This window comes from Pseudoalteromonas sp. C2R02, from assembly GCF_018860845.1.
Taxonomy (GTDB): Bacteria; Pseudomonadota; Gammaproteobacteria; order Enterobacterales; family Alteromonadaceae; genus Pseudoalteromonas.
Genome location: NZ_JAHKQC010000044.1, coordinates 30,196 through 87,866, shown reverse-complemented (window position 1 = coordinate 87,866; position 57,671 = coordinate 30,196). Strand labels below are relative to the sequence as shown.

The 57,671-nt window shown below is 34.4% G+C and carries 45 protein-coding genes and 1 pseudogene (1 of these 46 running past the window's edge); 20 read left to right on the top strand and 26 right to left on the bottom strand.

Going from position 1 to position 57,671, the window contains the following annotated elements:
• The 3 genes and pseudogenes from cutA to KO527_RS21905 all read right to left on the bottom strand — a co-directional run.
• Positions 1–287, bottom strand: partial view of a divalent-cation tolerance protein CutA gene (gene cutA, locus KO527_RS21915; protein ID WP_216042372.1) — the 5' portion only. Its footprint begins 25 nt before the window's first position; only the first 287 of its 312 coding nucleotides appear in the window; its start codon is at positions 285–287; its stop codon lies beyond the left edge, outside the window.
• 205 nt (positions 288–492) lie between these two features.
• Positions 493–1,381, bottom strand: a pseudogene (locus KO527_RS21910) (NAD(P)-dependent oxidoreductase).
• A gap of 250 nt (positions 1,382–1,631) precedes the next feature.
• Positions 1,632–3,785 carry a TonB-dependent receptor gene (locus tag KO527_RS21905; protein WP_216042371.1) on the bottom strand — a complete coding sequence of 718 codons (2,154 nt, stop codon included), beginning with the start codon at positions 3,783–3,785 and terminating at the stop codon, positions 1,632–1,634.
• A 165-nt stretch (positions 3,786–3,950) separates the two neighbouring features.
• On the opposite strand from KO527_RS21905, the gene KO527_RS21900 reads away from it, so the two are divergent.
• The 3 genes from KO527_RS21900 to KO527_RS26335 all read left to right on the top strand — a co-directional run bounded on the left by KO527_RS21900 (position 3,951) and on the right by KO527_RS26335 (position 7,167).
• Positions 3,951–4,652 (top strand): response regulator transcription factor, encoded by a 702-nt coding sequence (locus tag KO527_RS21900; RefSeq protein ID WP_216042370.1) that lies wholly within the window; start codon positions 3,951–3,953, stop codon positions 4,650–4,652.
• Between the two features lies 1 nt (position 4,653).
• Entirely contained in the window at positions 4,654–6,393 is a 1,740-nt protein-coding gene (locus KO527_RS21895) for a HAMP domain-containing sensor histidine kinase (RefSeq protein WP_216042369.1), read from the top strand.
• Positions 6,394–6,555: 162 nt separating this feature from the next.
• Complete coding sequence (locus tag KO527_RS26335; protein ID WP_216042368.1) at positions 6,556–7,167, top strand: M23 family metallopeptidase; 612 nt, start codon at positions 6,556–6,558, stop codon at positions 7,165–7,167.
• Between the two features lie 50 nt (positions 7,168–7,217).
• Here KO527_RS26335 and KO527_RS21885 read toward each other — a convergent pair whose 3' ends face one another.
• The 3 genes from KO527_RS21885 to KO527_RS21875 form a co-directional block, all read right to left on the bottom strand.
• Positions 7,218–7,565 (bottom strand): hypothetical protein, encoded by a 348-nt coding sequence (locus KO527_RS21885; protein WP_252733973.1) that lies wholly within the window; start codon positions 7,563–7,565, stop codon positions 7,218–7,220.
• A gap of 121 nt (positions 7,566–7,686) precedes the next feature.
• Complete coding sequence (locus KO527_RS21880) at positions 7,687–8,439, bottom strand: sterol desaturase family protein (protein WP_252733972.1); 753 nt, start codon at positions 8,437–8,439, stop codon at positions 7,687–7,689.
• 189 nt (positions 8,440–8,628) lie between these two features.
• The gene (locus KO527_RS21875) at positions 8,629–9,600 is read right to left on the bottom strand and encodes an aldo/keto reductase (RefSeq protein WP_216042366.1); all 972 of its coding nucleotides are present in this window, start codon (positions 9,598–9,600) and stop codon (positions 8,629–8,631) included.
• Positions 9,601–9,735: 135 nt separating this feature from the next.
• Between KO527_RS21875 and KO527_RS21870 the strand changes: the two genes are divergently transcribed.
• On the top strand, positions 9,736–10,614 hold the full coding sequence (locus KO527_RS21870; RefSeq protein WP_216042365.1) for a LysR family transcriptional regulator: 879 nt from the start codon (positions 9,736–9,738) through the stop codon (positions 10,612–10,614).
• 14 nt (positions 10,615–10,628) lie between these two features.
• Here KO527_RS21870 and KO527_RS21865 read toward each other — a convergent pair whose 3' ends face one another.
• From KO527_RS21865 to KO527_RS21845, 5 genes are read right to left on the bottom strand one after another with little or no spacing between them, the layout of a single operon-like run.
• Positions 10,629–11,021: a DoxX-like family protein gene (locus tag KO527_RS21865; protein ID WP_216042364.1), complete on the bottom strand. Its 393-nt coding sequence runs from the start codon at positions 11,019–11,021 to the stop codon at positions 10,629–10,631.
• Positions 11,022–11,030: 9 nt separating this feature from the next.
• Entirely contained in the window at positions 11,031–11,504 is a 474-nt protein-coding gene (locus KO527_RS21860; protein ID WP_216042363.1) for a DUF2269 domain-containing protein, read from the bottom strand.
• The gene (locus KO527_RS21855; protein WP_216042362.1) at positions 11,504–12,658 is read right to left on the bottom strand and encodes a saccharopine dehydrogenase NADP-binding domain-containing protein; all 1,155 of its coding nucleotides are present in this window, start codon (positions 12,656–12,658) and stop codon (positions 11,504–11,506) included. The genes KO527_RS21860 and KO527_RS21855 overlap by 1 nt, the downstream gene beginning before the upstream one ends.
• On the bottom strand, positions 12,655–13,158 hold the full coding sequence (locus KO527_RS21850; RefSeq protein WP_216042361.1) for a metal-dependent hydrolase: 504 nt from the start codon (positions 13,156–13,158) through the stop codon (positions 12,655–12,657). Before KO527_RS21850 ends, KO527_RS21855 begins: the two co-directional genes overlap by 4 nt.
• Complete coding sequence (locus KO527_RS21845; protein WP_216042360.1) at positions 13,158–13,853, bottom strand: hypothetical protein; 696 nt, start codon at positions 13,851–13,853, stop codon at positions 13,158–13,160. The genes KO527_RS21850 and KO527_RS21845 overlap by 1 nt, the downstream gene beginning before the upstream one ends.
• A gap of 357 nt (positions 13,854–14,210) precedes the next feature.
• Between KO527_RS21845 and KO527_RS21840 the strand changes: the two genes are divergently transcribed.
• Complete coding sequence (locus KO527_RS21840) at positions 14,211–14,963, top strand: MBL fold metallo-hydrolase (RefSeq protein WP_216042359.1); 753 nt, start codon at positions 14,211–14,213, stop codon at positions 14,961–14,963.
• Here the strand turns inward: KO527_RS21840 and KO527_RS21835 are convergent.
• From KO527_RS21835 to KO527_RS21815, 5 genes are all read right to left on the bottom strand, one after another.
• A complete protein-coding gene (locus KO527_RS21835) occupies positions 14,960–16,339 on the bottom strand; it encodes a TonB family protein (RefSeq protein WP_354668648.1) in 1,380 nt (459 codons plus the stop codon). The two genes, KO527_RS21840 and KO527_RS21835, sit on opposite strands and share 4 nt — an antisense overlap.
• Positions 16,340–16,644: 305 nt before the next feature.
• Complete coding sequence (locus KO527_RS21830) at positions 16,645–19,209, bottom strand: TonB-dependent receptor (protein ID WP_216042358.1); 2,565 nt, start codon at positions 19,207–19,209, stop codon at positions 16,645–16,647.
• Positions 19,210–19,723: 514 nt separating this feature from the next.
• Complete coding sequence (locus KO527_RS21825) at positions 19,724–20,338, bottom strand: transporter substrate-binding domain-containing protein (protein ID WP_216042357.1); 615 nt, start codon at positions 20,336–20,338, stop codon at positions 19,724–19,726.
• Between the two features lie 266 nt (positions 20,339–20,604).
• Positions 20,605–23,412, bottom strand: a complete 2,808-nt coding sequence (locus tag KO527_RS21820) for a bifunctional aconitate hydratase 2/2-methylisocitrate dehydratase (RefSeq protein WP_216042356.1) — start codon at positions 23,410–23,412, stop codon at positions 20,605–20,607.
• A gap of 183 nt (positions 23,413–23,595) precedes the next feature.
• Positions 23,596–24,288 (bottom strand): winged helix-turn-helix domain-containing protein, encoded by a 693-nt coding sequence (locus KO527_RS21815; RefSeq protein WP_216042355.1) that lies wholly within the window; start codon positions 24,286–24,288, stop codon positions 23,596–23,598.
• Between the two features lie 82 nt (positions 24,289–24,370).
• Between KO527_RS21815 and KO527_RS21810 the strand changes: the two genes are divergently transcribed.
• From KO527_RS21810 to KO527_RS21800, 3 genes are read left to right on the top strand one after another with little or no spacing between them, the layout of a single operon-like run.
• Positions 24,371–24,724, top strand: a complete 354-nt coding sequence (locus tag KO527_RS21810) for an NIPSNAP family protein (protein ID WP_216042354.1) — start codon at positions 24,371–24,373, stop codon at positions 24,722–24,724.
• Positions 24,721–25,062, top strand: coding sequence for an antibiotic biosynthesis monooxygenase (locus KO527_RS21805; RefSeq protein WP_216042353.1), 342 nt, complete (start codon positions 24,721–24,723; stop codon positions 25,060–25,062). The genes KO527_RS21810 and KO527_RS21805 overlap by 4 nt, the downstream gene beginning before the upstream one ends.
• Positions 25,063–25,680, top strand: coding sequence for a DUF6058 family natural product biosynthesis protein (locus KO527_RS21800; protein ID WP_216042352.1), 618 nt, complete (start codon positions 25,063–25,065; stop codon positions 25,678–25,680).
• A 276-nt stretch (positions 25,681–25,956) separates the two neighbouring features.
• On the opposite strand, the gene KO527_RS21795 is transcribed toward KO527_RS21800, so the two are convergent.
• On the bottom strand, positions 25,957–26,340 hold the full coding sequence (locus tag KO527_RS21795; protein ID WP_216042351.1) for a hypothetical protein: 384 nt from the start codon (positions 26,338–26,340) through the stop codon (positions 25,957–25,959).
• A gap of 243 nt (positions 26,341–26,583) precedes the next feature.
• Between KO527_RS21795 and KO527_RS21790 the strand changes: the two genes are divergently transcribed.
• Complete coding sequence (locus tag KO527_RS21790) at positions 26,584–27,096, top strand: hypothetical protein (RefSeq protein WP_216042350.1); 513 nt, start codon at positions 26,584–26,586, stop codon at positions 27,094–27,096.
• A 177-nt stretch (positions 27,097–27,273) separates the two neighbouring features.
• Here the strand turns inward: KO527_RS21790 and KO527_RS21785 are convergent, their stop codons facing one another.
• Positions 27,274–29,454, bottom strand: a complete 2,181-nt coding sequence (locus KO527_RS21785) for a malate synthase G (protein ID WP_216042349.1) — start codon at positions 29,452–29,454, stop codon at positions 27,274–27,276.
• Between the two features lie 235 nt (positions 29,455–29,689).
• Between KO527_RS21785 and KO527_RS21780 the strand changes: the two genes are divergently transcribed.
• The 6 genes from KO527_RS21780 (at position 29,690) to KO527_RS21755 (ending at position 36,425) form a co-directional block, all read left to right on the top strand.
• Positions 29,690–31,294, top strand: coding sequence for an isocitrate lyase (locus tag KO527_RS21780; RefSeq protein WP_216042348.1), 1,605 nt, complete (start codon positions 29,690–29,692; stop codon positions 31,292–31,294).
• An 881-nt stretch (positions 31,295–32,175) separates the two neighbouring features.
• Entirely contained in the window at positions 32,176–32,367 is a 192-nt protein-coding gene (locus KO527_RS21775; RefSeq protein WP_216042347.1) for a hypothetical protein, read from the top strand.
• Positions 32,367–34,220, top strand: coding sequence for a CIA30 family protein (locus tag KO527_RS21770; protein ID WP_216042346.1), 1,854 nt, complete (start codon positions 32,367–32,369; stop codon positions 34,218–34,220). The genes KO527_RS21775 and KO527_RS21770 overlap by 1 nt, the downstream gene beginning before the upstream one ends.
• Positions 34,221–34,289: 69 nt before the next feature.
• Positions 34,290–35,273, top strand: a complete 984-nt coding sequence (locus KO527_RS21765; RefSeq protein ID WP_216042345.1) for a histidine kinase — start codon at positions 34,290–34,292, stop codon at positions 35,271–35,273.
• Positions 35,270–36,028, top strand: a complete 759-nt coding sequence (locus tag KO527_RS21760; RefSeq protein ID WP_216042344.1) for a LytTR family DNA-binding domain-containing protein — start codon at positions 35,270–35,272, stop codon at positions 36,026–36,028. The genes KO527_RS21765 and KO527_RS21760 overlap by 4 nt, the downstream gene beginning before the upstream one ends.
• A gap of 1 nt (position 36,029) precedes the next feature.
• Positions 36,030–36,425 (top strand): VOC family protein, encoded by a 396-nt coding sequence (locus KO527_RS21755; RefSeq protein WP_252733970.1) that lies wholly within the window; start codon positions 36,030–36,032, stop codon positions 36,423–36,425.
• Between the two features lie 537 nt (positions 36,426–36,962).
• On the opposite strand, the gene KO527_RS21750 is transcribed toward KO527_RS21755, so the two are convergent.
• From KO527_RS21750 to KO527_RS21735, 4 genes are all read right to left on the bottom strand, one after another.
• The gene (locus KO527_RS21750; protein ID WP_216042343.1) at positions 36,963–37,529 is read right to left on the bottom strand and encodes a prepilin-type N-terminal cleavage/methylation domain-containing protein; all 567 of its coding nucleotides are present in this window, start codon (positions 37,527–37,529) and stop codon (positions 36,963–36,965) included.
• Between the two features lie 253 nt (positions 37,530–37,782).
• A complete protein-coding gene (locus KO527_RS21745; protein ID WP_216042342.1) occupies positions 37,783–40,989 on the bottom strand; it encodes a DEAD/DEAH box helicase in 3,207 nt (1,068 codons plus the stop codon).
• Positions 40,990–41,386: 397 nt separating this feature from the next.
• A complete protein-coding gene (locus KO527_RS21740; protein WP_216042341.1) occupies positions 41,387–42,355 on the bottom strand; it encodes a transcriptional regulator in 969 nt (322 codons plus the stop codon).
• Positions 42,356–42,368: 13 nt separating this feature from the next.
• Entirely contained in the window at positions 42,369–43,604 is a 1,236-nt protein-coding gene (locus tag KO527_RS21735; protein WP_216042340.1) for an AAA family ATPase, read from the bottom strand.
• A 797-nt stretch (positions 43,605–44,401) separates the two neighbouring features.
• Here KO527_RS21735 and KO527_RS21730 point away from each other — a divergent pair.
• On the top strand, positions 44,402–45,616 hold the full coding sequence (locus KO527_RS21730; RefSeq protein ID WP_216042339.1) for a replication protein A: 1,215 nt from the start codon (positions 44,402–44,404) through the stop codon (positions 45,614–45,616).
• A 39-nt stretch (positions 45,617–45,655) separates the two neighbouring features.
• On the opposite strand, the gene KO527_RS21725 is transcribed toward KO527_RS21730, so the two are convergent.
• Positions 45,656–46,528, bottom strand: coding sequence for a DNA replication terminus site-binding protein (locus KO527_RS21725; protein ID WP_216042338.1), 873 nt, complete (start codon positions 46,526–46,528; stop codon positions 45,656–45,658).
• A 319-nt stretch (positions 46,529–46,847) separates the two neighbouring features.
• Between KO527_RS21725 and KO527_RS21720 the strand changes: the two genes are divergently transcribed.
• The 3 genes from KO527_RS21720 (at position 46,848) to KO527_RS21710 (ending at position 50,056) form a co-directional block, all read left to right on the top strand.
• Positions 46,848–47,837: an iron ABC transporter permease gene (locus KO527_RS21720; RefSeq protein WP_216042337.1), complete on the top strand. Its 990-nt coding sequence runs from the start codon at positions 46,848–46,850 to the stop codon at positions 47,835–47,837.
• Positions 47,837–48,598 carry an ATP-binding cassette domain-containing protein gene (locus KO527_RS21715; RefSeq protein ID WP_216042336.1) on the top strand — a complete coding sequence of 254 codons (762 nt, stop codon included), beginning with the start codon at positions 47,837–47,839 and terminating at the stop codon, positions 48,596–48,598. The genes KO527_RS21720 and KO527_RS21715 overlap by 1 nt, the downstream gene beginning before the upstream one ends.
• Positions 48,599–48,700: 102 nt before the next feature.
• Positions 48,701–50,056, top strand: a complete 1,356-nt coding sequence (locus KO527_RS21710; protein ID WP_216042335.1) for a class II 3-deoxy-7-phosphoheptulonate synthase — start codon at positions 48,701–48,703, stop codon at positions 50,054–50,056.
• Between the two features lie 129 nt (positions 50,057–50,185).
• Here KO527_RS21710 and rlmF read toward each other — a convergent pair whose 3' ends face one another.
• Positions 50,186–51,130, bottom strand: coding sequence for a 23S rRNA (adenine(1618)-N(6))-methyltransferase RlmF (gene rlmF / locus KO527_RS21705; protein ID WP_216042334.1), 945 nt, complete (start codon positions 51,128–51,130; stop codon positions 50,186–50,188).
• A gap of 150 nt (positions 51,131–51,280) precedes the next feature.
• On the opposite strand from rlmF, the gene KO527_RS21700 reads away from it, so the two are divergent.
• Positions 51,281–52,186, top strand: coding sequence for an alpha/beta fold hydrolase (locus KO527_RS21700; protein ID WP_216042333.1), 906 nt, complete (start codon positions 51,281–51,283; stop codon positions 52,184–52,186).
• Between the two features lie 72 nt (positions 52,187–52,258).
• Here the strand turns inward: KO527_RS21700 and KO527_RS21695 are convergent, their stop codons facing one another.
• A complete protein-coding gene (locus tag KO527_RS21695; protein WP_216042332.1) occupies positions 52,259–54,793 on the bottom strand; it encodes a TonB-dependent receptor in 2,535 nt (844 codons plus the stop codon).
• A 425-nt stretch (positions 54,794–55,218) separates the two neighbouring features.
• Positions 55,219–57,671 (bottom strand): TonB-dependent receptor (locus KO527_RS21690; protein ID WP_216042331.1); only part of this gene is annotated, 2,453 nt, incomplete at its 5' end.

Sequence of the window (57,671 nt, the reverse complement as noted above, 5' to 3'; positions counted from 1 at the left end):
TTAAAAAACTTTTCATTCCCCTGCTGGATATCTAAAGCGATTAATTCAGGTACTTCATAGGGGTGATATTCTGAAATTAATAATGATAATTCATCAAAGTGTTTAGTTAACCCTTTGATCAACATTAACACTTCATTATCCGTTTCAACCTTTCCTTGCCAAGCGTAAATAGACGTGATGCCAGGTAAAATATTGACACACGCAGCGAGTTTATTTTCAATAATCTGTTTTGCAATATTATTAGCTGTTTCTAAATCTGGGCAAGTGCATAAAGTAGCTTGATACATTTTAAACTCCTTAAAATTAATAGCAGTGATAATCTAAATAACTCATTTTTATCAGAATCATCGCCTTAACTTACACAAAGAGAATCTAATGTTAGTAGATATGATTATTTTCATCTGAAACTCACCTATCAAGCTTTGTATTTTTTGAGTTTAGTAAAACTCTGCCTAAGCGCCAGATATATTGTTCAAATAGATAACTAACAGACTACTTTTCAGCTTTAGGCTTTAAGACAGGAAGTACTTCTGCAGACTCATTATCTAACATATCAAATACACTTTGATATCCATATTTTGGTCGCCAATTTAACTCCTTTTGCGCCAAACTTGAGTCATAAACCTATCTAAGCTTTTAGGTAAAGACCAACCTCTGACATCAAAATCCTCAACTAAATCTGGTGTATATTCACGTAAAATATTATTCGTATTATTAAGTAGGTTTTGACAACATCCTTTATTAAATGGTGTATTGCCAGATATAATAAAACGCTGAAAACCAGCTAAACGTTTTACAATCGCACAAGCATGAGCACTCGCGACATCTCGTGCATCAATGCCACGAGATAAACGATATACCGCCATTAAATCTGCAGGTTCAGGAAAACAGCGAGACATTTGCAGTACCGTAACGGGTAATCCATTATCTTCAGAGATTTTCTCTAGTATTTTTTCAGCTTTAATTTTAGTTTTGTGATAAATCGTTTTAGGCTGTGGTATTACTTTTTCATCTATCCAACCAGCAACACCTTTAGGTGTGGATGCGAAACCATATAAAGCTGTGGTACTGGTAAATATAAAATGTTCAATACCATGCTTAACAGCCTCTAATGCTAAGTTTTGAGTCGCTTTTACATTTATATTTTCAAATTCATTAACTGATTTTATCCCTATATGGGGCGCATGTAGTGCAGCACAGTGAATGGCCACATCTACGCCACTCAAGGCCTTGTTCAAAAAATTCTCATCGCGAATATCTCCAACAAAATCCATTGTTGAGCAAGGTGTTATATCACTCCTATAACCTCGTGCTCTTTCATCAGATTAATATATATTGCACGGCCTACACGACCTGCGGTCCCAGTAATTAAAATTTTCAATCTGATAGCCTATTTTTACAAAAATTTAGTAATTGATGATTTGATATATGTAATGCGAATTACATGTAATATCTGCCTTTGTATACAAAAGCCCCTAAAGATACAAGCATAATAAAGAAAGTTAAAAATTGATCATGAATGCTCATTTAGCATAACTTATTTAAGATAGGTCATTGACATAGATAAAAGCGCAATTACGCGCTTTTTTTATAAATCAAGTTAACTTTTTTACTATCCATGATTATAAAAATTAAAACTGTCCTGTTAATGTGAGGGAGAATCTCGGTGCGCGCTCATTTGCTCTTTGCTCCTGCCTTAAAAAATCACTCTGAGTAAACAAACCTGTATGGCGGGTTTTATTTACTGTGTATTTATCATGAAGTAAATTATCGCCTTTAAGGCGTACTTTAAGGTTTTTACTTACTTGATAATCAATAAAAGCATTAGCTGATATTTTAGTATCAACATTGCCTTGATAATCATAGTAATAAAATTCATAACGGCTTTTATCATCTAAAGTTAAGCTAAACGAAAGACCTGGCAGTACTTCATTTTGGCTTAATTTTACATTCCACTCATTTTGATTCACTCTTTCAATAGGTGATTTTTTACCAGTGAAAGGGTGGATCATTTCGCTGTCTCTCCAAGTGTAATTAGCACTAATTAAAGTATTATTAAGTCCGAACGCTTCTAAACCAAAGTTGGTATCTAATTTAACGCCATATTCTTTTGCGCTATCAATGTTACCATCGCCAGAGCGCTTAGATAGCAATACTTCGTTAATTAAATCACTGATTTTATGGTAGTAGGGCGTAAATGTAATACTGCCATTGGTTTGTTGCCATTGTTTTTCAAAACCGACTGAAAACTCATCTCGTACTTCAGGTTTTAAATCAGGATTAGCCTCCTCAAGTCGCGATTCAAAACTGTCAAACCAAGGCACAAAATCTTTTAGATTAAGCTGACTTACAGTGCGTTCGTAGTTAAAACGCACTTGATAGATGTCATCCAAGTCATATCTGATGTTTAACCTAGGTTTTAAATAGTTAAATGTACGAGATGCATCACTTTTTGCATTTTTTAACGTGTCTGTGATCAGTGATAAGTCCGTCTCAACATCGATAGTTGAACGCTCATATATTAATGATGATTGCAAATTTAAAGCGGACGAAATAGCAAAGTTATAATTACTAAAAGCTTCATATCGTGTTTCTTGAATATCATTTAATTCAGTAGAATGATAAGGCTCATTTGATTGACTGATAAACTGTAATTTTTCATCGTATTGATTAATTGCGACTTCGACACCTGAGTCAAAACTATGTTTAGTATTTAATTGATGGCGCCAATTGGTGCGTAATACATTTTCTTTTGAAGTATAAATGCGTGGCAACTGATAGTCTGGTTTAAATTCATTGTCACCGATTGCTTTACTATGCCAAATTTTATCGTCAGAGTCTGATTTATTACTAATAAATAATAGTTTTAATTGATTATCATCATTAAGTTCATGAGTAAGATCACCACTTATCTCCCAAGTATCTCTTTCCCAATCGTAAAGTAGCGCTTTATTTTCCGTTGGATCAGTATTTATATACTCAATATCATTATTGATCGTGGCATCAACATGAATCTTTTCAAAAATGGCATTGAGTTGAATCGAAGTAGTATCAGAATATTGATATTCTAACTTGGTCGATAATTGTGTTGATTTATATAAGTTTTCACGTACTCGAGTATTAGTTTGTGTATGAATTTGTTCTTGTGAAGCAAACTCTTCTATAGAGCTCAATTCTGTGGGATTAACCGAATAGGTTAAGCCTATTCTATACTTTAGATTATCGAGGCCTGAGCTATAAATAAATGACCCTTTAGTTTGGCGTGATATATCAGCGGTTTTTACTGAGCTAAGAGTCCATAAAATGGAAGATTCAATGTTTAGTTTTAATACAACATTTATGATTAAGCCATCACTTTGTACATCTAAGTCAGATCTAGTTCCACGTATCAGTTCAATATAATCAACATCTTTTGCTTGAATATTATCAAGTTCTTGGGACAGACTATTTTCTTTGCCTGATACTCGCTTACTATTAATTAAGATTTGATCGCCTGCAGAACCAAACCCACGGTTTTGTGAGGTGCTGTTCATTGAATTTAATAAACTATTAGCACCAGGTGTGTTTTCTAAAATGTCATATAAAGTTTGAGGCTCAAAGACCATAAAGAAGTTGGCATCGTATTTATCCGTATTTGATGTATCAGTATGCGACTCATTAGCACAACTGACATTTGAAAACCCCAATAAAAGAGGACCTGTACTAAACAGCATACAGGATAAAATAGCGCGCCGAATAGCTGAGCGTTTAAAAAGATGACGAGATTGAGTATCACTGTTTATCATTGTTAGATCCCTTTTATTAAATTCAAGGGTATCTTAGTCAGTAAATGACAGTGCAAATAGGCATGAAAAGTAAAAATAACAGTAGGAAACTTTTACAAAACTTTGCATTAGAGATTAAAAAAATCATGATATAGTTTCACTGATTAAGCAAAGGATTTGAAAAATATGAGTATTAAACCAACACTTCTGATCGTTGAAGATGAACCTAGCATTTTACGTGGGTTAACCGATCTCTTTGTATTTCACGGGTTTGAAGTAGAAAGTGAAATGGATGGTCAAAACGGTTTAAATCGCGCTTTAAATGGTCAATATAGTTGTATTATTTTAGATGTAATGCTGCCGTCAATGAGCGGTTTTGAAATATGTAATGCGATAAGACAACAATCTCAAGTTCAGCCTATTTTAATGTTAACGGCTAAAAATGCTGAAGAAGATATCATTAACGGCCTCACTTTAGGTGCTGACGACTACCTTGCAAAACCTTTCTCAACTTCCGAATTAGTATTAAGAGTCACTGCTTTAATTAGACGTTCAGGTTTATCTGGCAATGACCATAAACTGACTATTGGTGATAATGTCAGTATATGCACACAAAAATTAACTGGGGTTTCTTATAAACAAGAAGTGCGTTATACCCGCCGAGAAGTCACCATTTTAACTTATTTAAATCAGCAAAAAAAACCTGTGTCACGTGATGAATTACTCAGAGAAGTCTGGGGCTATAAATCAACTGAACATATAGATACACGCACTGTAGATATTCATATTGCTAAAATACGTAAAAAAATTGAAAGCGACCCTAAGATGCCAGAACACTTAGTTACTTTAAGAGGGGAGGGATACCAGCTATTTAGCTGTCAGTCTTAATATGAAACAATTATTTTCAGACAAACGTTTATTAAATTATCAACAACGTGTAAATCGATTACGCTGTTTTACTTTAATCTTTTTAATTTTGGTATTAGTGCCTATCTGTATGGTTTTTTATCAAGGGCTTAATCTAATTGAGAAAGATCAATTAATTAAATCCCAAAGAAAATCTGATACAGTCACATACGCAATAAATAAAAGATTATTTAAACGAGCTGTGTATGAAAATGCAATTAGCCCACTTGCATTTAACTATTACCAGCACAGCTACAACCCTGAAAGTAAACAGGTGACACGTTTTGTATCAGAGCTTGCAACAATCAATTACAGTGAGCGAAGCCCTGGCCTAATTGGTTATTTTCAAATAGATCAAAACGGTCAGTTTAACAGCCCTATCTGGCCAGATATCATAGCTCAATCTGAAGATTTAAAAAGTGATACTGAATACAATAAAAACAAAATATTAGCTGATAAGTTGTTTAAAATTACAGCTCGTTCAAATGATTTAAAAAAATTGATAGATACAAAACTTCCGGATTTAAATGAGAGATTTTTTCTTTTTTCAGATGTACCAGATTATTTGATTTTTTATCGTATTGTAGAGCTGAATCAAAAACATAAACTGCAAGGTTTTGTGATTAATATTGATGAATTTTTAAGTAGTCGCATTCTAAGAGTATTAGGTATGCTTCAACTGGATCATCCGCTTTCAGTTAAACTTGAACCCAATACCGCGTATACAACAAAATCTTATTTTGTAGCGAATGTTAATCAACAAGGTAAAACACAAGCCAGCCAAATTAGGGAGTTAAACCCAGAATTACACCCAATTTTCATAAGCCAACATGAGTTAAATTGGCCTTTTAAAGGCTATAAAATTACTTATTCAACAAAAAGTTTTTCATTACCATCCACTGCCATTTACAGCATAAGCTTAATGTGCTTTTTAATGATAGGTATTGTTTTAGCTTGTATTGGTTTTTATCGTATTGGTGTAAAGCAACTGAAATTAGCAGACCAAAGGCTAAACTTTGTCTCTTCAGTAAGCCATGAGCTAAAAACACCTTTGACATCTATTCGTATGTATTCAGAAATGCTCAAATCTGGCATGGTGCCCTCAGAAGACTATAAAGCAGAATATTATGAGTTTATCCATAGTGAAAGTGAACGCTTATCTCGCTTAATAGACAATATATTGCAACTTTCAAAATTGAGTCAACCACAACACAGTGTTGATCCGCATTATACTAAGCTCAGCATTTTAACTGATATTATTCGTTCAAAAGTTTCATCATTATTAGTTAACAATGATTTTCAGTTAAATATATCTAGTGACTTTGAACAACCAGACAAAGTATTGTTATTAGTTGATATCGATGCATTTTCTCAAGTTGTGATCAATATAACTGATAACGCGGTTAAGTTTTTTGATAACGAATTAATAAATGATATCAATAGACAAAAATTAGACTTTATTTTTAAAACAGATCCTAAAAATAAAGATCAAATACTGATGGAAATTCGTGATTACGGAACAGGTATTAGTGCCGAACAACAAAATAAAATTTTTGAGCTATTTTATCGCGGAGGCAGTGAATTAACACGCTCTACCCAGGGCACAGGTATAGGTTTGGCCTTAGTAAATGAGCTGGTACTAGCACAGCAAGGCACAATTGAAGTACAGAGAATGACCCCTGGACTATCAATGAAAATGAGTTTTAAGCAAAAGTCATTGTAAGCTTTTAACTGCCGATAATCTGTACCAACTTTGGCTTTTTTAATATTAGAAAAGCCAAAGTAAAATACATAAAATAAAATCCATAAACTGCATTTTTTATCACTCTTTAAACCTTTATTTAAATCTCAGCGACTAACTTAATTAAAAAGAGAGGTGAAATATATGAAAAAGCAATTATTTATAACAACTTTATTATTGGCGATATCTTCAACTGCTTGCTCTAAACCAGAGATTGATTGTGCCGTATTTCCAACACAACAAGATACACCGTATTTATTACCTTATAAAATAGGCACCAGCCACACGGTATTCGCATCAACTGAACATTATCGTAAATCAAATCATGGTGTTGGTTTGTATGCGGTTGATTTCCCGATGCCAATAGGAACAAAAGTGCTAGCAGCAAGAGCTGGCAAAGTTGTTAGTATTAGAGAGCACTTTAAAGATGGCAATAATATCGATTTAGAAGAAAACTACGTTTTCATCAAACATGATGATGGTACGATCGCAAGGTATTTTCATTTAACGCATAATGGCGCATTAGTAGAGCAAGGTGATATCGTAAAAGCGGGTGATGTTATAGGCTTAAGTGGTAATACAGGTGAAAGTACCGGTCCTCATTTACATTTTGATGTACAAAAATGTGGACCTAATCTTCCACCTAACTATAACCAATTACCCTGTGGTCAAACTGTACCAGTCACTTTTAAAAATACACACAAACATCAATGTGGTGTAAAAGCCGGTATAAAATACTCTGCAACAAAATTATGATGAGCTAAAAGGTATGTTTATACCTTTTATTTAATCTATTAATAAAGCATTTAAGGTTTGATTAAACTTTGGTTGATTTTATATTGCATATAAATCACATGAAAAAGAGAAGTGATATAAGGATTAAGCCAATCTTTATCACCCTTATTTGCACCAATGATAATATTGATACGATTTCGCACCTTGATGATCCAAGTAACATCTAAAATACTTGAAATAATATGAATCACTAAATGACTTTTAAATATAAGTGGATCATCAAAGTTAATTAAACCATAAATCAAGCTAACAAAAGAAAAGCTGAAAAATGAAATGGTAACAAAAATAAATACCTTTGATATATTAAGTTCTGTATTGTGATTAATGACTTTAGAGAAAAAATAAAGTTTATAAATCAAATAACAGCCTAAAGTCAAAATACAAAGAATCAGCGTTTTTGCTACTGAGTCTGCCTTAAATATTTTTGAATTATTATGGTACATTTTTACCTTTTAGTAAGTTAACTAATTAACGATTAAATTATGTATTGTGGCTTTTATTATGTGTTTTTAAGAGTTTATCCCAAAATTGATTTACAAAGCCAAAATTTACATTGCCAACCAAATGATGCGTGCTGTGATGATGTGTATAGCTGTTAAACACGCGACTAAACAAAATAGAGCGTTTAAGTTGCAAGTTTGAATGCAAAATCATGGTAAATAATACGCCTAAAATATGAAACGCAAAGATAATACTGAGATGAACATTAAATAAAAGCATAAATAAAGGCGCACTCATACTAATGAAAAAAGCTTCTATTGGATGAACACTAAATGCACTCCATGGTGAAACTCTTATTGATTTATGATGCACTGCATGCGCTTTTCTCAATAACTTGGTATGTAATAACCGGTGAACAAAATAAGAGTAGGTTTCGTAAAAAATCGTAAATACCAACACTTCAATACACATTTGAATTATTGAGTCAGGTAATACACCTTCAAATAATACGCGCGCTATGAGACTCACTACAGAAAAAACAATACATGCAATCACGCCATGTTTTATTTCTTGGGCTTTTTGACCTTTTTTAAAAGGGCGATCATCAATAAATTGCGCAAAAACATTATTTTTTGTGACTTTTTTAGAAATTATTTCAATACTTAACGCCAACACAAAATAAATAACAAGGTTACTTATTAGCGACATGAGAAATGCAATATAAATACTAGTTTGGATCCAAAATTCAAACAGAAAAATAACATTCTCTGCAATATCAGAAATATTTAACATACTTACCTAGTAAAGTTAACGAGCGAACACGATAGTTCGATTAACTTACAGCGACTTATTAATAAAGGTACAGTATCCAAGATTCAATTATGATTCAATCAATTACTTGCTTTTGTATCTCTATTTTCGCTTTAGAGCTATAAAGCAACTCTGAACTTAATTAATAAACTCAGAGCGCTTAATTTATTCTTAAGGCAATTTAGCTCCGCGCGCTAATATATATATCTGATACCATTGCTCACGGGTTAACTTAATTGCTAATGCTTGTTTACAAGCACTAATACGTTGAATATTTGTTGAGCCAATAACAGGCTGAACGGCGCTTGGGTGACGCAGTAACCAAGCAAGTACGATAGATTCTGGTGAAGTATTATATACATCAGCGAGTGTTTTAATGTACTCAGCTGTACGCTGTATGCCGATTGGTTCTTTTGAGATATCTTTGCCACTGAATAACCCTTGGCTTAAGCTACCCCAAGATTGAATTTGCATATCATTTCTACGTGCGTACTCTAAGGTACCACTCGTAAAGTTAACATGCGAGCCATCAGGGTTTCCTGCAAACACCCCTTCTTCAAGCCAATTTAAATTGGTTAAGCTAAGCTCTAGTTGATTAACGATAAGCGGTTGCTCTATTGCTTGTGCTAAATATGCAGCTTGTGAAATATGCATATTAGACAAGCCAAAATACTTCACTTTTCCGCTTGCTTTTAAATCAGCAAAAGCTTGCGCTATTTCCTCAGGATCCATTAAGGGATCAGGTCTATGGAGTACTAACACATCAAGGTATTCTGTATTTAAACGCGCCAAAATATTATTTGTAGATTCGCAGATCCATTCACCTGATAAATCATAGCGGGCAGGGCCACTTTTATCTTCAAACCTAATGCCACACTTAGATTGAATGATCATATTCTCTCTTAATGATGGATTTTCTTTTAATACCTTACCAAAAACTTGTTCAGCCTTACCAAACTGATAAATATCAGCATGATCAAAAAAATTAATTTGAGAATCTAAAACATGTTCAATGACTTGATGTGCTTGCATGAAGTCTTTTTGCGTTAATGGATCTTTGTTCCAGCTTCCGCCTAAGCCCATGCAGCCATAAACTAGCTCACTCGCATGAGGTAAATATTGATGAATAGGTAATTTTTTCATGATATGCCTTTGTTATTTCAATAACCGTATTTTAAAGGCGATATTTATCTTTATCAGCTAACAATAATGAATTCACTATTCGGTATATCAAACTATAATAAGTGAATTAGCCAGTAACCTATCTTAAAGATGGTAATGAAAGAACATAAACGAATAGAACGACTCATGCTATTTAGCCATGTAGCAAAAGAACTTAACTTTTCACGTGCAGCAGAAAACATGGGCATTTCAAGAGGCCATTTATCAGAACAAATTAAATTCCTTGAAGGTGAACTCAATACTAATTTGTTAAATCGTTCAACACGCCATGTGAGCCTAACAAAGGATGGAGAACACGTGCTTGCATGTATGGAATCCATAAAAATATCGCTCACTTCAATGGAAAGAGACATTCATCATGAAAAAAATGAACTAGAAGGTGAATTAAAGCTAACTGCACCCTTGTTATTTGCACATAGATTTTTATATGACATTTGCGATGATTTTCACAAAAAACACCCGGGTGTAACCTTTACTTTAAATACCAGTTATGAAAGTCACGATCTCAATAAAAAAGACTTTGATATTGCATTTCGCTCTACTAAAAGTCCGCCTCTAGATATGGTGGCAAAATCATTATTAACGTATCAACACACTATTGTGGCTTCAGCCAATTACATAAAAAAGCATGGAAAGCCTGAATCAATAGTAGATTTGACTGGTCATCAATGTTTAACGGCTGAACATCAATCAGCATGGTCATTTAAAAACTCTCTTGTTCCTATAACTGGCTGGATAAGTTTAAATGATAATTTTTCGCTGTTACAACAAGCCCTTGATGGCAGAGGAATCGCCCGCTTACCGGACTATTTTGTAGAAAAGCATCTACGTAATAAAAAACTTGTTTCGTTATTAAATCACGAAGAAAAACTCGCACATCAAATTTATGTGATACATCCGCCTAAGATTCAGCAATCGGCACGGTTAAAGGCTTTTTTAAATCATGTGAAACAAAAAGTAATGAATGAATATTAGAGAAGTTCTTTTACTCAAAAACGCTTTATATTAACGTTATTAGCATATATAAAGCCAATCAAAACAAGGATCGGAATGTTTTTAGTTATAGGCCCAAATGGATGTAACCAGAAACTCGCATCGATAACAGTTAATATTATCGTATAAAGCGCTATCGTTGCTACTTGCACAGTGCAACATAACTTAATTTTGACTGAGCTCAGAAGCCAAAGACCAAGTACAATATCTAAAACACCGCCAGCATAAACGGAAAAGTCTGCCATAGCACCTGTGATATTAGCACTTGCTAGAATGTCATAACCAATTTCAGGAGCGAAATAAGTGGAGGTTAGACCTGTAAAAATCCATACAAAAGCCAATGAATATATCCCAGCTTTATATAATTTTTCTTGGTTTTTTTGTGTCATAGTTAATTCCTAAGCAACAGGAAATGGTTTAAAAACCATTAACCAGAAAATACCTATTATTGCTGTAAAAGCAGGAATACCTAACAGTATCCAAGTTTTCATGAGTGACTTAAATTCCGGTGTAACTTGGTTTGACTCTACAGATATCTTGGCTAATTCACGTAGTTTGTATTGAATACGAAGTACAGGTAACCAACATACTCCGATGAAAGAAAACAGTCCCATAACCCAATAAAACCAAGGCGCTGAAAATGAATATCCTTGAAAGTTCATTAAAAGTATCCCTGTTATTATTTGGGTAATAACAGCAGGTGTAGTGAAAATCCAATCGCCTAAAATTACATGTTTGGCCGTTATATAAATTGACTGAGGATGGTTAGACCTATTAGCCATAAACATAAAAAAAGCAATTCCAGTGCCAGTGCCAGTTACAACAACAGCAGCTAGAATGTGGATCAATTTAAGGGTTAAATAATATTCCATCATCTTTTCTCATTCATTTCTTCTACAAGTAATTGTTCTTCATAGTGAATACCTAACGCATCAAAATAAGTATCGAATTCACTTAATTCAAACATACCTGCACACGGTTTAGCGCCTGTTTCCTGTTGAGATCTTTGCTTATCACTACTCAAAAGCTTTCTTGCTAAAATAATAGTGGAAAGCGTTGGAATATAAGGGCCGTTGCCCTTTGGCGCATACAAGGTCCACTTTATTTTTTTTGCATTACCATTATTGCTCTTACCACAAATAAGCACTTCCATTGCGCCTTTATCACTGCCAAAGGGAAGGAATATATTACTGGCGCTTACGATAGCTTTTGATAACAGTGCCCAATTTCTTACTAAACCAATTTTTGAAAGGTAAGCCATGCCCACCATGGTTTTATGTAACAGAGGGAGCTCTAAGCCAGCTTGAAAGCTAACTTGTTGTGTTACACCATATCGGCTAGGAAACAGCTCGAGATCAGGCACATCGACATTAGCTAAGTGACGCTTGCCAATAAAGCCGCCAAAGTCATTTACTTTAGAATCCATCCAACCATAAACATCTTGCCAGCGACCATCTTTAAATACATTTAGAGGGTGTCCTGTGTAAGATAGAATTGCTTCAACTGTTGCTAATCCACGTTCTGCTTTATTCCCCGGAGCAATTGCTAGATTAATAGAATCTATGATACTAAATTGATTATGATAGCGCTCAATAACGGCTGAAGATAATCCCGGCACTGAGCTCGCGCCACTTACGATTAATACACCTTTATCTTTTGCTTGTTTATCTAGTTCAGAGATATCACAAACAAACCTTCTGTCATCGGCTAGATCAATATAATGAGCGCCACACTCAATACATGTTTTAGGCACCCGATAATCTTGTCCTTGAAAAGGGCCCCCCGTATGAATAACAAGATAAGGTGATAGGGTAGCTAATCGCTCTTTAAAATCATCAGCAAAAATATCAATGGCTAATAGCTCTAACTTAGCCACTGAAGTATTTTTTAGATTAGCCACTAATTCTGATGATTTTTTGATATTTCGACCAGCAATTAATATTGTTATATTTTCAATACTACTCAGATTCTCAACGATTCTTTTACCAAAATTTCCATATCCGCCAAGGACGATTACTTTTTTCACTTAGCTTCTCCCTTTAATCGCCAATTAATTCCGTAGTAAATAGCTGCTCCAATTAAACCGCTATATAGACACACCTTGTGTAACATCGGCACAGAAACCAATCCTAAAAACTGATTGTTTAAGGTAAAGGGGAAGAATGGTTCAACATCCCAATGCATAATGCTATCAAATAAAACATGACTAAAGCTGCCAATAAAAGCACTTATAAACACCACCCACCACAAAATTGAAATAGGGTTTTCATTCTTTGAAATCCTAAGTATTTTTAAGCCGAACTCTGATAAGTATTTACCAGTCAATCCTGCAAAAATAGCAATTAATATTGCACCAATATAGGTATGGGTAAAACCATGTAGATGACCTTCACCTGAAATTAAAACGATGAGCGGTTGAATATCCATAACAATCTGCGTCCAGCCAAATACCATTAAACTAAAACTGCCTTGCAGTAATGATTTGATAAGGATTCCAGGTCCCATGTGTATTGGAGTGAATGGCATTATGAACTCCCTTGATGATTCATAATTAATACTGCGGCTTTAGCAACTGCTTGTGAGGACTCTTTCGGTTTTGCCTGTAATAAAAAGTGAGGTCCATCAATTTTGATGTACTCAATATTTCTAAATACATTGCTAAGCTCTCGGCTTTTTCTAGGTGATATAAGCCTATCTGAAAGCGCTTGAATATAAACCGTGGGGACATCAAAGGTAGCTGAGGGAAGCATTTGCTGGCTCATTACAGCTAATCTACTTTTTAAAATATGGTCGGGGATTGATTTAGTTACTTTTATAAATTTAGACAGAAGTTCTTTTGATGCATCTTTGCCAAGTAATAATAACTTATGAGCAATTTGAGATAAAGGGGCTGAAGCTAGTTCTTTTAATGGCAAAACCTTAGCTATCGGTAGTAGATACCTATTAGGACAACTTAGAAAGCTAGCTACAAATATAACACCTTTCATATTAGTAAGATCTTGCTTAAGTAACTCTGGTACTATGCCACCCGAAAACGACTCGGCTAGTAAGATATAGTCTTCTTTTGGCAATTGCTTTTCTAATGATTTAGCTAAATAAGAATGATTTTGAGGCCCCTGCTGTGGCAAGGTCATAACTAAATAATCACCATCATGGTATGACAGGAACTCTTCAAATAGTTCTCCTGTTCCATCCATTCCTGGTAATAATACGAGTTTCAAAATAAACTTTAACCTATCCTTGGGGTTAGCAAAACTAAACTGCTCTAATTATGAGTAAATTTAAAAATATCTAACCTTTAAAGCATTCTCTTTTATTGTACCGTTACAATCAATTTCTTCAAGATGATCCACAAAAGAATGAAATCAGCAGACAGATATTTATTTTACGTTTGCCGTACTTGAAAATCTCAACCGAATGATTCAAGCCGCTTATAAAATAATTTGAATAAATTTGGATTAAGATACAGTGATATTTTGGAACTAAATTGTACATATCAGATTAAACCTTTAAAGGTCAGACCAGTTGATGCATAATTAATAATACCTAATTAATTGCGCTCATGCGTCTGTGGCAAAATGATACTACATAAATTACAAGGCTATATTCAATGTATCTATTTAGTTGAATATCCTGAAAAACTTTTATTATTAGATGGTTGTAGCAGAGCTGATATACCTGTTATAAAAACCTTTATAACGCAAACATTACAACGCTCATTTAGCGATTTAAAACTCGTTGTTGTGACTCATATGCATCCAGATCATGCAGGTGCAGCTCATAAGCTTAGAGACTTAACAGGCTGCTCAATTGCCGCATCTAATGTTGAAGGTCAGTGGTATCAAGGCTTTGATGGTAAGTTAATGCATTTAACAGATATGATATTAGCGAAATGGGTCGCTAAGCGTTTAAATAAGCCCGCTAGTAAAGTGTGGTATCCGAGCAAATTAAATCCAGACTACAAACTAGATGATGGGCAAGGTTTACCTGATTTTGAAGATTGGGTATGTATTTCTACACAAGGACATACAGATAGAGATATTTCATTACATCACCTGCCAACAAATAAGGTTTACGTTGCGGACTTAATGGTGATGGTAAAAGGGCACTTTATACCGCCTTTTCCTGTATTTTATCCAAATAGATACAGAGACTCATTATATAAAATAATAGACTTAAAACCTGATAACATCATTTTAGCCCATGGAGGGGAAGTACAACCAACTAAGCAACAATTACAATACTTATTATCCAAATCGCCAAAAATACCAAAAACCCACTGGCGTGCTGTAAAGTTAAGAATTAAAAGTATAATTAAGAGAACAAGTTAAGAATTATTTAGTTTAGTTATAAATTGCTGAACTTTAACGGTAGAAAAACCTTTTGATTGAGCAGCATTAAGGGCTGATAACGCGATTTTTTTTGCTGATTTTAGATCTTTTTTGAGTAACGATAATTTTGCAAAATTTAATAAAACTTCAGGGTGCGAATCGTCTATTTCTAAACCTTGTTCGATTAAAGAAGCCACTTCTTGTGAAGTATTTTGTTTGTCTAAGTATAAAGTTGTTAAATCTCTAATCGCTCTAAAGTAACCTTGTTCACTCGCTGTATTTAACCAACCAATAGCTTTTATTTCATCATATTCAATATGTTGACGATTAAGTAATTCACGACCTAACCTATATTGCGCAGGTGCAAAACCACTTTGCGCAGCAAGTAAAATCCAATTAAGGCCTTTTTTACGATCTTGCTGAGTTTGTTCCCCATTTAATAAGTTAGCACCCAATCTATATTGAGAATTAGCAAAACCATTGCTCGCTGATTTTAACAACAGATCTGAGCCCGCATTATCTTGATGCCAATGATATTTTAACAAACGCGTGGCGTTATGTTCATCTGCACTTAACCAATTGGCTATGTAATATTGTACTAATGAATTACCTTGCTCAGCTTGCTCTATCAGTTTGTTTATTTTTTTCTGATATTGCTTTTGTTGTTTAGCAAAGCTTTGCTTATACCGTTTACCTTTATAGGTTGTGAAATGATATAACAAAGAACGGTTATAAAAGGTTTTAGCTTCACCATTTTCCATAAAAGGTTTATATTGCCAGCGGCGTACAGCATTTGTTATCGCGCGATTAAAAGTATTGTTAGGATAAGAGTCTAATATTTCTATATCTTTTACAGCGCCGCTAACGTCAATATCAAATTCAAGCCAAACCCAGCCTTCCAAACCTTTTTCATAAGCTTGTTCAGGGTATTGCGCATCAACTGTATATTCTCTAATGGGTGCCTGTTGGCTTTTTTGTGCCTCATCAAAAACGGGTAGTAACTGCTTAGAAAACACTTTATATGAATGTACTTTTGTCAGTGTTTTATAATCTGATTCAAGTGCTTTTTTATCTGCGACTTGTGAAGCGATTAGAGCGGCATGTTCACCTGCATCTGCTAAACCATAATCAGCGGCAAGTAAAAACCATGAGTGGGCTTTTATTATATTTTTATCAACACCTTGGCCATGTAAATACATCACCGCAATATTATAAATAGCGTCTTTGTTACCTAATTTTGCCAGTTGTTCAAACTGTTCAAATGCCAAACTGTAGTTTGCTTGATGATAATTGACAGTTGCTGATAATAAATCAGCTTTGATACTGTTTGAAAACAGTGCCAACCAACTCATTAATAGCAAAATTCTAAAATTCACCTGACGCATACTACCTTATATTTAAAATAATTAAATTCCATTGTAACTGAATGATTCTATGGAATATAGGCCATAAACCTGTGCATTTTAGATTAATCATGTATTTATTGGTATTGATATTATTACCAAAAACTAAAAAAGCAGCTAGTTATAAACTAGCTGCTTGCCTCTTGCGGGAAACAAGAGATGACCTTCCGTGGTTTAGTCTAAATGCCTGTGTTAGCAAGTTGTAAGAGCCTTTTGTACATCAGGGGGAAGCTCAAACTACCGATAAATAGACTAAATTCTTTATTAATAAACAAGAGTTAAAAATTAAAGCGAACACCAGCAACATATCTGCGACCATCGGCATAAACACCTGTTAATGCTTGTTCTACGCCTTTTTCTTGGTAGCTAAATGTATGCTCATTAGTTAAGTTAATCGCCTCTAAAACAACAGCTAGATTTTCGTTCACGTTATAAGTAATATTGGCATCAACTTGACCATAAGCATCAATGTAACCAGGCCAATCAAACCCAGAATCATAACCACTACGATAGTTATATGAAATACGACCGCTTATTGTTTCATTTTCATAGTAAGAGCTTAAGTTAACTGTATGCTCTGAGTTACCAGGGATAGTGATATCTTCCCCAGCTGAGTTTTTAGCTTCACCATCTACGAAAGTATAGTTAGCCGATACACCAAACCCTTGGTAAAGTTCTTGTTGAAAACCAAGCTCTAATCCTTGAATTGTGCCGCCTTTACCATTTACAGGTCGGCTAATACGTACTTCTACGCCTTCATGGATTTCAAAAGCAGCAGGGCGGTCAATAAATGATTGAATATCTTTATGGAAAAACGCTGCAGAGAAAATGCCAGCCTCGCTAAAGTACCATTCAACACCGGCATCAAACTGTGTTGCACGATATGGGTCAATATCAGAGTTACCACCTGTACCGGTTTGAGTTTCAAGGTTATATGATGTTGATGCAGTCATAGAGTTATAATCAGGTCGAGACATAACACGTGCAGCTGCAAGCCTTAAAACTAAATCATCATCTAAATCGATTGCTAAGTTAATGCTTGGTAATACATCAAAGTAGTCTTTATCTTTTACAACCCAAACCTCACTACCAGAAGCGCCTTCATATGCACCTGATGATTGTTGTGTTTGCACTAAACGAACACCTATATTACCGCGCATGCCCTCAACGTCGATTGTCGCTTTTGCATAACCCGCTGTAATTTTTTCATTAATATCAAACGTACTGGCTTTTAGTACGCGATAATCCCAATCTAGTGCATCACCTTCGCGGCGTACTTTATCAGAATCAGTAATTGCATAATCTTTTAACGTACCGTTTGAGCCTATGCTACTTTGATAATCAGATGGCATTCCAAGAGAATAATCATCTAAACTCCAGTTTAAATCCGTTTTAGCATCAGTTGTGTGTTTGGTATTAAAACGAGAATGGTCACGGTATTTAACACCAAATTTAATGTTACTAAATACAGATACATCAATCGCACGATCAAAATCTAACTGTACGTAACTTTCATCATCTTTTGCATCATTACTATCGTAACGTAAGAAACCTAAGTCCCAATTTTTGCCATCAGCAGGATCAGCACCATAGCTCGTTTTGATATCTTCAGTAGATGAAATATCATAGCTATGAACATAATTACCTTCCCAACCAACACTTCTGTCTTCCGATGAACCGCCGCTACCTTTGGTATAACCTAAGTGAATACTCGAATTCCACACTTCACCTTCGTGCTCTACTTTTAAGTCATAAGATTGTGTTTTTAATTTTGAGTTACGTACTTTTGTTTCATCAAGAATATTATTGCCATCAGGAGATAAACCAAATGTACCAGCTGTGGCCATAGTGCCCACTTTATTGTGCTCAGTTAAAGTAATATCTGTATATTCAGAACCACCGTAACCAGGGATCCATAAGAAGTTTTGGTTTTCGTTATTGGCTTCTAAAGTAGAATCTAACGCATTAAATGTAATATCTAATGCATCAGTCGGGCGGTATTGCAGGGTAAAGTTTAAACCTGTGCGAACACGCTCTTGTAAAAACATAGCTGAACCACCACCGCCAGAGCTATAAACATCTTCATGCACAGTGCCATCAGCCATTGTAATATCACGTGGCGCCCAACTCCATGATTCAATACCATCACGACGCAGGTTACGCTGTTGACGCACAACAGAGATTAACGCACCGATAGTTTCTTCATCATTTTTCCAGCTATACATACCAGAAAGTTGCGGATCGGTTTCACCTGATACTTCACTGTATTGCGCAAGTACGGAACCCGCAATTTTGTTAGCCTCTAAATCGAGTGGTTTTCGTGTACGTACTATTACCGTACCACCAATTGAACCTTCATCAATATCAGCTTCTGGTGATTTATATACTTCAAGGCCAGATACGATTTCCGAAGGCAACATAGTGTAGTTAAAACCACGACTAGCCGCAGAGTTTGTCCACCAATCTGCAGAACCAACAGCTTGCCCGTTTAATAATGTACGGTTTTGACTTTCTGTTGTGCCACGAATACTAATTCGTTCACCTTCACCAAAGTTACGAGAAATAGAAACGCCAGTGATACGTTGTAATGATTCAGCGACATTTTGATCTGGAAATTTTCCAATATCTTCAGCGGTAACAGCATCAACAACTGAAGTTGCATAGCGTTTTGTATTGATAGATTTTACAACGCTGCCTCTGATCCCTTTTACTTCAATTACTTCTACTTCATCTGCTTTTACTTTTGATTCTTGTGCTAAAGCCATAGGCGCAAATCCTAACCCTGAACTTAATAACCCTGCACTGATCGCTAAATGTAGCTTACTCATTTTTAACTTTGACATTTTTATTCCCCTTGGTGTTTAAAAAAACATGTTTAAAAAACAGTTAGGCAAACGCTTTATTAGTTGTTAATAGATTTCTAATCATTCAGCTTTATAGATATTTTTAATAACCAATTTAAACTAAACAATTATGTATTAACGCTTGCTTAACTTTTTTGTAACGCAAACAAGGTGAGTGGTCTTGAATTGAAGTGAAAAGTTGTGAAAATAACAAACTTTAAAATATAACCTTTTAATATCAATAGTATAAATAAAATAAAAACATAAATATTTTTGACTAATTGTGATTAAGTTAAGTTTATTTATTGAGTTTTTGGTAAACCAGTATCCAAAAGAACAAATAACATGTTATTAAAAAATAGAGTTGAGCGCTGGTTCACTAATATGGTTTATTGATAAAGGAAGGGATCCGATAATATTAATTCTAAGGTATGGGTAAAGCTTTCTGTTAATTGCTAAAAGATAGCAGGCGCATCAAAAATCTAGCTATTAATAATTCATTTGAAATTAGCAATTAAATATATGACTTTAACTTGCTTAGCCCCATATCGAGTAACTGAATCTTTTTATCTACGTTTTCTATTTCTTTTGAAAATCCGATATAAATATCACTAATATGATTAATGTGGCCTTTATAAATTACATCAAGATCTCTGTGCATTTCTTTTAAGGTAAATTCTGCAACTTTATCAAACATAATCGCCACTTCAATTTTATCACGTATCAGCATTTTAATTATTTGCTGCTGATGAGAAACCTTAACTTCTTTAAATCTATGACGATGACTTTCATATTCGTTTCCATATTCATAACCTATTATCACCCCAGCAACAGTATTGTCAGCAGGGGCTTTGTAACTCATTTTATTATTTAAAGAATAAAAATATGATGCTTTGACTTGCAACAAGGGTTCTTTGCCAAAAATAAACTTATCTGTCGTTGAGCCTTGTTTCGTTACGTTAAATACACAATCAACGAGGCCTTTTTCAGTCATTCTAAGCGCTCTAGCATAAGGCACTGCAATAAACTCAGCTTCTGAATTTGAATATGCCAACGCTTTAACAATAATATCTCTAGATATGCCCGTACCATCAGGATTTTCAAAAGGAGGCCAGCTATCACGTGTCAAAAATATATTAATAGTAATAAAACATAAAAAAAATAATGAAAAACGTTAAAAAGTTGCGAATAAACATTCAGTCAAAAGCTAACAATATAAGTTATAAAATTGTAGTAATGCAATTCAAGTTTGGATATTCGGGGTTGTTAATATTCAATTAATGATTACAAAGCGATACTAAGCAGTAATTTTGTATAGCAATAAAAAAGAGGGTTACTTAAATAAGTAACCCTCTTTTTGTATCTTAGTTAACTATAAAAGTTAATCTGTCAGTATTAAACCATTTTAACTGGTACAGCTTCACCAGAAAACTTAGTTGTCATCTCTTCAGTAGGAGGAGTGAACTTAGTTAGGTCAATGCCTTCTACTGCGCTCTTGTACTCTGCCATAGTTGGGAAGCGACCAAGTACAGTTGAAAGTACTACTAATGGTGTAGAACCAAGTAGAGATTCACCTTTCTTCTCAGCAGTATCAGCTACAACACGGCCTTGGAATAAACGTGTAGAAGTCGCGATTACTGTATCACCAGGTTCAGCTTTTTCTTGGTTACCCATACATAAGTTACAGCCTGGACGTTCTAGGTATAAGATGTTTTCGTACTTAGTACGTGCAGCACCTTTAGGCTGTGCATCATCAAATTCGAAACCAGCGTATTTTTTAAGGATTTCCCAATCGCCTTCAGCTTTTAACTCATCAACAATGTTGTAAGTTGGCGCTGCTACAACTAATGGTGCATTAAATGTAATGCTGCCATTTTGCTTTTCAAGGTTACGTAACATTTGCGCTACGATTTGCATATCGCCTTTATGTACCATACAAGAACCAACAAAACCTAAATCAACAGGTTTATCAGCGTAGTATGATACTGGACGAATAACATCATGCGTATAACGCTTTGATACGTCTTCATTGTTTACATCTGGATCCGCAATCATTGGCTCTTCGATTGCATCTAAATCAACCACAACTTCAGCGTAGTACTTAGCAGCATCATCTGGTGCTAGTGCAGGGTTAGTGCCTGATTTGATTTCTTCGATACGTTTGTCAGCTAAAGCGATTAAACCTTTAAGTGTACCCGCTTCGTTTTCCATACCTTTGTTGATCATGATTTGGATACGGCTTTGTGCTAGTTCAATAGACTTGATCAGTGTTTCGTCATTTGAAATACAGATTGACGCTTTCGCTTTCATTTCTGCAGACCAATCAGTAAATGTAAACGCTTGGTCAGCCATTAATGTACCAATATGTACTTCGATGATACGACCTTGGAATACATTTTCACCGCCAAACTGCTTAAGCATTTGCGCTTGAGTAGAATGAACAACATCACGGAAATCCATGTGGCCTTTCATGTTACCTTTAAAAGTAACTTTTACAGACTCAGGGATAGGCATTGCAGATTCACCAGTTGCAAGTGCAATCGCAACAGTACCTGAATCGGCACCAAACGCAACACCCTTAGACATACGTGTATGTGAATCACCACCAATAATGATAGCGCGGTCGTCAATCGTAATGTCATTCAATACTTTATGAATTACATCAGTCATTGCATGATATTCACCTTTCGGATCACGTGCAGTGATAAGGCCAAATTTGTTCATGAATGACATTAGCTTAGGAATATTCGCTTTTGCTTTGCTATCCCATACTGACGCAGTGTGACAACCAGATTGGTATGCACCATCAACAATTGGAGAAATAGTAGAAGCAGCCATTGCTTCTAATTCCTGACATGTCATAGGACCAGTTGTATCTTGTGAACCTACGATGTTTACTTTAACACGCACGTTAGAACCAGCATGTAATGGCGTTTCTGAAGCAACACCTACAGCGTTACGGTTAAAGATTTTTTCTACAGCTGTTAAACCTTGACCTTCATGTGAGATCTCTTTAGATGCTGCATAAACAACTGGTGCAGTAACACCTAAAGTTTCTGCTGCAAAAGTTTGTAGTTTCTTACCAAATGTAACCGCGTAAGAACCACCGGCTTTCATGAATTCAACTTTTTGTGGTGTGAATGCAGAAGATACGTCAACTAACTCTTTATCACCGTTGTATAATTTCTGTGCTTTAGTATCGATAGTTAATACTGTACCAGTTGCTACTGAATAAGCTTCTTCTAAAACGACATCGCCATTAGCATCAACAACTGAATTACCGCTAGCATCTACTTTCTTAACCCAGTTTTTAAGATCAAGACCAATACCACCAGTTACATCAACAGTAGTAAGGAAGATTGGAGCGATACCGTTTGTACCTGCAACTACTGGTGCAATATTAATGAAAGGTACGTATGGACTTGCTTTTTGGCCAGCCCAAAGTGCAACATTGTTAACGCCTGACATACGAGAAGAACCTACACCCATAGTGCCTTTTTCTGCGATAAGCATTACTTTTGCGTTAGTGTGCTTAGCTTGAAGCGCTTGTATTTCTTCTTGCGCTTCAGGTGTGATCATACATTTACCATGTAATTCACGGTCAGCACGAGAGTGAGCTTGATGCCCTGGAGATAATAAATCTGTAGAGATATCACCTTCACCAGCAATATAAGTCACTAATTCAATTTTTTCTGCGATGTCAGGAAGTTTAGTGAAGAACTCAGCTTGAGCGTAGCTTTCTAAAATATCTTTAGCTACAACATTACCTGCTTTAAAAGCAGCTTCAATACGTGCTGTATCAGCGTCGTATAAGAATACTTGTGTTTTTAATACAGCCGACGCTTGAGTCGCTAATGCCGCGTCATCACCTAATGCAAGATCAAGCAATACTTCAATAGAAGGGCCGCCTTTCATGTGTGATAGTAATTCAAAAGCAAAAGTTGGTGTGATTTCTTCAACAGCAAACTCGCCTAAAATGATTTGTTTTAAGAACTTCGCTTTTTCGCCAGCAGCACTTGTAGTACCTGGTAACGTGTTATAAATGAAGAAATTAAGCGAATCAGCTCGGTACTGATTTTCTTTATCTTTAATTTGTTCGATAATTTCAGCGATTAAATCAGCGCTATCAATTGGCTTAGGCGCTAAACCTAGATCATTTTTACGGGTTTCAATTTCAGCTACATACTCTAAATACAGGCTCATTCGATACTCTCTCAGACAATAATAAGGTACTAATAACACAGTCATTAGCTGGTATTCACTTTATACCTAGTTTACCTGATTTTTGTCTACTACGAATCAATTGATTTGCCAAATACTATTCATAACACTAATAGTGACTATAAACTGTAAACATATTGATTAAATCCTATGCTTATAGGGGCTTTAACTCAGGTTGTAATGATATTTAATTCGATTTAGCCCTGCATTAGAAACATTAATTACACGAGAATCTAATGCGCGTTCAAGCCAGCCTTTGTCAAACATATCATTTAACATCCATTGACCTAATATTCCGGCTAAATGGTTACGACGTTCGCTCCAGTCTAAACAAGATTTACAAATAGGGCGCTTTGACTTTTTTACTTGGCTAAAATCAAAACCAATTGATGAAAAGAATTCTTTACCTAAATCAGTTAGCAAAGTTTCACTGCCATTATCGATAATAAAATCTTGTCGCTTTAAAGCGTCATAAACTTCAACACCTAATTCACCTGCTAAATGGTCATAACAAATACGTGCTTGTTTTAACCTAATATCACTTGGGCCTGTTGATACTTGTTCAGGTGCTAAGCTAGCTGAAATGTTTAATAAACTTTCTAACAATTGCGCAATTGATGCATTCATTAATTGAAAATATTTATGCCGCCCTTGTTTACGTACATGAAGTAACTGACCATCAACTAGCTTTGCTAAATGTGTACTGGCAGTTTGTGACGTAATATCAGCCTCAAGTGCTAGCTCTGTTGCCGTAAGTGCTTTACCACCTAATAACGCTGTAAGCATTTTAGCGCGCGCATTATCACCAATTAAATTAGCAACCACAGCAATGTTAGGCTCTGATGTTGTGTTATTCATTTTATTCCATAGTTCGGTGTGCATCGAAGCATAGCTTTTACCATGCCATTAAACTGGCTGAAAACTATAACAGAGAATTGAAATGCAAAGCATAAATAAAAAGATCACATGTTTTATCCAATACAAAATAAACCCTTTTAAAATAAATGAATTTGAACAATATGCTAAAAATTGGGGAGAAATCATTCCACAATGTGGCGGCGATTTATTAGGTTACTTTTTACCACATGAAGGTACGAACGATATTGCATATGGCTTGATAAGCTTTGATAGCTTAGCTGATTATGAAAGTTATCGCGAAAGGCTTAAAAAAGATAAACAAGGATTTGCCAACTTTTCTTTAGCTCAAGAACAGCAATTTATCATTGAAGAAAACCGAAGCTTTTTAAAAATAGTACCGCAAACGTATAAACAAGCAGCTAAGGATATAAAATGATAGCCGTTATATTTGAAGTTGAACCAAAATCAGAACATAGCCAAGATTACTTCGACAAAGCAAAACAACTCAAAGCATATTTACAAAATATACCGGGATTTATTTCAATCGAAAGGTTTAAAAGCCTAACCAAGAATTCAAAATATTTATCTTTATCATTTTTTGAAAATGAAGCTGCTGTAAAACACTGGCGAAATCAATTTATGCATCAAAAAGCACAAGCTAAAGGCAAAGATCAGATATTTGATCATTACCGTATACGTGTTGCATCAGTTATTAGAGATTATGGCATGCAAGATAGAACGCAAGCACCTAATAATACTCATGGAGCGCTGTAAATGGATTTATTAAATTATTTAAATCAGCATTTTTATACTAAAACCCAATTATTAGAGAAATCAAAAATAAGCTCAGTAGACTTCAATCAATATCAGCAAAAGTCCATGATGCCTGCAGCCTCATATTTACTGAATATAAAATGCGACTCTTTTTTTGGAGAACATACTCAAGCCTCTGAGTTTTATCCAAAAGCCTACTTATCTTGGTTAGCTGATTTAACAACAACCCCAAATGCTCAAACAGCATTTGAAGTTTTTAGCGCTCGCTATAAAACGCAGTTACAAAAGCTAAATGGTTTTGGTCTTTTTTCAGTAGATGATAAATTCAATAAAAACTTAAGCAATCATATAAAACAAGAATGGCAGCACTTCTTAAAAGGCACTTATGGGATATGTACACAATCCGGCTTAGTGGCAGATATCGCAACCAAAGAACTCACTACATCTATCGTTAATGAATTGATTTTAAATAAAGAATTATCAAGCAAAAAACGGGAGAATCTAGAAATATCGATTAATTTATTAGATTCGGTCACATCACTATTTGCCCCTCATGAAAGGCAAAATAGCTCAAGAGTCAAACTGATTGAGTATGTAAAAAACAGCTACTTTTTATAACTTAAATTAGCCAGTACAAACTCTTAAAAATTGTAAAATAGTGTGTAATATTAACTGCTATTTTGACTTTTAGACTTAGTTAATTGAGTTTAAATTGTGATTTACATTCGATTTAACATAGACAATTCTCAATTAATATATTTGGCTTGGCGCTATAGGTACGAATTTATTACTGAAATAAAATCAATCTAATAAGTTCAATATATTTAGTCCTTAAGTGATAAATGTGTATATAGAGGTTTATCCGCAATCATGAACTCTACAGATTTAATACTATCATTTTTCTAACTGAGCTAATACTCTAGGTATATCACAAGCCCCACTTAAACTTAATTGTCCATCAAAGTTAACATTCGCATGTGTATTTTTAATTTCAACAGTTCGTAATGTTAAATCTGATTTTAGAACAATATTCTTAAAATCAGATTTATCTTGATATGTCAGTAAACTACGTATCGCCGTTTCAATAATTGAGCCTTTTTTAGGTGTCGTAATTGGCAATGAGATTAATGTATCACCACATCCAATTTTTTCGCCATTAATATTTGAATATGAAACAAGATATATTTTGAAAGATACTTTAGGTGTAGAAGCATCAAAAACACAACATGACAAAATCAGAAAAATAAAAAGAAGTATTACCCATTTACAATATTTCACTCTAAAAAGCGCTCCTTATTTAATATGACCATTAAATAAATTAATACATAACTAAAATTGTCTATATTTTTTGCTTTACAAAATATAAGTGTAAACGTCTGCTGCGCGCGTTCGCTCAACGCTTAAGTGAGGCCAACTTAAAGGTGCATTAAAGCTTTCTGATTTTAAATAATACGAAAACTACAAACCAAACTATAATTCTTAAAAGTTACAGTCACCATATTTACTAAATAGGGGCATATAATGATATCTATAATTAAAAAACTATTTACTCAATGGCAAAAAGTTCTTTTCATTCTATGTATTTCATTTAGTACCTATACCGTAGGGATTTTGTGCACACAAATTGGCTGTGTAAATCATATTAAAATCATTGCCTCACCAAAAAGTACAACTCCTTTCCTTGATGGTATATACAGATTAACGATTAATCTTGACGGAATTGAGGTCGGTTGCCGCTTAGCAATAGGTTTGGATGAAGTATCTTCTACTTGTAATAATACCCGAGACTCTAAATTTAATGTCTCGATGGAAGTAGCAACATGGGGGCAAATTAAAGTAACGCTGCTTAAAGTGAAACCTGAAAATATTACGCTAGAGGTCTATGTCGACGAATCCCTTATGTGGAGCCTAAATAATTTTAAACCAACATACATAGAACATTACCCTAATGGGTATGAATGTGATAAAGACAATCCATGCTGGAATGCAAATCCTATATCAACTTGGTTAGAGCTTAATAGTAAACCTTTTTAACATTCAAATTTTAATTTTCCTTATAATATGAAAGGATCAATGACTGATTTAGTATCTTCTATTGCAAATGTTGGCACTGTAAACCCCCTGTACAAAATGTGTTTTATTCAATAAAAAAGGCCATAACAATTATGTTATGGCCTAAAGTCGAAAGGGACTCGATATTGAGTCTATCGACTAATCATTTAAAGACTTTAGCTTTAAGCGCATTTTATGTAATACAGGTTCAGTATAACCACTTGGTTGCTTGGTACCTTCGAGTACTAGTTCCAATGCTGCTTGCACTGCAATTGAGTTAGTAAAACTTTGCTCTGAGTCTGCCATGTTTGTATAGTTTTCATCAGCTAAGTTTTGTAAATCAACCACTTTAGCCATACGTTTCATGGTACTTATCACTTGCTGCTCATCACATACGCCATGATATAACCAATTAGCAATATGCTGAGATGATATTCGCAATGTTGCTCTATCTTCCATTAATCCAACATGATTGATATCTGGTACTTTAGAACAGCCAACACCTTGATCAATCCATCGTACAACATAACCTAAAATACCTTGGGCATTATTGTCGAGTTCATTTTGGATTTGTTGTGGCGTTAAACTCGATGCTTCTTTCATTAATGGTGGTGTTAAAATATCAGTTAATGATGCTTGCTCACGCTCAAATAATGGTTTTTGCACTTCAAATACATTCAAAGTGTGATAATGCGTTGCGTGTAAAGTAGCAGCTGTAGGAGAGGGTACCCAAGCTGTATTTGCACCAGAGTGTAAATGGGCTATTTTTTGCGTCATCATCGCAGCCATTTCATCAGGCATAGCCCACATGCCTTTACCTATTTGCGCTCTTTGACTCAAACCTGTCGCTAAACCTATGTCTACATTGTTATTTTCGTATGCACTGATCCAAGGTTGAGATTTAATATGCGCTTTTGGCATCACAATACCCGCTTCCATAGAGGTATGGATCTCATCACCCGTTCTATCTAAAAACCCCGTATTAATAAATACCACACGCTCTTTAGCTTGATAAATACAGGCTTTTAAATTTACAGTTGTGCGGCGTTCTTCATCCATTATGCCCATTTTTATAGTGTTTTTTGGTAAATTTAGCGCAGATTCAACTTGGGTAAACAATTCACATGTAAAAGCGACTTCTTCAGGGCCATGCATTTTAGGTTTTACAATATTGATGCTTTGAGCTGATGAGTTTTTATAAGGACTATTGCCTTGTAAGTCATGCATTGCACATAAAGAAGTGATCATCGCATCCATAATGCCTTCGAAAACTTCTTCATTATTCTCATCTAAAATAGCTGGATTTGTCATTAAGTGGCCAACATTACGCACAAACATCATGCTGCGACCTTTTAAGCTTGCTGGTTCACCATTCAAGTTAGTAAAATTACGATCTGAGTTTAAAGTTCGCTCCATTAATTGGCCTGATTTTTCAAAACTTTCACTTAAATTACCTTGCATTAAACCAAGCCAATTTTTGTAAACTAATGCTTTGTCTTCACCGTCTACTGCAGCAACAGAATCTTCACAGTCCATTATGGTTGTTAAAGCAGATTCTAGAATAATATCTTTTATTCCCGCTTTATCAGAACGACCTATTTGGCTTTGCGGATCTATTTGCAACTCTATATGTAACCCATTATTTTTAAATAGAATATTACTTGGATTTTGTATCTGACCTGAGTAACCAATTAGCTGTTTATTATCGGCCAATGTTACTTGTAAATTGCCTTGTAAACGTATTATTAACTGACCATCAACGATGGCATAATTTTCACTATCATGGTGAGAACCACTACTTAATGGTAACGCCTTATCTAAAAAATCTTTTGCGTATTGAACAACTTTAAAGCCACGTACTTCATTGTAACTTTTCGTTTTTTCAGCACCCTCATCCTGTGAAATAACATCTGTACCGTAGAGTGCGTCAAATAGTGATCCCCAACGTGCATTTGCCGCATTTAAAGCAAATCTGGCATTATTAACAGGCACAACAAGCTGTGGACCAGCCAATTTAGCTATTTCTTCATCTACATTCTGAGTTTCTATACTAAAGTCTTTATTTTCAGTAACTAAGTAACCAATTTCAGTTAGAAAATTTTGATATTTTTGCGCATCCCATACAGGGTTTTCTTTATGATAAGCATCGATTTGCTTTTGCAGCTCATCTCTTTTAGCCAATAAAGCTTTATTTTTAGGAGTTAGTATTTTAATGATCTGTGAAAATGAAGACCAAAAAGCATCTTGGCTTATACCTGTATCAGGCAAAGCGTGATTGTTAACAAAATCATATAAAATTTGATCTATTTGCAACCCAGAGTGAGAGATTCTACTTGTCATGTTATTTGCCTCAATGAACGGTGTAATTCTTGTATTCCAATACTTTACCTTAACTTTAGTTAAAAGTGCGAAACTCAGCTGATTTAGGTATTCACTGAAAAAATGTTAGTGATAGAAACTATAAATTAACGAAATCATAACAAATCAGCCTATTGTTTATACCAGAGCTTCAAGCGCTACATAAAAAGTTGAAGCGACTCTCTCACAACTAAAAGCAATATGGATGGAAATAAATATGTCAGACACTACTCCTAACTACAGACAAGATATCGACCACGTAGCTACTTTATGCCAAGTGAATGGCAATAACTGGCAATCTATTAACCCAGAATATGCAGCTAGAATGAAAATGCAGAACCGTTTTAAAACAGGTTTAGACATTGCCAAGTATACAGCTGATATTATGCGCGCAGATATGGATAATTATGATGCTGATACGTCAAAATACACGCAGTCTTTAGGGTGTTGGCATGGTTTTATCGGTCAGCAAAAAATGATTTCAATTAAAAAGCATTTTGAAAATACAGACCGTCGCTACTTATACCTATCTGGTTGGATGGTTGCGGCATTAAGATCTGAATTTGGCCCACTTCCAGATCAATCAATGCACGAAAAAACATCTGTAGCAGGCTTAATTGAAGAACTTTATACATTCCTTCGTCAAGCCGATGCGAGAGAGCTTGGTGGCTTATTTAGAGAGCTAGATGCAGCAAAAGCAGCAAATAACTCTGCAGAAACAGCAGCAGTACAAGACAAAATTGATAACTACGTAACACATGTTGTACCAATTATTGCTGATATAGATGCTGGTTTTGGTAATGCTGAAGCGACTTACCTAATGGCTAAGCAAATGATTGAAGCCGGCGCATGTTGTATTCAAATAGAAAACCAAGTTTCAGATGAAAAACAATGTGGTCATCAAGATGGTAAAGTAACCGTTCCTCACGAAGATTTCTTAGCTAAAATCAATGCTGTACGTTATGCATTCCTAGAGCTTGGTATCGATAATGGTGTCATTGTAGCGCGTACAGATTCATTAGGTGCAGGCCTAACCAAACAAATCGCAGTTACAAAAGAGCCTGGTGATTTAGGCGACCAATACAACGCATTTTTAGATTGTGATGAAGTGACAGCTGATGATTTAGGCAATGGTGATGTAGTAATAAAACAAGATGGTAAGTTAGTACGCCCTAAGCGTTTAGCAAGTAATTTATATCAGTTCAAGAAAGGCACTGGTGAGGCGCGTTGTGTTTTAGATTGTATTACATCACTACAAAATGGCGCTGATTTATTATGGATTGAAACTGAAAAGCCACATGTGGGTCAAATTGGTGCTATGGTAAATGCCATTCGCGAAGTAGTACCAAATGCAAAACTAGTTTATAACAATTCACCATCATTTAACTGGACATTAAATTTCCGCCAGCAAGTATTTGATGCCATGGTTGAAGAAGGTAAAGATGTATCAGCTTATGATCGTAACTCATTAATGAGTGAAGAATATGATACGAGTGAATTATCACAGCTAGCAGATGAGAAAATTCGTAATTTCCAAGCTGATGCAGCAAAAGAAGCGGGGATTTTCCATCATTTAATTACTTTACCAACATATCACACAGCTGCACTTTCAACTGATAACTTAGCTAAAGGTTACTTTGGTGATGAAGGTATGCTTGCTTATGTACAAGGCGTACAACGTAAAGAAATTCGCCAAGGCATCGCCTGTGTTAAACACCAAAATATGGCAGGCTCTGATATGGGTGATGATCATAAAGAATACTTTGCAGGTGAAGCAGCACTAAAAGCGTCAGGTAAAGATAATACAATGAACCAGTTCTAGTTTATTTATTCCTTCCAACAATTCAAAGGCTGCTATTGCAGCCTTTTTTAATGCCAAAGTTTTTAATAACCGACATAACATTAAAGTCATCATACATTTGTAGGTGAGCGTTTACGCTTACATCACAGTGCTAAACTTTTTAACAAAGCTAAAGCATCGCCTACATTAAATTGGAATAACCGACATAACGCTAAAGTCATTATCTATTTGTAGGTGAGCGTTTACGCTTACATCACTATATTGAGCCTTTTAGCAAAGCTAAAGCATTGCCTACAACCCCGTCTGCAATGAATTTACTAACCAATATCACATAAAGATCTACCGCAGATCACTTTTTTACTAAGTAAACGACTTAAGAATATATTCGGATCAATATTTTACTAATAGAAGAATATATAGCGCTTAACTTGCTAAAAATGCGCTAAACCCCTTATGAAGTGCAGATATTTCCTATTTAATAGCCGTTTTAGAGCAACTTTTGAAATCGGAGATCAAATTTTTACTAACTAAGGTTAATGATCATCATTTTCAGGTCAAATTTTTACTAAGTCACAGCATCTTTTAAGAATAAAAACCATACAATTTCATAATTTTTTAACAAAAATCACTCAAAAAATACAAAAACACGAGTCTATATTCATTTAAAAAATACCAAAGATATTACCTATGAATCATTTTTATACTAAAACAAGACTTTAAATCCGATATTAGAAACAACTTAGTAAAATTTTGATCTGAGTAATCTTAAATAAACTTTCTGTCGATTCAAAAGGAAATAATGTCAGTTCAAAGTAATCATACCGACAACCCTAAGCATAAAGGCTACATTTGGCTCAACAAAAACAATGACATAACACGCTTAAAGCAAAGGGAAATTCATAATGGAACAAAAAATAGCACAACTAGCAGGCATTATCGTTTTTGTATTATCAGTACTTAACTACGTACTAGGTATAAATCTGATCTCAATGAATACAGTGTTTTCATCACTTATCTTTTTAAACCTCATTTTATTAGTGATGCACATAAGTAAGCATGGTTTTTCTAAATTTAATAACAAGGAAGTGGAATAATGAAAATTAATCTAACTGCAATTTCAGCTTTATTGATGAGTTTAAATGTTAATGCCATAGATTTAAGAATAGATAACGTAAAATTATATCAAAATGAAAGTCAGACATTTTCTGCGCTAAGTCGTTTATATATAGAAGATGGCAAGATCATTGAAACAACAAGCATGGATCAAATAGCGAAATCAGCAGATGAAGTGATCAATGCGAATAGCCAATATATTGTCCCCGGTTTGATAGATTTACATGTTCATTTAGGTGCTTCTGGCAGCAATTATGGCGCTGAGTTTCAATATCTACCTGTTGCGTCACATTTTAACTCTAACTTATATTTAGGTGTGACAAACATTGTTGATTTGTTCTCTTTTGACAATACTTTAAGTGAAGCAAAATCATTAACCGAACAACAAATTGCACCAAATTTATTTTATGCTGGCGCTTTATTTACCAATCCAGGAGGTCACGGAACGCAATTTGGCGGCGCAGCACTTGAAGTCACAAGTGATGATGCGATAGCTGCATTATGGCAACAACATATGGCAAAAAAGCCAAATGTCACAAAAGCGGTTATTGAAACATTTAGTGGCCACGGTAAATCCCTCACCGATAATCAATTAGCAGAAATAGGAAGACGTTCAAAAACAGCTGGTTTACCTTATTTTGTGCATGTTTCAACATTACAAGATGGAAAAAGAGCGATCAGATCAGGTGCAACAGCTTTAGCACACGGAATTAATTCCGAACTTATTGATGAAGAATTTATAAAACTAATGATCGATAATAAAGTGGCTTATATTCCTACATTAGCTGTTTATCATAATCACAATGAAGAACATGAAAATCAACAGATCAGTAACCAAACCCATTTGTTAAAAACGGTACATAAAAAACTACAGCATTGTTTATTTGAAAATGTGCCAGAGCCTTCCGTTTGGAAAAAGCAGGTATGGAAAAAACATAATATTGCATATAAAAATGTAATCACCTTATATAAAGCAGGCGTAGTGATAGGAACAGGCTCTGATGCTGGTAACCCTTATACACTTCATGGATCTGGCTTACACAATGAAATACAAGCTTTAAATAAAGCAGGGCTAAAACCTGGGCATATAATTAACGCAGCAACATCTGATGCGGCAAAAGTCATTAATCAAGCAAACGTAATAGGGCAATTAAAACCAGGTTTTGAGGCAAGCTTTATTCTTTTAAATGATAACCCCTTAAAAAACATTTCAAATTTATCAAGAATAAACTCAGTTTATAAATCAGGTAAATTAGTTAATCGAGATGAGTTAATTGCAAAAAATGCCAAAATTTTACCTCAAGGTGAAAAATGTCATGCACAAACAGAAATTGCGAATAAAGCAACGCAAGTAATCGATAACTTTAAAGGTGAATTAAAATGGCAGCCAATAAGCGATAAAATGATGGGAGGGCAATCAAGCTCTCAAGTGAATAACACAGAAAATGAGCTTATTGTAAAAACCGTTTTAGGAAAACCAACTGGGTTTGGTGCTTGGGCGGGCACACAATTAATGTTTAATAAACCTGCTGATGCCTCAAATTATCAAGGTATAAAAGTCACATTTAAAGGTTCTAACATTCCTTTTGGGATCTCCGTATATCATAGTGAAGTGAAAGATTGGGATCATTTTTATACTAACATACAACCCAGTTCACAATGGCAAACTGTAAAAATACCATTTAACACCCTAAAACAGTTTGGTTATGGTGCTAAAAAGCAATGGTCAGCAAAAAGTTTATCAGGTTTAAGTTTTGTTTGGAGAACAGCACCCAATACTGAAATATCAGATAAAAGAAATAAAATTCTAGTTAAAGAAATATCTTACTTTTAAATTTGATATGCTAACAAGATAGGTACATGCCTATCTTGTTTAAAAATACAATAACTCAAAGAGAAAACAATGCTACGCCACCCCTTTTTTAAATATAGCTTTTTCATTTTATTATTTATCGATTTAATTTTTACGACAGGATTAATATTAGCAGGGATAAATGATATTTCACTGGGCACATTAAAAGCGACAACAATCTGGTTTGTGTGTTTTTATTGGTTACCTGTTTGGTTAAGTGCAGCCATCATATTAAAGCTAAGAAATATAAAAATTCACTACACAATTTTAGAGTTAAGTATTTCAGTTGTCATTTTAACGCTCGGTATGATGATGACAGATAAAATACTGCAATTTACATTTAGCGAATATAAATCAATGGGCGCATTTGTTATTTTTGGCGGATTCACTTGGGCCGTACCTATTTATTTTGTATCTAGGTTCATAGAACATAAAAAGGGCATTGCAATAGAAAAATCAGCAAAAAAACAAGCCCAACTAGAAACTCTGAGATATCAACTTAACCCACATTTTATGTTTAATAGCCTAAATACAATATCTGCTTATATACATACAAAACCGGATCTCGCAGATGAGGTACTACATGAGCTCGCGGATATTTTACGCTACTCGCTCGATACAGCCCAATCTAAAAGCATTTCCCTACAACAAGAAATCGATATTATTAATAAGTATTTTAATATTGAAAAAGCACGATTTGGCGATAGGTTAATTGTTAATTATGACATTTTAGACTCCCTTTTAACGCACCACATACCGCCTTTATTATTACAACCCATAGTAGAAAATGCGATTAAACATAATGCAAAACAAACTGAATTAATTATCAATATAAAAGTTGAAAAACAAAATGACCTTCTAAAAGTTATTATTAGCGATAATGGTTCAGGTTTTAATGAAACAGTATTATCTCAAGGATATGGACAAGGTGTAGGGATGAAAAACTTACAACAAAGAGTTGCGCAGCTTAATCAAGGAAAAATAACTTTAAATAATAAAAATGGCGCAGAAGTTCTATTGGAGATGACAGTATGAATAAAGAGCAACCCATAATGCGTATTGTATTTGCTGATGATGAGCTACCTGCAAGAGAAAAGATAAGCCATCAATTAAGTTTAATTCCAAATATTGAAGTTGTTGGATTTGCAACAACAGGTAAAGAAGCCATAACCCTTATTAATGATGAACAACCAGACTTAGTACTACTGGATATTCAAATGCCTGAAATTAATGGTATGGACTTATTAAGCTTATTAACACACAAGCCCATGGTGATATTTACGACCGCTTATGATCAATACGCAATCGCCGCATTTGAACAGGCCTCAACAGATTATTTATTAAAACCATTTCCTTTAGCAAGGCTAAAAAGCGCAATAGATAAAGCTTATACAGCCTTTTTACAAAAAGAAGCGCTACAAGTTCACTCTGAACAAGTTAATCGCCCACAACAGCCTATGAAAAGGTTAATAAGCAAAAGTGGTGAACGCATGATTATTTTATCTCCCGATGACATTTTTTATATCAAATCAGAACAAGGAAATAGCTTTGCAGTAAATGATGATAAACAGCATTATTTAAATGAAACCTTAGATCAATTAGAACTCAATTTATCTGAATCACAATATGTTCGCATTCACAGAAGTTATTTAGTTAATATAGATAAAATTAAAGAGATCCAACGTTGGTTTAACGGTAAGTTAATGGTGATTATGGCTGATGATAAAAAATCAGAACTGAGCACTAGCCGAGCTGGAGCAGATAAACTAAAACAAGTGCTTGGAATTTAAATTGAATAAATCATATATTAAAGGTGTGCATCATGTTGCCATCATATGCTCTGATTATAAAAAAACAAAAACTTTCTATACCAAGATTTTAGGACTGGAGATAATCTCCGAAAATTACAGGCAAGAAAGAGACTCTTATAAGTTAGACCTACAACTGCTAGACGGTACTCAATTAGAAATATTCTCATTTCCTGATAGACCTAAACGACCAAGTTATCCTGAAGCACAAGGATTAAGACATCTCGCTTTTTTAGTTGATTCAGTTGAAGAGGTTTCGAGATATTTAAAATCAAATATGATTGAAGTAGAAGACATAAGAGTAGATGAGCACACAGGTAAAAAATTTACCTTTTTTAATGATCCTGATAATTTGCCATTAGAATTATATGAAGCATAAACTGTAATTACAGCTTAAAACTCAATCCTGCCTACATTTATTCCCAACTTTAAACCTAAATAATCCAAACATAAAAAAAGCTCCAAAGGGGCACTAAGGAGCTTAAAACGTAGGGATGTTTCATGATAACTAAATTGCTGAATGCTATATAGAATAACGAGCTTTCGTATATCACAGGTATTAATATACAGATATTAACTAAATATATTAATGTGAAAAGGTTGTTTTTAAATATATATACCATTGAATTTAAACGCTTTACATTGTAAAAATATTCGCAATGAAACACATGCACCCATAAAAAGTACAAGCAGTTCAAAAAACAAACATACAATTAAAATTATAGGATAAGCTTAAAAGAGGGCATAAAAAAACCAGTCTAAATAGACTGGTTAATATTACAAAATTCTGTAATCAATGGGGAATAACATTCAACTTTCAGGGATAGGCGTTAGTTAATAATACAAATATCATTATCAGCGCCTAATTAAGTAGACTAAGCTTTTTAGATTTAGTTCAAAATAATTTGAAATTAATTTAGCAACCAACAATGACTGTATCTATTTCTTTGAAAGTGATTTTACTACCATCTTGTGAAAATGAGTAATAAGCGTAGCAATCATCAGCTAATGATCGCCCTTTAGGAAAGAAAAACATTCCCCAACCAGCTAAACCTGACTTTATAGTACTTGAAGGAGTTTGATCTATAACACATATACTTGCTTGAGTGCACACTACAGTATCTGCTGTATTACCGCCATTATAATCATAATAGCCATTACCGCTATAATAAATATCACTATTAAGTAACTCTCCTAAAGCATTATTCCAAATCTCTTGTGGTACGCCAAAGTAAGTATTGATATTTTTATTATTTATAGACACTGATACGTTAGAAAGCTTTTCTTTATTTTGTAATACCGCTTTTGCGTAAACCATATCAGTTAAAGTTTTAAAACTGCCTGAAAAATTGTCCAGTATCGAAATTTGCGCATCTTTTTGAATATTCAGAAATTTTGGCAAAGCGATAACAGACATAATCGTTATCACTAAAATAACAATTATTAATTCAATAAGAGAGAAACCAAAACTAACTTTACGCACATTAAAACCGAATAAATACTCCAATTATTAATGATTCTCACATATTTGAAATTTAATGTCACGATTGGGGACAAATAAGCATAAAAAAACCAGTCTAAATAGACTGGTTAATATTACAAAATTCTGTAATCAATGGGGAATAACATTCAACTTTCAGGGATAGACGTTAATAATATAATTGTCATTATCAGCGCCTATTTAAGTAGACTAAGCTTTTTAGATTTAGTTCAAAATAAATTGAAATAAAATGAATTTAATTATTTTCAGATAATAAATTCAACATTTGGTCTTCAGTTTGAGTATTAAATTTCCCGCCTTTGGCATCAAAGAAACTATCAGCTAATTCCGCTTTATCTTGCTGCATTTGGAAAACTCGCTCTTCTATCGAATTTTGACAAATTAACTTATAAACAAACACAGGTTTTAACTGACCAATTCTATGTGCTCTATCGGTAGCTTGTCTTTCAACAGCTGGATTCCACCATGGGTCGTAATGAATCACCGTATCCGCTTTAGTTAAATTAAGCCCTGTACCACCTGCTTTTAAACTAATTAAGAAAATAGGGTTATCACCATTTTGAAAGCTGTTTACAGCTTCGTCTCTATCTTTAGTCTTTCCTGTTAGAATACTGTATTTAACATTCAACTCAACCAGCTCTTGCTCAATAATTGATAGCATACTTGTAAACTGACTGAATATAATAATCTTACGTCCTTTCGCTAACATTAAAGGTATGTTTTCACATAACCAAGTTAATTTAGCACTGTCAGATGTATTACTTATATTAGGCAGTAAATCTTGCTGCTCTAGGTCTTCTGCGCCATTAACTAATCTAGGATCACAACATGCTTGGCGTAACCTAAGTAGCGCTTCAAGGAATGCAAAACGGCTTTTATCAGCGCCTTGCTCTTTAAATAGCTCTTTGATTTTTTGTTCCATATTGGCTCGAATGCCTTGGTATACCATTTGTTGTTTTGGTGCTAACTCAATCATACGAACAAGTTCAGTTTTAGCAGGTAATTCAGTTAATACTTGCTCTTTTGTTCGACGTAAAACAAATGGCAGCACTAAGTTTTTTAATTGTTCAGCTCTTTGCTCATTATGCTCTTTTTCAATAGGTACTTGATAATAGGTTTTAAACTGGGCCATGGAACCTATAAGCCCAGGCATAGCAAAATCGAGTAATGATTTAAGTTCTTTTAAGTTATTTTCAACAGGAGTACCGGTTAAACACAAATTAAAATCACTGCTTAACGCTTTTACAGCGCGCGAGATTTTAGCTTGGTTATTTTTTATCGTTTGCGCTTCATCTAATATCACATGGCTAAAATGTAATTCTTCATAAACCGTATTATCACGAGTGATCAATGGGTAGGTCGTAATTACACAATCTGCACTGCTAATTTGATTGAATATATTTTTACGGCTAGCGCCATGACTTACCAATACGTTTAAATCAGGAGCAAATCGATTAATTTCTTTCACCCAGTTTGAAACTAAACTAGTAGGGCAAATAATTAAAGCTGGCGATTTTAATCCTGTTGTTTCTTTTTGAGATAACAAAAAAGCAATTGTTTGCAGCGTTTTACCTAGTCCCATGTCATCGGCTAAGATCCCACCGAGTTGATGTTTTCTTAAAAACTGTAACCAATTTACCGCTTGTTTTTGATAGTCTCTTAAGGTGGCATTTAAACCTTTAGGTATCACAAGAGAATCATGAAAATCAGGATTAGAAACTTGTGTAATAAGCTCTAATAAAGCCTTATCAGCACAATCTATCTGACTATCGTCAAAATCAGAAAAAGAAGAGGCGTATGATAGCGGTAAACTTAATCGTTTAGGCACAGTTTTATTAGCATAAAATTGTGCTAATAAATCAAAAATACAATTTAAGTCAGGTTTATGAACCGCTAACCAAGTATCTTGATATTTATAATAGTTAAATAAATGAGATTTGTTATTACACAGGGCTGCAGAAGTCAGTAAATCACTTAAATATACCGTTTTATCTGAAATATCAAAATAAGGGGCAACAGAAAGTTTATTAATTCGGCTTCGTGTCATAGCTAAAATAAGCGGCGTTAAAATAATATCAGGATCTGTGTACGCTTTCGTATTTATCACCCAAGATTCATCTGATAGCTGCTTACATACTTCATTTACAAACCAGTGATGCTGTGGAGAAGATTCATCTGAAGCATTAAAAGTAAGATAACATGCTTTTTCAACAGGCCCTTTACTTAAAATTAACCCACAATTTTGTAAACGGTTTAAACAAGTATCTTCAAATGCCGTTTTTATTTGTGCATCTTGCTGCTCATCTAGGTTTAATTCATGTATTTTTTTGCCATATGAAAACTGAAGATGAAACAAACTAAGATCTTCATGTTTAACAAGAGACAAACGCGGTACAACATCTTCATTGGTTAAAGCTTTAGATTCAGACTTTTGAATTAAAGCAGAACCAAAAATACGTTTAAATTGCTGATTAACGTGATCAAACATTTCATCCGCGACAGGCGGAATTGTAAATAAATGAGATACTTCAGCGGCTGTTAAAGATGTTTCAAGTTCACCGATTTCAAAGTTGTTTACATCTATATAATAAGGAGGTGTCGTATTAAACACTTGCCATTTATCACACTGAGGTAGACTGAGGTTTAGCTCATGAATCGTATCAGTTTCTCGCCAAGATATATCGAGCGGTCTTTGTGCCGATAACCTTATTGCTTGTCTAGAGTCTTGCCAAAAACACCGTCCGGTAGCAACCATTTGCACTAAAGCCATTACGCCCCAACGGTTTTCTAATACAAGTTGACCAAAAGAATTTTGAGAGCGGATCCAACTTAATAACCTAAAATCACTTTCGTTTATATGCTCAGGAGTCACTAAACTGTTTAATTGCTGCTTTGTAAGTGGTCTACCTTGTGAATATCGACCATTGGAAATTGGCGACGATTGTTTTGGTACAAGCACTAAACCATTATCATGCTTTTCAATTACAAATAATATAACGTCTTTTTTGGTAGTCTGACGCTGTTTTTTTAACTGTTCGAGCTGATTAAACCAATCATGTAATAAATAGTGCTTTCCAAAGAGACCCGAATGTTGGGTTTTTAACTTTAATAGCGCAGCACCTATATGATGGCATTTTTTACCAATCTTACATGAACATAATCCTGAAATAGATAAATCAGCGTGAGATTTTTTGATTTGAATATGTTGATGAAAAATATCACCCGATTCACTGTAAACTTCAGCACTGACCTGAGTAAACTTATCATCACTTTCAACCCAATTAACAAGATCTTTTGTTAAACATTGTTTAGCCTTTTCAAATACAGCTGGTTTAAAGTATCTTTTTAAGAACCCCTCTGTAATTGGAAACGCAACTTCTTGCTCTTTTTTTATTTCATCAAACAAAGCAATTAGATCTGTTTTAGTTAAGCCTTTGGACATCTGCAACCAGTAAAAAATCAAAGATTGCTCCAGTATAGAGCTTATAAGATCTAAGCTAAAGCATTAAATTTATCAAAATCAAAAAAATAAATTCAGATCAAAATTTTACTAAGTATAAAAATAAAATAAACAATAATGTAAAGGGGGATTACAACACAAGTTAATAACACACTAAAAACAAGTTTTAAACAAGTTACCCACAAGAATTAAACAACAAAAAAAATAACAGAACAAATTTTTACTAACACAGGTTGTAAAGGTACTTTCAAGCAATTAAATAGGAAATAAAGGGGGAAAATAGCAATTAAAACTTAGTAAAAAAATGATCTAGATCTCATTAATAAAGAAATAGATCATATTTATACTAAGGTTGAAAACACTTTAGATCAGTATTTTACTAATTAAAATGTGTTAATAATTTAGATAATTGCTCAAACCTTTTGTCTGTCATAACGTTATTATCTATTTTAATCACGAGATCACCGGTTTTAGCGTTGCGATGAGCATTGATATATTTGTTATTAAAATCTAAAGATTCACGTTTTATTTTAGTTTCAGCTTTAACTTCAGTTAATTGCTTAGTTATAGCTGACGAAGTTTTATCATCAGTATCTAAAATAAAGGCATTAAAATTAGCTTTTAAATAATTAACTCGTGATAAAAAGCCATCTGCATCTAAATCTATTGCCAGCATCAGTTTTTTGGCGATTTCACGGCCAACGTGGTTAGCTGTAGGGTATAAAGCAAGTACATCACTAGGAATTTTTGTAAAAGCTTTTAGAGAGTCTGCTATAGCTGTATGTGAAACCCCTTCAATAGCTGCAATTTCTCTGTATGAACCTTTTTTACCTTGGCTTATAAGATCACTACGCGTTTCGTCATATGCTTTACCAAGCTCCCATAAACTAGGGGCAATATATTGATCTGATGAAACAGCTAAAATTTTAGCGTCTTCATCTGTAAAGTCAGAAGATGTTAAAACGATATAATCTGCATTACTTAATAAACAGGCTTTACGTCGGCGAGAGCCCGATAGTACATGTTCAATACCGTCTTTACTCCAGCTAAGTGCGGGGTGTTGATTTCTGCCATCAGAGCTGATTGCAGGTAGTATATCTGCTACAGAAGCTTTAGATAATAAAGACTGCTCTCGTCTATTTTTTCCGTAAACACGTGTTGAAGATTCTATTTTGTCAGATGTGATGATCTTACAACTAAGACGAATTATACGGCTTGGATCCGAAGGAGCAGGCATGGTGATCTCATCACCAACAGCTGCGTTTTCAAGTAATTGATCTAAACTACTTGCTTCTACAGCTGAAGCAAAAGGGTCTATTCTTGTATCATTTTTACGTTTTTTAGCCATTATTTATACCTTTCTACGCACTTTCCAGTTGGCATTGTGTTGATGCCCAATTTGATCTGATTAACATCTCTAATTCATCTACAACATCTTTAATATTTTCTTGTGATTTAATTAAAGATTCACGACTCGCTAAACTATCAGATGTTTTTTGATCGAAAATAGTATTAAAAGATGAAGAACTGGCTGTAATTGCTGAGCTATGGTTGATTGGATAACTCATCACTTGTCTACCAAAAGCGCTTCTAATATCTTTTACAATGTCTCGCTGAGAATGATTTCCTTTAACATAATTAGTCACAACAAATTGCATAAAGTCCCACCCTTCGTGCCCCAAAGCAGCAACTGTATGATAGATTTCTGCAAGACGTTTTAAGAATTTATTATTAGCGTCAAAATCAACAGCTTCTGGGTGTACAGGAATTAACATGGCTGTTGAGGCCATTAAAGCATTGTAAAACATAAAGTTAAGAGAAGGGGCTGTATCTACTAAAATGATATCAAATTCGTCTTCTACAGGCTGAATCACTTTTTCTAATAACTTGTGATAGTGACGGTTTTCAGAATAAGTATGATTTTCATTTAGTTGTGTTGCAGTTTCATGTTCAAAATAGAAATCATCCATACCTGACGGTAAAACACGAATATTAGGAATATGAGTAGGTAAAAATGCACTAGAAACCACATCTTTTTGGCTTTCATTTTCTTCAAATTCAATACAATCACGCATTAAATCTCCCACAGTAATTGGATCTGGCTCTGTAGGTGGAAAGAAACTAGATGATGAACCTTGTGGATCTAAATCAATAATACCAATTCTGTAACGTTTAATATTTGTCGTAGCTAAAGCAGCTGCAATATTTACAAGACTGGTTGTTTTACCACAGCCACCTTTTAAAGAATTAACGATAATTACTTGAAGTTTATCGTTAGGCTTTCTATTTTGAGCTTCGATGCCTAGAATTTCAGCCATTTGATGAATATTTGATAATGTATAAGCATAGTGACCATTTGCACCACGACGTATATCAAGGTCATTGAAGTCTCCTTGGTCGTGACGTCGTTTTAAAGTACGATTATTACAACCTAATAAATCAGCTGCCGCTTTTTGAGTGTATGTCCTAAGCTCTTTTTCTTCTGTTTTTAGATGAGCTCGGTAGTGTTGAATACGCCCTTCTAATGAGTCTTCTGCAACTGTGGCTGTTGCTTTGAGCAATTTATAGGTATCTAGCGCACTTTTACTTATTGTCATTATAATATCCTTACTGGTGAACAGCTATTATAATGTCGCCTTTAAATGAAGTAAACACTTTTATTGATAGACATTCATTAAAAAGAAAAACATTTATTAGTTAAAATTTAACTAAAGGATAATATATAAGATTAAATTTGGTTAAATATATAGGTATTAAAGGATAAGGACTAAGATATTTAGTTTAACTTATTGTTTTAAGGGGATTTAAATAAAATAAACAGATCAGACTTTAACTTGGTAAAGATCAGTTCTTTTATAACTCGTAGATCAATAAAATACTAACTGTTAATGAAATATCGCGTTTAGTCACAGTTTATCCAATGAGTTATTAACAATAAAAGTATAAAGATCAATATTATACTAATTCTATTTAGCTTGTTATCCACTAAAATAAAAAATAAAGCTTCCTTTTGTAAGTAAAGATCTGATCTTGACTAGGTGGAGATCAGATCTTTACTAATTAGAAATGATTTTATCAACAAGTTCTTTATAAAATTATTCTCAGATCAATTTTTTACTAAGTAAATACGCATTCTATTCACAAATTATGCTATTAAGTATGAAAAAACAGCAATTAGTGTCATATGAACATTATTTGAGTTAGTAAAAAAATGGTTTGTAAGTTTATCTTAGTAAAAATATGATCTGAGAGTGAATTAACGGCGTCAGCTTAGTAAAAAAATGATCTATACAAAATTATTTATATCAGATCAGTTTTATACTAACTTAAAAGATTAACATTTTACTTAATATATGTTGTTATTAACTGTCTAATAAAAATAATGGTAAAAATCATGAAACCAAAGGTAAACATCTCTGTAGAAAATCTACCAGATTCTCTAAGAGGTCAAATTCAGGGAGTTGAAAGCGCAAGAGATAATGAAAGTCTTGCTTTGTTTACTGATAATAAAGATGTACGAGTTTCAGTTGATAATACCATGTACCAGGATTTGCGTTCATATTCTAATACTTTTAACCACTATGATTTGTGGGGCCGATTTGTAAGATCAGGTCATAAAAAGCTGCCTTTAGAAGAAGCGCCAAAAAGAACCATAATTACACGTAAAATATCTGAAAAAGTTGATGGTATTCAATACACTGGTGAAATAAAAATTACACCAGCTGTTGTGAGTACACGTCAAAATGGAGAAGATGTTGAATTTTTAGTGTGGCCATCAGATAGAGAAGAAAAAGTAGAACGCGCATTAATTAGACTGGCTTCGAAAGGTAAGATTGTAAAAATTAACTTTAAATCAGGGATACAATATGCTGTTGTATTTTCTATGAACGAATTGGCCCAAGAGTTGAAATCTGTGGGACAATCAATGCCCTTTCCTCAAATAAAAGAAGCTTTAGAAGCCTTACAAGGTTCAAAGCTCTCTTTTAAATATTCTGCAAATGATACTAAAAATTCGGATGTTGATGATTCATTTTATGAATCAAATATGAACTTTTTGTCTTCGTTACATTTTAGCGGCAAAAAAGGACAAGGCGGTAATATAAAGTGTGTTGCATGTTTGAATGCTTTTGTTCATAACATGATCGATAACTTGGAATATAAAGGATATTACTTTAATCGAGCGCAAGAACAAAAACGAGGTTTATCTCGCTGGATGATGTTAAGGCTTTATCACTTATGGCGATATGCTGCACCAGGGAAAACCCATCATTTTAGATTATTATCAATTATGGAAAAATATGGCTCAATTTATTCAACTGATGATATTAGTGAAAATAAACTTAAAGCATTACGCCGCGATATGACTACAACAATGAAAGACTTAATCACAAACGGTGCCATTTCTGATTATAGTATTTCTAATGTGAAAGATGATAAGACAGGAAAAATTATCGACTATACATATGAGCTACATCCAACTAATGAATTTTGTGAAGAGATCTTGACTTTAAATAAACAAAATAAAAGAATTGAGATTCAAGGTGGAAAAAGAATTGTTGAACCGACACTGACTATTGACGAAGATAAAATCGATCAATTTGTTGAATAAATATTTTTTAAATAGCCAGATATTCTTCTGGCTAAATTTTTATGAGCTTTTTTCTAAGTACAATCTCTCAATCAGGTAATGGTTTTGTTTTTTTCTTGGGTGATTATCTTTTTTTATATAATCTTTTAAGACTCCGAATTTAACTTCGCTATCTGGATTTATAATAATAAAAGGCAAAGCTGCACTTACGTGATATCTATTGTTAGCATCATACCTGATGTTAACTTGAGGACTGACACGTGTTGGTCTTCTTATTCTTAATTTCTCATCATCTTTTAAACTTAATACATTCAATTTTTCTTTTTGAATAATGTCATGCCAGCTTTGGCTAGAAATCTTGTTTGTGCTACCAAATATTTCAGAATTATCTAATAAAGTTAAGGCCTCTGATTTTGATAAAAGTTTTATAGAATGTTTGTTCATCCATGTAAACCTAATCGAGTAGGGGGATTGCGTTTCATAATGAATATTTCTGTAAGCACATAACGTGATTAAATTTGGTACCGCACTATGAACTAATTCAAATCGTGCATCATTGTTACCACTATCAATAATAATATTCTTAAGTTTATGTTTAGCTTCATTAATTTGTTTAATTCTTTGAATAATTAAATCGGGTTCTTCAGATTTTATGGCTATTATTCCTGGATGTCTTTTTAGGACTCGACCACTAAGCTCTGTTCGTTTATAAAAATCTTTAAATGAATCGCAACATTTTTTAAATGCCTGGTCAGAATTTAAAGCTGTTACTGAAATTTCTTCATTGAATTGAGATTCGGTATCTGTAGATACTTCAGGTAATTGATAATAACTACAATATATTAATTCTTGTTGTTTTAGCTCTATTATTAATTGATCAATCAGATTTTCGATATTATCGAACTGACTTCGTATTTCAAACTTAATATTCATCTATATATCAGACGGTTAAAATTTATAATTCATTTTATCACTTTCTAATGTGAAATTCTTTTTTACTTATCACTCGGGGACACGCATTATATTTCTAACTAATAGGTATGATGTGTTCTTGGTCTGGTTTGTAAGATCTTCTTTTAGATTTAGAATGCGAATGTCTGTAAACTGTCTAAAATTTTATTACTGTTAAAATAGGTCGTTCTATTGCAAAACTTAAACAAGAATTCTTATATATCTCGTATCTATGCAAGATATATAAAACATTTCATGGGGTTGTCATCTATAAATAGCAATCAGATAAATGGAACAGTACATGACTGTTAATGTTCAACGTATAACATTCGCTATCTCCTCACTAATACTAGCCTCTATAGTTGCTTTGTATTTTGGTGGTATTGCATCAACAAACATAAGTCCTCTTGGTTTATCTCAAATTGAAAGCGTTATTGTTTATGAATTAAGATTACCTAAGATTTTAACTGCTGTTTTAGTTGGTGCATGTTTAGCACTAAGTGGGCATTTATTCCAAATACTATTATCTAACCCACTAGCTGAGCCAGGGTTATTAGGTGTGTCTAGCTTATCATCTCTATTTATTATCTTGGGAGCAGCGTTGTTTGGACACTTAAACATTAGGTATGATGTGTTCTTTTTAGTTTCATGCTCTGGTTTAGGTGCATTAATTGCCGTTACTATTATTTTTAAGTTAGCAAAAGTGCTTGGCCAATACTCTAGTGCAGCACTTATTTTAAGTGGGATTAGTCTTACAACTCTCATATCGGCACTTACAAGTTGGTTAATCTTTTATTCCGAAAATGAACAACTACGCACATTTAATCTTTGGATGCTAGGCAGTTTTGAACATGTAACCTATGCACAAATCATATTTATCAGTGTGATAGCTATTGTATGTAGTGTAGTAGCCGTATATAAAAGTAGTGATTTAAACTTATTATATTTAGGAGATCAAAACGCAAGTTTATATGGTGTCAAAGTCAATAAGCTTAGAAAATATATGTTGGTTGTAGCAAGTGCTTTGGCTGCATGCGCAGTTGCCCTTGGTGGTGTAATTGCTTTTATTGGTTTATTAGTACCTCACGCAACAAGGATGAAGTTTGGACACGATAATAAACTAGTATTACCTATGTTAATTATCAATGGCGCGACTTGCATGATTATCATCGAATGGATTTCTAGAACAGCCATGTCTTTACAGCTACCCTTAGGCTTGGTAACAGCAACAATTGGCGGACCATTTTTCTTATTAATTCTGTTTAAGCATTTTAAAAACCAAGGTTTGTAATGATTACTGTTTCAAATGTAAATTACTGCGTGAGTAAAAAATTTAAATTATCTAATATTGAATTAACAATCAGCCCCGGAGTACATCATTTATTGGGCCCTAACGGAGCAGGAAAAACCAGTTTCCTAAACTTGTTAAGTGGTCTAATTTCAGCTGACAGTGGTGAAATATTTATAAATGATGTGGAAGCAACCCCATTAAACTTAAAGCATTTAAGTAAAGTTAGAGCTTACTTACTTCAAAAGCAATCAGCGCATTTTTCATTAACTGTTAGAGCCATGCTTACGATTACATTATCGTTAACTGATCAAGATATAGAAAATTTATGTCTAAACAGCCTAATTATAAAAGGATTAGATTTAGAACCGCTATTAGATCGTGTCATTACCGGATTATCAGGTGGGGAATCGCAAAGAGCCCATTTAGCAAGGGTCTTATTGCATTGTGAACTTCAAGATAACCCTGCTGCATGTTTATTATTAGATGAACCCTTTACCGGTTTAGATGTAGCACATAAATTATGGCTTAATCAGTTTCTAGCAAGTTTAGGACAAAAAATAGCTATTATCATAAGTCACCATGAATTGAACTTAGCCTTAAATTTAGCTCAACCTTGTATAATTATAAATAATGGCCGGATACATAGCGTATTAAAAGATAGTCGCGATATTGAAATAACAACTTTACTTGATGTTTTTAAGCTACCAAAGCACTCATTAGTTGAGACAAATGAAGGTATCTTGCAAATAATCGGGATTTAAGCAAATTTCATCTTGAAATTTACTACAAGATAGGTAGATTCAATGTATACATAAAAATATGTATAAAATTTTAATATTGTTATACGGAATGAGGAAATAACAGTGAAATCTTGGAGTCCTAACAGTTGGAGAGAATCCCCAATTGTGCAACAACCGCAATACCCAGACCTTGCAGAATTAGCGAGTATTGAAAGTCAAATAAATAGTGCACCACCTTTAGTTTTTGCAGAAGAAACTAGAAGCCTCTATAAGCAACTAGCTGATGTATGTGAAGGTAAAGCCTTTTTATTACAAGGCGGCGATTGTGCTGAGTCTTTTTCAGAATTTAATGCTGCAGGGATCCGTGATACTTTTAAAACATTATTACAAATGGCTGTTGTTTTAACATACGGCGGTAAATGTCCTGTAGTAAAAATTGCACGTATGGCTGGCCAATATGCCAAACCACGCTCTGCTGATTTAGAAACAATCAACGGTGTCGATTTACCATCTTATCGTGGCGATATTGTTAACGGTATCGATTTTACAGCAGAAGCCCGCGTACCGGATCCTAAACGACTTTTAACTGCATATCATCAAAGTGCTGCCACACTAAACTTATTACGTGCATTTGCACAAGGTGGGTTAGCTGATTTACACCAAGTTAACCGCTGGAACATGAGCTTTGTCGCAGCCAATCCACTTAAAGAAAAATACCAAATTCTTGCTGCGAAGATCCAAGAAGCGTTAGAGTTTATGGAAGTATGTGGTATAAATGCAAGCAATGCGCCTAGTATTAAAGAAACCAGTCTATATACTTCGCATGAAGCGCTTTTATTAGGGTACGAAGAAGCATTGACTCGCAGAGATCACTTAACTGGTGATTGGTATGACTGTTCAGCTCACTTTGTATGGATTGGTGAAAGAACAAGGCAATTAGATCATGCACATATTGAATTCTTCCGTGGTATCAAAAACCCAATTGGTGTAAAAGTAGGTCCGGGAATGGACCCAGACGATTTAATTCGTTTAATTGATGCTGTAAATCCTGATAATATTCCAGGACGTTTAACATTGATCACACGTATGGGCGCTGATGTGCTTGCTGATAAACTTCCAGCACTTGTTCGCCGTGTTGAACAAGAAGGCCGTAAAGTAGTTTGGACTTCTGATCCTATGCATGGAAACACAGAAAAAGCCAGTAACGGATATAAAACACGTAGCTTTAATAATATATTACGTGAAATAAGCCAATTCTTCGCAGTTCATAATGCTGAAGGTTCTTATCCAGGTGGTATTCACTTAGAGATGACAGGTCAACATGTCACTGAATGTACAGGTGGCGCTTATGGTTTATCTGAGCATGACTTAGCACAAAGATATAAAACACAATGTGACCCACGTCTTAATGCAGATCAAGTACTAGAGCTTGGCTTCTTAGTGGCTGATCTTCTTAAAGATGCAAGAAGTAATCGCTAACTAACTTCAATATAGAGTATATGGTTATTTAATCATATACTCTATAATAATTCTGTTATATTAATAACAGAAACAAAAAAGCGCCTGGATGTATTTAAGCGCTTTTTTAAATTTAGACTCGTTATTTTATCAATTTTTCCATCGGGATTTTACCCATTCTTGTCTCTGATCATTATTATAAAATGACCATGCTATGAATCGACTTATTTTTTGTCCTTGCGCCATATCTATGGTTTTAACTTCTGTGATCTTATGTAATTCTAACTCTTTATATATTGCAGTTAGATTTTCTTTCTTTGATACTAAACACGTAAACCATAAACATTGCTCTTGAAATTCAGTGCTTTCTGCAATCATATTTTTAATAAATTGTAACTCACCGCCTGGACACCACAACTCGGCTTTCTGGCCACCAAAATTTAAGTTGTTTTTGTCTTTTACAAATTTATTTGATTTCTTATTTAAGTTTTTCCATTTACGTTCTGAGCCCTTATTAGCTTCTTCAATAGAACTATGGAAAGGTGGGTTGCAAAGTGTAATGTCAAAAATATCTTTAAATTTTATCAGGTTAGTAAATATGTTCGATTGTTTTTTTTGTAATCTAATATCAAATTTTAGATTATTAAATTGTGCTATTTGTTTTGCAATTTTTACTGATATAGGATCAACATCACTGCCGGTAAAATGCCACTGATAGCTACTATTGCCGATAAGTGGGTATATTAAATTCGCGCCAGTTCCGATATCTAACACTTTTATTTGTTTACCCTTAGGAATTAAGTTTTTATTATCTATAGCAAGTAAATCAGCTAAGTAATGCAAATAATCAACCCTACCAGGCACTGGTGGGCATAAATAAGTATCAGGAATATCCCAAAAATCCACCTGATAGTACCCTTTTAATAATGCTTTATTGAGTTGCTTTACTGACTGATTATCACTGAAATCAATCGTTTGTTCATTTCTTGCTGATGTGATCACAAAGGGCTGTAATTCTGGTGACGCATTGATCAAAAAATCAAAATCATATCCATTAATATGTTGGTTTCTAGGATGTAGCTTAGGTTGTTTCATTAATGGCAATTTCACGGCTTAAAGATAATTTATGACATATTATAAACTTTATTAAACACTAGATATAGCAAATGTGGACTTTGTTCATTTCTTTGATTTTATATAATTTCACTGGTACGATGTCTGCCCAAATGTAAAAGTGATGCCCATATGAATTGTGTTAAACAAAAATCTATTTTAGTACCCATAAAAACAAATCAAGTTCTTCACTTAAGACATATATATCAAGAAGGCAGTAAAGGGCCTGCCGTATTACTTTTACATGGTGCAGTGGAGAATGGTAAAATTTTTTATACTGAGAAAAATAAAGGATTTGCGCCATTTTTAGCTAAACATGGCTTTAACTGTTTTGTTGCAGATTTGAGAGGCAGAGGCCAAAGCAAGCCAAATATCAGCGCACAATCCCGATATGGTCAAACTGAGGCCATACTTGAAGATATACCCGCTTTTATCAATTCAATTAAACAAGTCATGGGAAAAGAACCTGAATATTGGGTTGCTCATTCATGGGGTGGGGTGTTAATGAATAGTTTTTTAGTTAGACATCCTGAAATGATTCCTAAAGTTAAAGCCATTGCATACTTTGGTTCAAAAAGGTCTTTATACAATACACACCCACAAAAACTATTTAAAGCTAATTTATTATGGTACTTTTTAGCGCCTAAAATAGTCAAAAGGAAAGGGTTCTTACCTGCTAAAAAGCTAAAGTGGGGCTCTGATGATGAAACTCAAAAATCTTTAATGCACAGCGTTGCCTGGGCTAAAATAGCACCTTGGATAGACCCTCAAGATCAATTTGATTATGGACAAGCAGCCTCAAATTTATCATTACCTCCTATACTACATATTGCTGCTGTCAAAGATAAAGCTTTGGCACAAACAATAGATATTCAAAAGTTTATGAATGAATCAGGGCAGGGAAAACAAAAAATGAATATATATGGTAAAAAATATGGGCATGCGCATAACTATGACCATATAGATATGCTTACCCATGCCGCTGCCCATGATGATCAATTTCAAGATGTTTTATCTTGGTTTAAAATATATAAATAATTTTCGAATTAAATAAAAAGGCCTAATCACTAGATTAGGCCTTTTAGATTTCACTTTATTTTATGTTAATCATTAAAAGTTATATGTTGCTCTTAAGTAGTATGAACCACCATTAAAACCAAATGGAGAGGTTTCATAATATTGTGCACCTAGTAAGTTGCCCGGTAAAATTTCACCACCTGATACAAAATCTGCAACTTCATCAGGATATTCATCAAATAAGTTTTGCGCACCAAGACTCAAAGCAATATCTTCACTTACATGATACGTAACATCTAAATCTACTGTTACGGCTGAGCTTACAGTATTTGCTGTATCATCCCAATCAGCGTGTACACCTTGGAACTCACCAAAGTAGTTAGCACGTGCTAACATAGATACGCTATCCCAAGATTGTGTCCAAGCTAATGTACCTTTATGTTTTGGAATATCATTTTCAATACGAGAAACTTTAAAGTCTGTAGTTACTAAACCTTGATTAGTCACTTCAGTTTCATTGTAGTTATAGGCTAAGTTAAAGCTTGCATCACCACCAAGTAACTGAGTGCGGTATCCTGCTACAAAATCAATACCTGAAGTTTCAGTATCAAAGTCATTAGTAAAGAAACTTACTTTACCTTTACTTGCATCATTTGGATCAACAGCAAATTTATCTGATTGTGAGATACGGTCAGTTACATCAATTTTATATAAATCAACAGTGAAATGGAAGTCAGCTATATTCCAAACTGCACCAACTGCAAAACTTTCAGATTGTTCCGGTGTTAACTCTTTTGCACCTAATGCAACAGCAATTGGGTCATTTGATGGGATTAATGCTGAATCAATAAGTACGCCACCATCTAATGCAGTCTGAACATTACGGTAATTTTCTTGTCCTACAGTTGGTGCTCTAAAGCCTGTACTTAATGAACTTCTTAAAGAGAAATCATCAGTAATACTGTATTGTGCCGCTACTTTATAGTTAGTATCTGTTCCAAAGCTGTCATAGTCTTCATAACGAACAGCATAGGCCATCATAAAGTCTTCAGTGTATTGTGCTTCAACATCAATATATAAAGCACTGTTTGTACGAGATGATTTTCCTGCTGCTTCTGGTTTAAAACCAGGGAAGCCGTTAGAGCCTACACTAAAACCTTGTGTGTATAGGTCACCTTGAGCATAAGACTCAGCTTGGCCAGCGATTACTTCAAAGCTTTCATCACGGTATTCAAAACCACCGGCAACTACTAGAGACTCAATAGAATTAACCTCTAGCTCTTTTACTAAATCAATATTTAAAGCGGTTTCACGTTGAATATGTGAACCCGTATAAAAATCAGTTGGTGTTGCAGGACCTAATGACGCATTTACAGTATCACGTAACCAATAGCCTGATTCATTTTTACCTGTAGATAAACTGATATCGTAATCTATTTCATTAAATTTACCTTTAACACCGGCAACAAATGAGCTATCACTAATTTTACCTGTGAACTGAGGTGTAAAACCACCAGGGAACATTTCGTTAAAACTAAAACAGTTAGGATTAGCTGCCATTGCAAGATAAGCAGGATCGTCTAGTACATTATTATCAGTTACTGGTACTTGAGGGCATTTACCAGACATATCACCAGTTAAATCTCCAACTAAGATATTGCCATCACCATCACCAAATACACCACCACGATTTAATGGGTTACGGAAATAATAACCTCCAGTCACTTCACGATCAGAGTAGTTACCAAAAGCATATGCTTGAGTATCATTATTGATTTCAATACCAGCATTTAAGAAGACTGTTAAATCATCTTTAATTTCTGGTGAACCCCATACTTGTGCTGGAGTGGATACAAATGTATTACCTTCATCAATCATAGCTTGAGCATCAGGACGTTGTACGCTTCGATCAGTTGCATCTGCATTTTTATATTGAAAGCTTAAGTTTGCAAAACCATCATCTGTTAAAGGTAAACCAAGGTTTCCTGAAATCTCAACTGATTGACCATCACCTTCAAAGTATTCACCTGTGCGTGCTGTAATTGAACCACCTTCATCACTATCATTAAGTACAAAGTTGATTACACCTGCGATAGCATCTGAACCATATTGAGCAGCAGCACCATCACGTAAAATTTCAACTTGTTTTAATGCAATGCTTGGGATCACTGAGATATCCGCACCATGTGCGCCATCATTAATACCTGCACCTTGTAATGCAATAACAGATGAACGATGACGACGTTTACCATTTACCAAAATAAGTGTGCTATCTGCAGGTAAGCCACGTAAGTTAGCTGGGCGGATAAATGAGGCTGCGTCACTGATTGGATTTGTTTGAACTGAAAAGGCAGGTACTGTACTTTTTAAAACTTCAAGCATATCTGTATTACCAGATTTACTGATTTCATCTACGCCTATAACATCAACTGGTACTGGAGAATCATCAATTGATCTCGGTGCACCACGTGTACCAACAACCGCTATTTTTTCAATGTTTTTTTCAGCTTTATCTGTTTGTACATCATCAACAGCATAAACAGATTGTGATAATAATAAACCAGCAGTAGCTGTACTTGTAAGCGCTAATTTAACGGCTTTATGTAGCGCATTGTAATTTTTTTTCATTGTATATCCCCAGATATATTTTATTTTTATACATTTAGTGAGAGTAAATTAGGCTTTTAATGCCCTTATTTATCAATACAATTTATTTACATATTTATCAATCATTTATTTAATGTTTATAAAATGTAACTAACCTGCAATATAACAGACAGGTATAAATTCACTTTCCTCTATTTAATTTGAAAAATTATTAATTTATTTCATAGGAATATTTTAACAAACGAAATAAGCCATTGATTTAATTATACTAAAATACATTCAAATAATTAATGAATTTAATAAATTTTATTAATGGAATTTGTTATTTAATATTGTAATTGATAGTTTTTCGTACAAAAAGATTGGAATTTATTAAAATGTGGGTGATTAAAAGAGAGGTAATATAAGCCGATAGTCACTATTCGGCTTATATTGTTTAGTACTAATTAAAAGTTATACGTTAATTTTGCGTAATAAAATCCACCGTTATAATCAAATGGTCCGCTTTCATAATATTGGGCGCCTAGTTGTCCGTAAGACTCTTGAGGGAGTTCATGTGCTTCTTGATCTAAAATGTTGTTACCGCCTACAGATATAGTAAATTGATCGCTCATGTAATAACTAATTTCTGCATCTAGCGTGACAGCTGAATCTGCGGTCTCATTCCAACCACCAGCGCCGGCATCGTCAGCGTGTACGGCAAAATATTCACCAAAATAATTTAATCTAATAAATGAACTTACCATATCCCAATCTTGTGCTATGGTAAAAGTACCTCGATGATCTGGCATACCTTCTTCTAAGCGTCGTACTTTACCTAAATCAACTGTATCAGGATTAAACTTATCTACAGTTGTTTCATTCCAATTATATGCAAGACTAAATTTGGTACTACCACCAAATAAATCCATTGCATAATTGGCTACAAGATCGACACCTTGTGTTGTTGTATCAAAATCATTTGCAAAATATGTCACTGCAGAAATCAGTTCAGGATTTACCACTCCGATTGATTCAAGCTCAGCATAATCAGACTCTAATACATCAATTTGGCTAGATTGTGCAATCCGGTCTGTGACTTCTATATTGTAATAATCTGCAGTAAGAAAAACGTCACCCAAAGTTAGTACAATACCACCAGCATAACTAACAGACTCTTCAGGATCTAGTTCTTTACCGCCGTAGAACGCAGAAAGTGGCGCAGTTGGTGGTGCTAAAAATGTTTGTATTAATTCACCATCAACTAATGAAGTTTGTGTATTTACTACATTAGCTTGTCCGACCGTTGGCGCTCTAAACCCTGTACTGTGAGATGCTCTTAAAGATAAATCATCAGTAACGGCATACTGTAGTGTAATTTTATAGTTAGTAGTTGAACCAAAAGAAGTAAAATCTTCATACCTTACAGCTGCGCCAACTAAAAAATCCTCTGTTAGATAAGCTTCCAAGTCAATATAAGAGGCGAAACTGCGGCGTGTATTGACACCTTGAGATTCTGGTCCAAAGCCTTTGAAGCCATGAGAACCAATATTGAAACCTTGATCAGCAAAAGGCCCCGCTTTCCAAGAGGCTTCTTCACCTGAGATAATTTCAAAACTTTCTTCTCGCCACTCTAATCCTAAAGCGACATTAACAGGTTCGTCTAAACCAAAATCGATTCCTTTTACGACATCTAAATTAAAGCTTTTTTCGAGTTGAATGTATTTACCCGTATCAAATTCAGTGGGTGTTTCTAACCCCATAGAAGGATTCAATGTATTTTTGAGATTAAAATCTGATTCATTACGACCAACAGAGCCACTGACATCATAATACCACTCCTCTAAGAAACCAGATCTAATTTCACCTTTAGTTCCCATTACCAAAGAGGTATCAGTAATATTACCGCCAAATGCAGGTGTATAACCCCCTGGCATTAACTGATTCATTGAAAAACAATTAGGATCAGCGACCATAGCAGCATAAGCGGCTGTATCTAACACATTAGCAACGTTAGCGGGAACAGTTGCACAGCTCGATTGAATGCCATTCAAAGCACCAACCAATATTGTAGCACCATCATCATTTGAAAAAACATTACTACGATTATGTGGATTACGGTAATAGAAACCACCTGTGACGTCTCGTTCAGAATAGTTACCAAACATGTAAAATTCTTTATCATTACCAACATCAAAGCCTACATTACCAAAGAAAGTAACATCATCTTCAATTTCTGGGTTCCCCCATATTTGAGCAGGGCTTATAACAGAAGAGTTTCCAGCATTAAATAGGGCTGCTGCGTCTGGACGTTGCACACTTCGGCTAGTTGCATCCGCTTGTTTAAACTGAAAACTTAAGTTAGCAAAACCATTATCAGTAAAGGGCATACCTATATTACCGTCAACAATCACTTGGTTACCGTCACCCTCAAAGTATTCTCCAGTTTTAACAGATATAGAACCGCCTTCAGATGAATCTTTTAATACAAAATTCATTACACCCGCTATTGCATCTGAGCCATATTGCGCTGCAGCACCATCACGTAAAACTTCAACTTGTTTAAGGGCTATACTAGGAATTACTGAAATATCAGGTCCTTGAGCACCGTCATTGACACCGCCACCTTGGAATGCGATTACAGAGGCTCTATGCCTTCTCTTGCCATTTAAAAGTACTAAGGTACTATCGGATGATAATCCTCTAAGGTTTACTGGTCTAATAAGCGTTGCGGCATCACTGATAGGTTGTGCCCTTACATTAAAGGATGGAACAGCTCCGACTAACATTTCAAGCATATCACTAGAGCCATTTTTACCTAATTCATCACCGCCTATAATATCGATTGGAACAGGTGAATCAGAAATAGATCGAGGTGCAGAGCGAGAACCAACAACAGCAATTTTTTCAATGTTTTTTT

What these genes read in the sequence shown, in the direction of transcription:
- KO527_RS21905 (WP_216042371.1), bottom strand. Translation starts at nt 3,785, where the DNA reads ATGATAAACAGTGATACTCAATCTCGTCATCTTTTTAAACGCTCAGCT.
- KO527_RS21900 (WP_216042370.1), top strand. Translation starts at nt 3,951, where the DNA reads ATGAGTATTAAACCAACACTTCTGATCGTTGAAGATGAACCTAGCATT.
- KO527_RS21895 (WP_216042369.1), top strand. Translation starts at nt 4,654, where the DNA reads ATGAAACAATTATTTTCAGACAAACGTTTATTAAATTATCAACAACGT.
- KO527_RS26335 (WP_216042368.1), top strand. Translation starts at nt 6,556, where the DNA reads ATGAAAAAGCAATTATTTATAACAACTTTATTATTGGCGATATCTTCA.
- KO527_RS21880 (WP_252733972.1), bottom strand. Translation starts at nt 8,439, where the DNA reads ATGTTAAATATTTCTGATATTGCAGAGAATGTTATTTTTCTGTTTGAA.
- KO527_RS21875 (WP_216042366.1), bottom strand. Translation starts at nt 9,600, where the DNA reads ATGAAAAAATTACCTATTCATCAATATTTACCTCATGCGAGTGAGCTA.
- KO527_RS21870 (WP_216042365.1), top strand. Translation starts at nt 9,736, where the DNA reads ATGAAAGAACATAAACGAATAGAACGACTCATGCTATTTAGCCATGTA.
- KO527_RS21865 (WP_216042364.1), bottom strand. Translation starts at nt 11,021, where the DNA reads ATGACACAAAAAAACCAAGAAAAATTATATAAAGCTGGGATATATTCA.
- KO527_RS21860 (WP_216042363.1), bottom strand. Translation starts at nt 11,504, where the DNA reads ATGGAATATTATTTAACCCTTAAATTGATCCACATTCTAGCTGCTGTT.
- KO527_RS21850 (WP_216042361.1), bottom strand. Translation starts at nt 13,158, where the DNA reads ATGCCATTCACTCCAATACACATGGGACCTGGAATCCTTATCAAATCA.
- KO527_RS21840 (WP_216042359.1), top strand. Translation starts at nt 14,211, where the DNA reads ATGATACTACATAAATTACAAGGCTATATTCAATGTATCTATTTAGTT.
- KO527_RS21830 (WP_216042358.1), bottom strand. Translation starts at nt 19,209, where the DNA reads ATGTCAAAGTTAAAAATGAGTAAGCTACATTTAGCGATCAGTGCAGGG.
- KO527_RS21820 (WP_216042356.1), bottom strand. Translation starts at nt 23,412, where the DNA reads ATGAGCCTGTATTTAGAGTATGTAGCTGAAATTGAAACCCGTAAAAAT.
- KO527_RS21815 (WP_216042355.1), bottom strand. Translation starts at nt 24,288, where the DNA reads ATGAATAACACAACATCAGAGCCTAACATTGCTGTGGTTGCTAATTTA.
- KO527_RS21810 (WP_216042354.1), top strand. Translation starts at nt 24,371, where the DNA reads ATGCAAAGCATAAATAAAAAGATCACATGTTTTATCCAATACAAAATA.
- KO527_RS21805 (WP_216042353.1), top strand. Translation starts at nt 24,721, where the DNA reads ATGATAGCCGTTATATTTGAAGTTGAACCAAAATCAGAACATAGCCAA.
- KO527_RS21800 (WP_216042352.1), top strand. Translation starts at nt 25,063, where the DNA reads ATGGATTTATTAAATTATTTAAATCAGCATTTTTATACTAAAACCCAA.
- KO527_RS21790 (WP_216042350.1), top strand. Translation starts at nt 26,584, where the DNA reads ATGATATCTATAATTAAAAAACTATTTACTCAATGGCAAAAAGTTCTT.
- KO527_RS21785 (WP_216042349.1), bottom strand. Translation starts at nt 29,454, where the DNA reads ATGACAAGTAGAATCTCTCACTCTGGGTTGCAAATAGATCAAATTTTA.
- KO527_RS21780 (WP_216042348.1), top strand. Translation starts at nt 29,690, where the DNA reads ATGTCAGACACTACTCCTAACTACAGACAAGATATCGACCACGTAGCT.
- KO527_RS21775 (WP_216042347.1), top strand. Translation starts at nt 32,176, where the DNA reads ATGGAACAAAAAATAGCACAACTAGCAGGCATTATCGTTTTTGTATTA.
- KO527_RS21770 (WP_216042346.1), top strand. Translation starts at nt 32,367, where the DNA reads ATGAAAATTAATCTAACTGCAATTTCAGCTTTATTGATGAGTTTAAAT.
- KO527_RS21765 (WP_216042345.1), top strand. Translation starts at nt 34,290, where the DNA reads ATGCTACGCCACCCCTTTTTTAAATATAGCTTTTTCATTTTATTATTT.
- KO527_RS21760 (WP_216042344.1), top strand. Translation starts at nt 35,270, where the DNA reads ATGAATAAAGAGCAACCCATAATGCGTATTGTATTTGCTGATGATGAG.
- KO527_RS21745 (WP_216042342.1), bottom strand. Translation starts at nt 40,989, where the DNA reads ATGTCCAAAGGCTTAACTAAAACAGATCTAATTGCTTTGTTTGATGAA.
- KO527_RS21740 (WP_216042341.1), bottom strand. Translation starts at nt 42,355, where the DNA reads ATGGCTAAAAAACGTAAAAATGATACAAGAATAGACCCTTTTGCTTCA.
- KO527_RS21735 (WP_216042340.1), bottom strand. Translation starts at nt 43,604, where the DNA reads ATGACAATAAGTAAAAGTGCGCTAGATACCTATAAATTGCTCAAAGCA.
- KO527_RS21730 (WP_216042339.1), top strand. Translation starts at nt 44,402, where the DNA reads ATGAAACCAAAGGTAAACATCTCTGTAGAAAATCTACCAGATTCTCTA.
- KO527_RS21725 (WP_216042338.1), bottom strand. Translation starts at nt 46,528, where the DNA reads ATGAATATTAAGTTTGAAATACGAAGTCAGTTCGATAATATCGAAAAT.
- KO527_RS21720 (WP_216042337.1), top strand. Translation starts at nt 46,848, where the DNA reads ATGACTGTTAATGTTCAACGTATAACATTCGCTATCTCCTCACTAATA.
- KO527_RS21715 (WP_216042336.1), top strand. Translation starts at nt 47,837, where the DNA reads ATGATTACTGTTTCAAATGTAAATTACTGCGTGAGTAAAAAATTTAAA.
- rlmF (WP_216042334.1), bottom strand. Translation starts at nt 51,130, where the DNA reads ATGAAACAACCTAAGCTACATCCTAGAAACCAACATATTAATGGATAT.
- KO527_RS21700 (WP_216042333.1), top strand. Translation starts at nt 51,281, where the DNA reads ATGAATTGTGTTAAACAAAAATCTATTTTAGTACCCATAAAAACAAAT.
- KO527_RS21695 (WP_216042332.1), bottom strand. Translation starts at nt 54,793, where the DNA reads ATGAAAAAAAATTACAATGCGCTACATAAAGCCGTTAAATTAGCGCTT.